Origin of the sequence: Clostridium sp. UBA3061 (genome assembly GCF_002367465.1) — a bacterium.
In the GTDB taxonomy this organism is placed as follows: Bacteria; Bacillota; Clostridia; order Clostridiales; family Clostridiaceae; genus Clostridium_J; species Clostridium_J sulfidigenes.
Genome location: NZ_DFCF01000012.1, coordinates 230,687 through 288,357, shown reverse-complemented (window position 1 = coordinate 288,357; position 57,671 = coordinate 230,687). Strand labels below are relative to the sequence as shown.

The window sequence follows — 57,671 nt, the reverse complement described above, 5'->3', positions numbered from 1 at the left end:
TTTTAACATTCTTAACTTTTTATATTTTATGTCCTTCCTTGTTTAAACCCTTGATAGTACTATGATTTAAGCTCCTAGGAGATACTCTTTTCTTTATAAAAATATATCTTAATTCTACCATTGTTTTAATAAATTTTTTTAAATTTTTTTGAAGATTTTTTATAGTTAAAATTATTTTTTCATAAAGCAAAAGACTAGGATTGGGGGAAATCCTAGTCTTTTTATGGTATATACAAACACTACGAGGCATATATTTAGTGCTTGTAGGAAATGCTTATTGTTTATTAGATTTTAGGGATTTTTTATTTACTATTATTAATAAACCTATAGATACTATTGCTATTCCCACAAATATTATTTTTATGGAAGCTATTATAACCTTATCCTTATCACTACCTTCTTCCATAGCTACATCCTTTGATAAAGCCTCTACATCATAAGGGGTATATTTCTCTGCAATTTGGTTCATCAATTTATCTATATTGTATAGTTTACCATTTTCAAAACCTAACACTTCCGCATTGTTACTAAAAGGAATTGCAAACTCCTTATTATCCATATTTATGTAAATAATATTAGTAACATATAAATCTGTTCTGACAAATTTCATTTCATCTATGTTTTTTATTCCATTATCCTCAAGAAGCTCTATTATCTTTTCTTTATCCAATAAGAAAGAATATCCCTCTGTAGCTAGTCCATCTGAAAAACCAGCCATGGACCAACCTTCACCTTCATTCTTTTTTATAAAGTTAACTAAAAGAGTTTTATTATCCTCTTGAAAAGCTGGTGCAACCCACCTATACTCATCTAAAATATTCTTTTTAAACTCCTTGTTTTCTTTATAGTGTTTTACAATATCACTATCCTGAAGGTTATATATTTTTATAAAGCTTTCCACTCGAAAATATGGTGCCTTCTCTATCTTTAATATATCTTTTATCTCTTCTGAAGCTTCATCTAAAATACCCTCTATGCTATCTCTATCGGAAGATACCTGCAATGATTCTTCACTTAATATTGTAGATACATCTCTATCCTCATCTACGGCAAAAACTGTTATTGATGAAAATAACAGAACAATTATTAATGATAAGTTTAAAAATTTTATACCTATACCCTTCATAAAATATCCCTTTCCTTTGAGTTTTTAGTAAACTCTATCTTCCATAAACAGTTTCTTCATATTTTCTACTATTGTAACTTCCATCTTTAAATGCTTGATATGAACACCAATGGGTAGTTGCATCCCATGGATCTACATAACGAAGAGTGTTACTATATTCATATACTGCATCAATTACTACAAAGTGACCACCATTTCTATTTCCATAGTAATCATAATATCCGCCTAGAGTTATTAGAGGGCTCTGCTTGTCCATTATCTCTGAACGAATAGAATTAATGGTCCATGTACCTCTGTCTACATAAAACCTCTTTTGGTTCTTTGATACATAGGTAGCTACGGATGCTGCAGCATTAGATGTGTTGGGATAATTTTCATATCCTCCTGTAACATAATAAACTCCGTCTGCTTGAGTTCTAGTAGAGCTTGGATTCACAGCTTTTCCTGCCATTTCTCCTGATGCTGCCCAGCACCATTGTGTTTTTTGTTGCCTTATAACTGGCACTCCTACATAATACCAATTTTCCGCAAAAGCTACCGTTGTCATTGAGAAAAGAAAAATAGCTAGTAAGAATATACTTAATAGACTTTTCTTTTTCATTATTATAACCTCCCCTTAAATAATATTATTAAAGATTAAAATCTTTAATTTCAATTAAGTTTTTTTCATTTTGTAAAGCTATGTAACTATTTTGAAACCAAATTTGAAGTTAATTGTTTCATTTTCATGCAATTTACTAAATTTTCTTTATATTAGTATAATATAACATATTTAAGAATTAGGAAACTTCATTTTAGTTCATTTAAGGCTATTTATGTAAAATAACCTTATTTTCCTATATATTCCTATATTTTTGTAACCATTTTAAACATTTCCACTAATTATTTTTATTGTATGATACATTTTATTTTATATTAAGTTTCATTTTGTAAGAATATATTTTTCCTCCATAAGGTTAATACTCAATTCTGATGAAAAATAAAAATCTTATTCTTTCTAATTGAAAGAATAAGATTTTAAAAAGTAAATTATTCACGATTTGTTCAAAAATGCTAAAATAAAAACACTAAGTTCATACCTTAGTGTTTTTAATGGACCGAGTAAGTCTATAAGCCGAGTTCTGTGTTAGACAATCATCTATCTAGGCCCATTATTACTAATGAGCTCAAGCGATACACCCGGGAACGGGACGGGCAGCCCCATAATGTTCCACTTTCGATCTTGCTCCAGATGGGGTTTACATAGCCGCAAAGTCGCCATTGCGCTGGTGAGCTCTTACCTCGCCTTTCCACCCTTACCCTAAATTAAGTGAGAGTCTAAATCTAAGATTTAGTCCCTCGAATGTATTCCTTAAGGCGGTATATCTCTGTTGCACTTTCCTTAAAGTCGCCTTCACTGGGAGTTACCCAGCACCCTGCCCTATGGAGCTCGGACTTTCCTCTCCTGATTTCTCAGCAGCGATTGTCTGGCTTACTCGCAAAATTAATATTAACATAAATCTTTTATCATTGCAACGCCTTTAAATTTTCTATTTTTAGTTATAATACCCATATATGAAACTATTTAACTAGATTAATAGATAAATATAAACCTATTTACCTATGAAACTATAGAAAATTTTAACTATATACCTAGTTAAATATATAAAATTTAAACTAGTTAACTATTTAAATAGTTAACTAGTTGTTGTCATAGTGCGGGTTTCAGCGTTTTCCCCTCTATTCAGGCTGTTTTTATAGGAGTATTAGAGCTAGTATTAATTAAATAAAATTATAGGGATCCCTAGTAGCGTTTGACATAATAATCTCCACACCCCTAGGCTCTAATACTTTTTTAATCTTTTCTGATAAACTAATTACAAGGGGCCATTCTGAATTAAAATGTCCTATATCTATTACAGAGAGTCCCATCTCTTCATAGTCAGATACAAAGTGATAGGTAGTATCCCCTGTGATTAATAGTTCAGCACCTAGGTCATAGGCTTGCTGCAAGTAATCTTCTCCACTTCCATTGACTAAAGCTATAGTTCTTACTTTTTTATTTAACTCTCCAGAGTATCTTAAATTTTGTATTTTTAATTTATCTTTAATGCCCTTTATTATTTCCTCTAAGGTAGTCTCTTCCTTCAGCTGAACTATTCTTCCCACTCCTGCTGTAGGATCTGATGGAGAAATTTCAATGATTTTACTTTCTTGAAAGCCAAGAATCTTTACAAATTCATCATTTAAGCCACCCTTTACAGTATCCCAATTAGTATGACTAGAATATAGGGCTATACCATTTTCTATTAACTTCATTAGCTTTTTACCTTGGAGACTATCTGTGGTTATGGTTTTAGGCTTTATAAACAGCAATGGATGATGAGTTAAAATAAGTTGAGCTCCTAGTTCCTTTGCTTCCTCTATGACCTTTATGGTGCAATCTAGAGCAACTAGGACCTTTGTTACTTCCCTTTCTCTATCTCCAACCATAAACCCAACATTATCGTAGCTTTCTTTTAAGTTTAATGGCGCAAGGCCCTCCATTATATTAATGATTTCATTTATTTTTACCATAAAAATATACCTCCGCCCATTTACTCAAGCAAAAAGCCCTTTATCCTTTGAATTTTATCCCATAACTCCAGCTTTCTTTTTCTTGAATTTTCTGTGTCACCCTTAAGTTCTTCATGGATTCTTAAATACTTTTCTAACTTATAATTTAAATATTCCCTATAGGTATTATCTTTCTTACCTAAAAGCAGCTTACTTATTTCATAAAAAATAGGCTCAATAACTTTAGGCTTATCTCCCCAGGATATTTTCATAATTTCATAGTATTTTTCTTCATCATATATAATCCACTCATCTAGGATGTTACACCCTGAGGTATAAAGATATTCCCTTAAGACTTCTGGATTTTGTACTGGCTGAACTATAACATAGTCTAACGCTTTAAAAACAGCCTTACTCTCCTCTAGGATATCTCTTATCAAGTTTCCTCCCATACCGGCAATTACAGCTGCCTCTACTTCTCTAGGAGTTACAGTTGTAAGTCCTCCTCCAAGTCTACATTGTATCTTATGTTGCAAATTATTATCTCTAACATTTTTTTTAGCCTTTTCCACGGGACCTTTATTAATATCACTAGCTATGGCAAAGTCTATTTTATTTCTTTTTAAAAGTTCTATAGGTACATATCCATGGTCTGTTCCTACATCTACCATAGATTTAACCCCTGTGATTAAATCACTTATTAACTTTAATCTTTTGCTAATTATCATATTTTCACCTAACACCTTATTTATATAACAGACATAATAAGTCTAATTTGAATATATAGGAATACTATTGCCACTAAAAGTGAAATATAGATATACCTATAAGCAGACTTTTTATCATATTTTGCACAAAAGTGAGCTGCATAATACATACAGAACATCATTGCCATATTTAATAGACCATAGAGCATCTGGGCAAAAGCAAATTGCTTGTCTGTACCTACTTCTCCCGCTTCTTTGGACACGTTAATAACTAATGGCATTACATCTGGAAGTTTATTTAGTATATATAAAACCATTGGAAAAAAAGTTGTAAATAAAATTATTGTACTAGTTAAAATCAATGGATACATAAACTTTTTATCCTTATGTAGTCTACTTACCTTATTATATTTCTTTGTCCAAGTGTTTTCTTCAATACCCAGGCCTTCTAAAATTTCTAGGAATTTTTCAGAGTTCTTAGGTGACACAGCATAGCTTATGTCTTGAGTTTTTAAATATATAACACTACTTCCGCTTGTTACAAACATTCTAGCGGTTCCTAAATTTTTTACTGCAATTCTTCCTATTGCAAATTTATTAGAGGATATACCTGAAAGGCTTATACCTCTTATTTTTCCCTTTTCCACAGTGTAGCATTCTACATCACTTAAGGGTAAAATTACTTTTTTAAGTCCTCCCAGTGCACTTATTCTCACTTCACTATTTGTTATTTCATACTTTACAGTTAACCATACTCCAATATGATATAAGTAGAATATATTACAAATCACCAACATTACTCTTATTAAACTCAACATAAGATAGGAATCTAGAACATAGGCAGACCAAACCCCTATTACATTAAACATAACAAAAGTGAATATAGTTGGAATTATTTCTAGTTTCTTATTGCTATTGAAACTATTCATGGATTACCTCCTTATAAATTGTGTATACTTTTATTTTATATTATACTAAGGGATTTTGTCTATTACAAATTTTGTATATATAACAAAAGAGCTGCCAAAAGACAGCCCCTCACTAATCTAAATAATCCTTAAGCTTTTTACTTCTACTTGGATGTCTTAACTTTCTTAACGCCTTCGCTTCAATCTGTCTAATTCTTTCTCTTGTTACATTGAACTCTTTTCCAACTTCCTCAAGGGTTCTAGCTCTTCCGTCATCAAGACCAAATCTAAGTCTTAGCACCTTTTCTTCCCTTGGAGTTAAAGTTCTAAGTTGACTTATTAATTGTTCCTTTAACATGGTGAAAGCTGCTGCTTCTGCTGGAGCAAGGGCATCATCATCAGGAATAAAATCTCCAAGATGAGAATCTTCTTCTTCACCTATAGGTGTTTCTAAAGATACAGGTTCTTGAGCAATTTTCATTATTTCTCTAACTTTATCTACGCTCATATCCATATGTTTTGCAATTTCTTCTGGTAATGGCTCTCTTCCTAATTCTTGAAGAAGCTGCCTTGATACTCTAATTAACTTATTAATAGTTTCTACCATGTGTACTGGTATTCTAATAGTTCTAGCCTGGTCTGCAATAGCTCTTGTAATCGCCTGTCTAATCCACCAAGTAGCATAGGTACTGAATTTAAATCCCTTACTGTAGTCAAACTTTTCTACAGCTTTTATAAGTCCTAAATTACCTTCTTGAATCAAATCTAAAAATAACATACCACGACCAACATATCTTTTAGCAATACTTACAACTAATCTAAGGTTTGCTTCTGCTAATTTCTTTTTAGCATATTCATCACCATTTTCTATAAGCTTAGCAAGTCTCATCTCTTCTTCACCTGATAATAGAGGCACCTTACCAATTTCTTTAAGGTACATTCTAACTGGATCATCTATGGCAATTCCTTCTGGAATTGTTATGTCAACCTCTATTTCTACTTCTTCTTCCTCCTCAACTTCTGGCTCTAAACCTATAACGTCTATGCCCATAGATTCTAGAACTTCATAAATCTTTTCTATTTGCTCTGGAGTTAGTTCTACACCTTCTACTTCTTCCATTATCTCTTTATAAGTTAAATTCCCTTTTTTCTTACCCTTTTCTACTAATTTCTTTACTATAGCAACTTTTCCTGCTTTGTCCTTCATTCCATTACCTCCTCTCTTCTATAGTTTTCCCATTTCCTTTTGTATATCCATAAGCTCTCTAGCTAACATCAAAGTTTCCTCAACCAACCCTTCAGACTCACACTTTCTAATTTTATCCATAATTTTCTTTCTTGACTCCTCTAACTTGTATTTTTTTATGTTATTCACGCAGTCACTTACCATTTTGTCTATGGATCCTTCATCTATATCAACTTTATATTCCTGAATTTTTATCCATTCCTTTGTGAACTCACTATCTTGCATAGTTTGCAGGTTAATAATCTTTATCAATTCTTCCTTAGAGCACATATTATTTTCTTTAATGATTGTATAAATTACTTTATGTGCCTTTAATATAAGGTCATCTTCACTTACATTACTAAATATTTTATCACTTAGCCTTTTATCAAGGGCAAGGCTTAATACCGTTCTTTCAGCCCTAACAAACCCAGGCTCTAAATATAATTTTTGCCCAAACTTCCTATTTATATTATGATTTTTGCTATTTTCTATAGATTTATTGGAATTTTTATCTAAGGACTCCATTATAGCTTCTTCACCTATGCCACTCTTCTCTGAAACCTGCTTAATATATACAGCTTTTTCTAGTGGATCAAGGTCCTTTAGCACGCTAACTACTCTCTTTAGATATTTAATCACCATTTCTTGTTTTGAAAAGTCAATTCCCTTTTCTGCCATCCTTAGTTTAAAATCTATAATTGGTAGAGCCCCGTCTATTAGATTTAGAAATTTTTCCCTGCCGTAGGATCTAATAAATTCATCGGGGTCTTTTCCACTAGGGATTTGAAGAATTTTAAGGTCAAATCCAGATTTTTGTAATATTTCTAAGCCTCTTATAGTAGCATTTTGACCTGCTACATCTGAATCAAAGGATACTATTACAGTATCAATATATCTCTTTAATAATTTACATTGACCTTCTGTTAATGCAGTTCCTAGGGTGGCAACTACATTTGTTACTCCTTGTTGGGAAAGAGAGATTACATCCATGTAACCTTCAACCATGATAACTGTTCTAGCTGGATTATTCTTTATTGCTAAATTTAATCCATAAAGATTTGTTCCTTTATGAAATATTGGGGTTTCGGGAGAGTTTAAATATTTGGGTTTAGAATCATCTAAAACCCTTCCACCAAAGCCTATTACCCTACCACTGACATTAAATACAGGAAATATAATTCTATTTCTAAATCTATCGTATATATTCCCCTTTTCATTTTTTGTAGTAAGTCCTAGTTCTAATATTTCTTCTTCACTAAAGCCTCTTTGTTTTAAATAGGAACGTATTCCCTGCCAATTGTCTAGTGAAAAACCAATACCAAACTTTTTAATAGTTTCATCTGTTATACCTCTTCCCTTTAGGTATTCATAAGGAGCTTTAAATCTTTTTAAATTAGTATAAAAATATCTGGCCGCTTGTACGTTTATATCATACATTCGCTTAAATTTTTCATTAGTTGCTGAACTTTTACCTGGTGAATCTGCATCATCTACTACAATGCCTACCTTTTCTCCAAGAAGTTTTACTGCTTCCGGAAAAGCCATGTTCCTAGTTTTCATAACAAAACTTATTACATTACCAGCCTCTCCGCATCCAAAGCATTTATAAATTTGTTTTTCACTTGATACAGTAAATGAAGGTGTTTTTTCATTGTGAAATGGACATCTTCCTAAATAATTTTTCCCCGTTTTTTTTAAGGTTACTACCTCTGAAACGATATCCACTATATCATTTTCCTCTTTTATTTTTTGTATTATTTCTTCAGAAAACATTATTAACTCACCTCACTCTCAAGTGATTCTAAACTTAAAGAAACCTACTAAATATATTATTCATTAAGTCTAAAAGAATTTAACTTTACGTACAAATTCCTAGCTCTTATAATTCGACATATATCTCTTAAATCCTTTTTTTTAAAAAAGTTTTTTGTAATATAATTGTATTGTTTGTTATATATATATTCTTTATAAGATATAGTTTTCCTTCATAAAGAGTTACTTTATTTAAATATTTATATAGATAAAATCATTACTTTAAATAAATATCCTTAACTAGGTATATATATGTCCTTAAACAGATCTATACAGTATTCATCACTCATTCCTGCTATGTAATCAGCAACACCTTGATTAAGTCCTTCTTCCTTGGCTATGGACTTGTAAAATTCAGGTAGCTTTTCTTCATGAAAATAAAAATATTTATAAAGCTGAATAAGAATAAACCTAGCTTTATCCCTTTCTTCTTTTAGAAACTCTCCATTATAGACTTCTTTAAACATAAAATCTCTAAGCTTTTTAAAGTTATAATCTATATCTTTAGATAATGACACTTGAATATCATTGGAATTTATATTGCTTTTTGTTCTATAGATACAGTCCTTAACTAAGGTATCTACTCTCTCTCCATGAGTATTCCCTAAAATCTCAAGTATATCCTTTGGTATATCCTCCATAGATAAAATTCCTGCTCTTAGGGAGTCATCAATGTCATGATTTACATAAGCTATTTTATCGCTATACTTTACTACTTGACCTTCTAAGGTAAAAGCCTTGCTACTGTTATTAGAAAAACCACTATGATATAGTATTCCGTCCAATACCTCCTTTGATAAATTTAACCCTTGTCCATTATTCTCTATATATGTTAATACCCTAACACTATTTTGGTTATGGCTAAAACCATTGGTAAGTAATTCATTAAGCACTTCTTCTCCACTGTGAGCAAAGGCAACATGTCCAATATCATGACCTAGGGCTATGGCTTCTATTAAGTCTTCATTTAGTCCTATGCCTCTACCTATAGTTCTAGCAATTTGCGCCACTTCCAAGGTATGGGTAAGCCTGGTCCTATAGTGGTCGCTCCAGGTTTTAATATATACTTGAGTCTTTCTCTTTAGCCTCCTGAAGGATTTACAGTGTATTATTCTATCTCGGTCAATCATATAGGCAGTTCTAACTTCATCTAATTCTTCGCTTCTAGCCCTCCCCATAGAGTTTTTAGATTTTGAGCCTTGTGGTATTATACTATACTCTTCACTCTTTTCTATATTTTCCCTAATATTCATCATTGCACCTACCTTTATTTCTTATTGAATACTTAAAGTTATGCTTAGATGTTCAAATTTAGCTTATAAAAACTTTTATATTATAACATAAACTATTGTTTTATTTCTACAACCTTTAAGTATTCTATATATTTAAAATATTAAATTTAATCCCTTCTAATTATATTTAATAACTATATTATGTATGTATATAATTTCTTTATTATGTATATAGTTTCTTTACTATCCATGAATATTCCTTTAATGTACCATAAATTTTTTTCAATTTTTCAAGGAACTGATATATTTATCATAAATTTTTCATAAATATAATTATAGTAGAGATATTTAGTATTATCTTATAGTATTTTTAAGGAGAGAAGTACAATGAGTAACGCAATAGCAGATAGTTCTAGTTCAAATTTACTATCGCCAAGTAATATTAAGAAAAATGTATTACCTTATTATAATTTATCTAGTAACTGCAGTATATATCAGGTGAAGTTTAAGGATACAGATAAGCAAAGAGCTGTATATAAAATAGAAAGTGATTCCCATGAGTATTGTTTGAAAAAAGTATATTATGATGTAGATGAACTGCTTTTTATTTATTCAGCCATAGAATGGTTATATCGCAATAATATAAATGTACCTAGAATACTATCTACTACTAATCATGGAAGATATGTAAGGTATAATGATATGTTATTTATTCTCACAGATTGGGTTAAAGGAGACAAATGCGATTTTGATGATATAAATAATGTAAATATGGCAAGTAGAAATTTAGGACAAATTCATGAGACATCTTTAGGATTCTCCCCAATTTTAGGTAGTAAACATAAGGAAGGTTTCACCAATCTTACAGACTCTTTAAATAAACATACTCTTCAACTTGTTAAAAATGAGAAGCTAGCATTAAAGTATAAAGATTATTTTTCTAAAATATATAGAGTTAGTTTTACTAATAGCATGTGCCTAGCAAATTTATCAACTAACGTAGCCAATACTATAGACTATGACAACTTATCCATATCCATTTGTCACAATGATTATGTAAGTAAAAATCTTATCGTAAATCAGGGTAAAATTTACGTTATAGACTTTGATAAATGTAGATACGACTATTCAGCTTTTGATATTTCTTATTGTTTAAGGAGACTTATGAGAAGAGAAAACACTTGCTGGAATGGAGATTTAGCCATAAACTTTTTACAGGAATATGAGAGCAGTCACCCTTTGACCTTTGATGATTATAAATATATCCTTGCCTACTTAGCCTTTCCACAGAAATATTGGAAATTATCTAGGGATTACTATAAAAATATATCAAAATGCAATAAAAAAGCCTTTATTAATCTTCTTAATAAAGCTGTAATCCACAATGATATCCATATTGATTTCAGTTATAAACTACTGGATTATATTGAAAATAAATTTAGCACTAAAATTTCCTTTAAATAAGACTCTTAAAGATATATAAAGAGGTTATCTGAAAATATTTTAATTCTTTTCAGATAGCCTCTTTGTTAATTATTATTTTTTATTTTATTTGCATCCACAGCAGCATTTTTTTCTTGGATTTTTAACTTCAGCTTGAGCAGCTGCAAGTCTTGCTACTGGAACTCTGAATGGTGAGCATGATACATAGTTTAATCCTACTTCGTGGCAGAATTCAACGGAAGATGGATCTCCACCGTGCTCTCCACATATTCCAAGTTTGATGTCTGGTCTAGTAGATTTTCCTAGGTCAGCAGCCATCTTAACAAGTTTTCCAACTCCAACTTGGTCTAATCTTGCAAATGGATCAGATTCATATATGCTCTTGTCATAGTAGTGTTTTAAGAAGTTTCCAGCGTCATCTCTTGAGAATCCAAAGGTCATTTGTGTTAAGTCATTAGTTCCAAAAGAGAAGAACTCAGCTTCTTTAGCTATTTCATCAGCAGTTAAAGCAGCTCTTGGAATTTCTATCATTGTTCCTACCATGTACTTCATATCTATGCCTGATTCTTTTATGATTTTATCAGCTGTTTCTGTAACTATGTTTTTAACATACTTAAGCTCTTTTACTTCTCCAACTAATGGTATCATAATTTCAGGTACTATATCATAACCTTTTCTAGTTTTAACATCTATAGCAGCTTCTATTACTGCTCTTGTTTGCATTTCAGCTATTTCTGGGTAAGAAACTGCAAGTCTGCAACCTCTGTGACCCATCATTGGGTTGAACTCATGTAATGATTCAACAGTATTTTTTAGATCTTCAAAGGTAATTCCAAGTTCTTTAGCTAATTCTACTATTTCATCATCTTCATGAGGAAGGAACTCGTGTAGTGGTGGATCTAAGAATCTTATAGTAGCTGGTCTATCTTGTAACTCCTCGTAGATTCCTATAAAGTCACCCTTTTGCATTGGTAATAATTTTTCTAGAGCTGCTCTTCTTGTAGCTTCATCCTTAGCAACGATCATTTGTCTTATAGCCATGATTCTCTCGCCTTCAAAGAACATGTGCTCTGTTCTACAAAGTCCTATTCCTTCTGCTCCGAATTTAACTGCTTGAGCTGTATCTCTTGGATTATCAGCATTAGTTCTTACTTTCAAGGTTCTTAGTTCATCAGCCCATGCCATGAATGTTCCAAAATATCCACTTATTTCAGGATCTACAGTTTTAATTTGTCCTGCATATACATTTCCTGTACTTCCATCTATTGAGATGTAGTCTCCTTCTTTATAAGTAACTCCACCTACTGCAAAGGTCTTATTTCCTTCATTTACTGTTAAGTCACCACAACCAGCAACACAACATGTTCCCATTCCTCTAGCAACAACAGCTGCGTGAGAAGTCATTCCCCCTCTTACTGTTAATATACCTTCAGAAGCAATCATACCTTCAATATCTTCTGGTGAAGTTTCAAGTCTAACTAAAACTACCTTTTCACCATTTTCATGGGCAGCTTTTGCATCTTCTGCAGTGAAGTAAACCTTACCACAAGCAGCACCAGGAGATGCTGGAAGTCCTTTAGCTATAACTGCTGCAGCCTTAAGTGATGCTGAATCAAAGGCAGGGTGTAATAATGTATCTAATTGTTTTGGTTCAACTTTAAGAATCGCTTCTTCCTTAGTAAGCATTTTCTCTTCTACAAGGTCAACAGCTATTTTTAATGCAGCTTGAGCTGTTCTCTTACCGTTTCTTGTTTGTAGGAAGTAAAGCTTACCTTCTTCTATAGTGAACTCCATATCTTGCATATCTCTGTAATGGTTTTCTAAAGTGTTTACAATATCCATAAATTGTTTATACACTTCTGGATTTTCTTGTTCTAATTGCTCTATTTTTTGAGGTGTTCTGATACCAGCAACAACATCTTCTCCTTGAGCATTCATTAAGTATTCAGCAAATATTTTCTTTTCTCCTGTAGATGGGTTTCTTGAGAATGCAACCCCTGTACCAGAAGTATTTCCTTTATTACCAAATACCATTTCTTGAACGTTTACTGCAGTTCCCCAACTACCAGGAATATCGTTCATTCTTCTGTATACTATAGCTCTAGGATTGTTCCAAGATCTAAATACAGCAGTGATAGAAGCTATTAATTGTTCTGTAGGGTCGCTTGGGAATTCTTCTCCCTTAGCTTCTTTGTAGTAAGCTTTAAATTTAGCTACTAATTCTTTTAAGTCTTCTGCATTTAATTCTGTATCAAGTTTTACGCCTCTAGCAGCCTTCATCTCATCCATGATATCTTCAAAGTTTCTCTTTTCTACTTCCATAACTACATCAGCAAACATTTGAATGAATCTTCTGTATGAATCGTATGCGAATCTAGGATTGTTTGTTTTATTAGCCATTACTTCAACGGTTTCATCGTTTAATCCTAGATTAAGGATAGTATCCATCATTCCAGGCATAGATGCTCTAGCACCAGATCTTACTGAAACCAATAGTGGATTTTCTAAACTTCCAAACTTTTTACCTGTAAGTTTTTCAAGTTCAGTCATTTTTTCATGAATTTCGTCAACGATTTCTTCTGCGATTTTCTTTCCATCATCATAGTATTTATTACAAGCTTCAGTTGTTACTGTGAAGCCTTGTGGCACTGGAATTCCTATGCTTGTCATTTCTGCAAGGTTTGCACCCTTTCCACCTAGTAAATTTTTCATGCCGCCGTTGCCTTCATTAAAAAGGTACACATATTTTTTCTTTTCCATGTTATACAACCCCTTAACTCTTAAATTATAGTTATATAGTCAAATGAATAAAATTATTCATTTTCACCCAATTTTACAAATATCATAGAAATTGTTGTCTTAGATATTTTTCCTACAATTTTCGGAACTTCTTTTCCCCTTAAAAGTTCTAGCCTTACAACAGGTAAGGAATCTACCTGATGCTCAATTATTTTTTTTGCAGCATCAAAGGCTGAATCTTCCTCTGATACACTAACAATATTCGGCATTCTAGTCATGATAATTCCAACGGGTACTCTATGCATATCAGCTGTTCCCATAGCCATCTTTATAAAGTCTTTTCTAGATACAGCTCCTAATAGTGCTCCCTCATTTTCAATGAATAAAGTTCCTGTGTCATTTAAAAAAAGTGTTAGAATGGCCTCATAAACTGGTGTGTCTTCCTTTACTAAAACAGGTTCAGACATTACATCCTTAACCTTTATATTTCTAATTTCACTGTTTTTAGGTCCTTTATTTGAATTTTTAACACACACATATCCAACTTTAGGTCTTGCTTGAAGTATACCGGTCATAGTCAATATAGATAAATCTGGTCTTATGGCGGATCGCGTAAGCCCTAACTCTTTTGCGATAGCTTCACTGGTTATTGGTTCATTTTCTTTAACTAATTCTATTATTTGTTCCTGTCTAAGCGAGAGTTTAATGACAATTCGCCACCTTTCAAAATTCTATTATTCACTCCAAATTCTATAATTTTAATTATATCACACATTGGGGTGAGTAAGTGTTATTTTTAAGTTATTTTCTATTATATTGTATAAGAGATTTATTTAATTTGCAACTTTCTCTAAAAATTTTTAAAATATTTCGTTAATTCTTGGGTAAATTTTATTCTAAATAAAAAAAGATGAGTATATGCTCATCTTTAATTAATATCCAAATATATAAAATTTATGTTATCTTTTCATATTATTCTTTGCTTCAGAAATTTTTTCTTTAATCTTTCCTGAGGTTTCAGAGAAGATCTCTTTTAGATCATGGGTTACTTCTGTAGCTTTCTTTGCAGTTGTTTCCATGGTGCTCTTTACAATTTTATTAACTACTTCTACAGTTCCATCTTCTTTAATTATATCTATTTCTAGATCAATAAATACTGCAGTTGCAGCTCCTAAAACTATTAAAACTGGTTGCAATAATAATGCTATACCCACCACAATTCCTGCATTTACAGGAATATTCACTAGGATAGAATCATCCTTTCTAATGATAATTCTAGAAACATTACCAGCCTTTATCAGCTCTTTTATATAGGTTACAAATTCACTTTGAGAAATTTTCTCATTGAAATTTCTATTATCCTTTTGTTTTTCTCTTTCACAATGAATTAATGCTTCGATTAAGTCCCCATTGAATCTTTCTAATAATTCCTTAGCTTCTTCTTCAGATAGATTAGCTCTTTCTTTTAATATATTTATCTTTTTTAATGTAGCTTCATCCATAAATATTTCCTCCCTAGCAATATTTAATACTTAAGTATATTATATCACTTATATACTAAAACTTTTTAAGTAAGGACAGGCTATTAGGTTTTTTTCTATAATTTAGACTTATAAAGGTTTCTAGGATTTTTCCTATTTGTTCCTTTGTATTTATATCTAAATTAAGTCTTCCTACCTTCTCCAGCTCCACTTTACTTAGAAACTTTAATCCATTATATGTGGCAGCAGATACTTTCGTACCATATTGTTTTTCACATTGGTTACAAATTCCACCATAGAACTGAAAAGAAATATAGTCTGTGGTATTTATCTTATTTCCACATAGGGCACAGTTTTCTAACGATATACCATAGCCTGTAGCCTTTAAAACCTTAACTTCAAAGGCTCTTGCTAAAAGATCTAAGTCTATAGCCTTGTTTCTCATAAGATAAAAGCATTTCACTAAATCTATAAATATGGGATGACTCTCACCTTCTTCTATGGCAATATCTATGAGTTCATTAAAATAAGAACCATATATTAAGGTATCATAGTCATTTAATATATCTTGAAAGGAATCTATAATTCTCCCTTCATTTAAGGTATATAAAGTTCTTCCTTTATATAGTACATACTCACCAAAGGAGAAAGGTAGGGTATTTGAAAAATTTTTATTTTTACTTTTTCTAGCTCCCTTTGCAATGACAGTTACCTTTCCAAACTCCTCTGTAAATATCCATAGTAATTTATCATTTTCTTTGTATTCTTGGGTTTTTAAAACTATCCCTCTAGTCTTGATAGTATTCAATGAATAACACCTGCAATTCTACTTATAACCAAGTTCCTTGAGTACAAATGCACTATCTCTCCACTCTGATTTAACCTTAACCCAAATCTTTAGGTTTACTTTACAGCCTAGGAACTTTTCAATATCTTGTCTTGCATAGGTAGATATTTTCTTCATCATAGCTCCATTTTTACCAATTATTATACCCTTGTGGGAGTTCTTCTCACATAGCATATTTGCCTCAATAAGATAACTTCCATTTTCATTCTTCTTCATGGTTAAAATTTCTACAGCAATACCATGAGGTACTTCTTGAGATAAAAGTCTTAGGGCTTTTTCTCTTATAGTCTCCATTACTATAAATCTTTCTTGCTGATCTGTTATCATGTCTTCTGGGTAATACATTGGTCCCTCTGGTAACTGATCAACTACTAATTCTAATAATTTTTCGGTGTTCTTTCCGTTAATAGCTGAAATAGGTATTATTTCTTTAAAATCTAAAACTTTAGTGTATTCTTCTAGAGTTTTAGCTACTCTATCAGCAGGGTTTTCATCTATTTTATTTACTACTAAAAACACTTTAGTATTGCACTGCTTTAGTTGTTCTAAAATATGAAGGTCTGCCTTGTTTATCTCCCCTTCTGGTGTTGTTAAAAATAGCACCACATCCACATCCTGCATGGAATCTTTAGCTATCTTCACCATGTACTCACCTAACTTATGTTTAGGTTTATGCATACCTGGTGTGTCTACAAATACTATTTGAAAGTTATCCCTTGTAAGTATTGTTTGTATATTGTTTCTTGTAGTTTGTGGTCTACTTGATACTATAGATAATTTCTCTCCCATTAAATAATTTAAAAGGGTTGATTTACCCACGTTTGGTCTTCCTATTATAGTTATAAATCCTGATTTAAACATATATCTCTCCTTATTTAAGTAAGTCCTCTTTAGTAAAAGCTCCTGGTAGTATTTCTTCTAAAGTTTTTACTATATACTCATCTTGATTTTTAATTAATACTATTTCTATATCTTTAGCTGCAAACTCAGCAATAACCTGTCTACATATTCCACATGGAGCTGTAAATGCTAACATATCTCCTACTATGGCAATTTTTTTCATTATAGTATGTCCTTCAGATACAGCCTTAAATATAGCCGTTCTTTCAGCACAGTTAGTAGCGCCATAAGAAGCATTTTCTATGTTACAGCCTGTAAATACACTGCCATCTTCCATTTCAATTGCTGCTCCAACTTTAAACTTAGAATATGGCACATAAGCTTTTTCTCTAGCCTCTATAGCAAGTCTTACCAATTCCTTTATATCCATTTTATCTTCCTCCAACCTAATTACTCAAATCTATCCATGGTTTATAATAATCACACATTTCTTTAGTTTTTTAGTTTCTTAGTTATATTAGTTTACCATAGAATACGAATTTTATCACATTATTTTTATTGCTTATATTTTATTTAGCTTCATTCATTTAGTAATTACCCAATAAGCTGATATAACAGTAAGGTTAGTAGTGATCCAAAGGCTCCTCCAAGGACTACTTCAAGGATGGAGTGTACGTTAGAATCTACTCTGCTTTGGGCTACTATGAAGGCTAATAAAAATGCCAATATCATTATTAGTGGCTCTGTGGTTAATAGTGTAATGGTGGTTGCCACAGCAAAGGCTATGGAACTATGACCACTTGGCATTCCGCCTCTTAAAGGTGTACCTTCATCATATACAGCCTTTACTACTACAGTGGCAATACTAACTATTACTAACATTAAAAATATCATGTGAGGGTCAGAATTTTTAATTTTCAAAAGAATAATTATAGAAAAAGGTAGAACTTTATCACCAAAAATTATATAGGCTACTAAAACCGCATTTATTGCAGTGACTAATACTGCTCCTGCAGCTACATTTTTCGCAATCTTTGCTAGGGGATGATAAAAGTTGGTGGTGGCATCTATGGCACATTCCACTGCTGTATTTATCATCTCTGCAACCACAACCATTGTTATTGTAATTGCAATTACCAAAAGTTCCATCTTTGTCATGTCAAAGAAAAAACAAGCTGTTAGTATTAACATAGCTATTATCATATGTATTCTCATATTTCTTTGAGTTCGTATTGAATAAATTATTCCCTCTATAGCATAGTTAAAACTATCCACTAGCTTCTTTACCTTCATAATAACCCCACCTTAATTAAAGCTGATATAACCTATATATAATCTATTATCTTTCAATGTTAAACTTACTTAGAATTTCTTCTTCTCTAGCTCTCATTATTACCTTATCATCATCTTCCATGTGATCATATCCAAGCAAGTGAAGAATGGAGTGAGTTACTAAGTAGCACACTTCTCTTATAAATGAGTGTCCAAACTCTTCACTCTGCTCCTTTGCTCTCTCTAAGGATAACACAATATCTCCAAGGACTAAATTTCCTTCATTTAAATCAATAATTGAAAATTCATGTTCTAAATAGCACTCCTTGAATACTTTTTTCTCATCATAGTCTAGCATGGGAAAGGATAGTACATCTGTAGCCCTATCTATTCCTCTTGTATCTGAGTTTATTTCTCTTATGGCCTCATTATCTACAAAAATTAGACTTACTTCATAGGGAATCAGAACCTGTTCCTCTTTTAAAGCATAATCTATAATTTCTTTAATATTTTCTTCTAAGTCTTTTTCAACGGAAATAAGACTTTGCCTATCGTCCATATAAATCATATTTTATCTCCTATTTATCCTATATCTGCTTTTCTTTTTCAACTTCTTTAGTTTGTATAACTGCTTCTGGCTCTTTTAACTTAAACTGTTCTTCCTTAGTTGATACAACTTCTTTATCTTCTTCAAGGTTTTTTTCATTGTTTTCTTTTGTTAAATTAATCTTGTCTTTAGGATACTCAATTCTTTCATGGTAAATTCCAGATAGAACCTTTAGAAAACTCTCTCTTATTTTCTCTAAATCTTTAAAGGTTAGGTCAGAGTTGACAAACTGATTTTCATCAATTCTACTCTTAATTATGTTATTTACCATTTCTTCTATCTTCTTTTTGTTAGGCTTATTAATGGACCTTACAGAGGCTTCAACCCCATCTGCTAACATTATAATGGTAGATTCCTTTGATCTTGGTGGTGGTCCACCATATCTATAATCTGCCTCATTTACCTCATCGGGATTCTCACTTTTATTTCTCATAGTTATATAAAAATACTTAGCGAGAGAATCTCCATGATGCTCTCTCACAACATCAGTGATGCCTTCAGGTAAGTTATATTTTTCTGCTAATTTAACCCCATCTTCCACATGGGATAGTATTATGGCAGAGCTCATAGCTGGTGACATATCATCATGAGGATTTACTATACCTATTTGATTTTCCTTAAAATAATAGGGCCTTTCTAGCTTTCCAACATCATGATAATAGGAGGCTACCCTAGCTAGTATTGGATTGGCTCCCACACTTTCTGCAGCCATCTCTGCTAAGTTTGCAACTAACACACAGTGGTGATAAGTACCTGGTGCTTCTAAAAGTAATCTCCTCATCAAGGGATGATTAGGGTTAGCTAACTCTAGAAGTTTAATATTAGTTAATACATCAAATATATTTTCTAAAACTGGCAGTATTCCTATGGCTAATATTCCTGATACTATAGCAGATATTCCTGTAAGCATAGCCTTATTGATTATACTAGTCACATTAGTGCTTAGGAAATATCCCATGGCACCAGTAAATACTACATTTATAGCTCCAATGAGCAAGGAAGAATACAATATGTCATTTCTTTGCTGAACCCTTTTTAATACCATTGGAACTATTACTGCATTGACCATAGCTATAAGAGTTAAATCTACTGAAAATTTAACAATAAAGGATATAAATATTACATTTAATATTCCTATGGTTACAGATGTTTTACTATCAATTAGTACAGATAATAAAATTGAAATACAAGCAAAGGGTATAACATAAGGAGATATGAGAATAGATATCCTAGCTAATACTACAGTTAGTACTGTCAGTAGGTTTATCAGGATAACCTTACTATTATCTTCATATATGTCTCTGCGCTTTTCTTTTATATATCTCCACTGTAATCCTAATACTCCTGCAACAACTAGAAGTAAAACTAGGTTCATATAAATGCCCGTAGATTTATCATTACCTAAGAGGCCTAAGTCATTTAGAAGCTCAATTTGTGATTCAGTAATAGGTTGACCTTCTGCTATTATAGTTTGATCCTTTTTATAGATTACAGGTGTTACATTTTTAGTTATGTTTTGTCTCGCTTCTTCTGTCTTTTCATGATCTACAAAATAGGTAGCCTTAGTTTGCGAATAACCTATGGCCATGGCTAGATCCTTAACATTTTTAGCATAGCTAGTATTATTAAAGAAGGCAGTTATATATCCTTGTGCTGAAACTATATCCTGAGGTTTATTCTCGTATATAGGGGTAGTATCATATAAATTATTCATACAATCTACTATCTCTTCATTTAGGCTATTTAATCCAGTCTCATTTAAGGATAAAAGTAATCCATAGTTTTCAGTAGAAAGATTTTTTATAACACTTTCCTCTTTTAACTTTTTCAGCTTTATCCCATTGATTTTTTCCTGTTCTGACTTAATTTTTTCATTATCATCTTCACTGGAAGGATTATAAGGAGGATTTTCAGAATTTATCTTTTTAACTAATTCAAAAAGTTTATTTATATTATCTAAAGCACCCTTTCTTATATTAGCATCATAGGTATAGGTTTCTTGTACGTGTTTTAGCTCTTCTTCAATACTCTTTTGAGTTGCTACCTTATCTTCCACATCTCTTGGTGCTTTAATATCAAATTTAGCTATTTCACCTACTTGAAGGTTATATTTTTTACTTACTACTACAGTGCTTAAAATCAAATAAACTATTAAAGTTGTAATTATAAAAGTAATATAGGGTTTTATTCTTGGAAATCTTATCCTTGATAATCTTTTTTTATGTCCCATATTTACACCTCTTTTTAAGTCTCAGGGGATTCATCTTCCTTTTCTCTTTCTGTTTCTGTAACTACAACTTGGCTTTCTGCTATATCTTCTTCTACAGTAACTAATACTCTAATTTCATATTCCTTCTCTTGCTTTTTAACTTCTGGAGTTATATCTAGTATTTTAACTCCTCTATCTAAATTTAATGTAATTTTGTTTTGTAGTTCCTTTATTACAGTGTCAGTGTCAGTAGCTTCTTCCACCTCTTCTGTTTCATAATAAGTCTCTTTTATAAAGATGCCCCAGTTTTCTTCTATTTTATCATAAGTTGTATAGTTATTTAATGATTTCTTAATATAAATTTTATTATTGTTTACATTTACTCCATATCGTACCTGCTTATTTCCCGTTCTTCTTTTTGAGGTAATAGATATAGGTACTTTTGTAAATTCTTCGTAAAAAGTAGTAGCATATATTTTTCCTTCAGCCTTTACAGAGAACTCCATGCCTTCTTTTCCTTCTTGACCTTTTACAATTAACTCACCTTTGTCAACTACTGTGCCAAGTTGTTTCACAGGAGTTCCAGCACTAGTATATATTCTATTTATAACTCCACTTTTTTTAGCTACTAAATCTCCTGTGTACTCCTTTTCTTTTATCTTTGGTGGTTCTTGCCTCTCCACTATATCTACAGTGAGCATAGAGCCTTCAATTCTAACTTTAACCCACATTATTTCATCTATATCAGCAACTAACTTTTCTTCAACTTTTAGAACATCTATTGAACCCTTTTTACTTCCAACCATTATTCCATAGCTTTTCAGTATATTTCTAACTTCAAGGGGAGCTAGATATTTATCTGTATTTATATCCACACTCCAAATAAAGCTACTCAAATAGTATAAAATAAAGAAAAATGCAGCAATACCTGCAATTAAAAGTTTTCTAGCACTTAATCTAAGATAGAAAAAGTTTATCCCTTTACGATGCAAAATCTTTACTTTTCCCTTTACTTTTTTAACAGCTTCTTTTAAATGAAGATAATCTGATACTGATATTTCTAGTGTAATAGAAAAGGCATTATTTCTTTTTATATTTTTTACACTAACATTTTTATTCCAAAGATAATTGAGAATTTTTTCTCCTTCAAGGGAATCTACTTGAACAGTTATATAGCTTTTATTAAAATTATTAATCTTCTTCATAGTTTTCATACACCATAGAGCTAAAATATCCACTTAAAGTTATGGTGGTACCTCCTACAAATATAATTTCAAAATCCTTACCTAGAATTTTCAAAGGTCCAATACTTGTATTTATAACTAATTCACTGTCACTAAATTTTATTATCCCTTTATGATTCTCTACCGTTACCTCTTTTCTTGCTATCACTATTATTTTAGGTAAGCTAAGGGCTACATCTACTGGTAAGTCTAATCCATAAATGACCTTTTCCTTTACCCTCACTAATTTATCACTCAACTTCATCACCTCTAAATCATAATTTTTACTTACAAAGTTTCTCTTTTAAATTTTATGATTTCTTTTCATGATAAATTACTTAAAATAAAAAGAACTCAGTAAACTGAGTTCTTTATTTATTCAAATATTCTTTTACTATTTGACTAACTACTTTGCCATCTGCTCGACCATTTACCTTAGGTCTAACATCTGCCATAAGTTTTCCCATATCTTTAATGCTACTAGTACCAAGTTTTTCGGCTGACTCCAGAACAATTTTTCGGATTTCTTCTTCCGTTAACTGCTGAGGAAGGTATTGTAATAAGATTTCGATTTCAGCTTTTGTTTGATCAACCAAATCTTGTCTATTTCCTTTATCAAACTCAACCAAAGAATCTCTTCTTTGTTTAACTTCCTTTGCTAAAATTTCGATGACTTTACTATCATCTACTTCTCCTGCCCCTGATTTTTCAACCATTAAAACAGCAGCTTTAGCCATGCTTATTACATTTGCTTTAAACTTATTTCTTTGTTTAATAGCATTTTTCCAGTCGTCCTGTAATGTTTCCTTAATGGATGACATTAATAAACCTTCTTTCAAATTCTACTTAAATTTTCTTTTTCTAGCAGCTTCTGATTTTTTCTTTCTCTTTACGCTTGGTTTTTCGTAATGTTCTCTCTTTCTAACTTCTGAAAGCACACCTGATCTTGCACATTTCTTTTTAAATCTTCTTAATGCATTCTCTAATGATTCGTTTTCTCCAACTTTTATCTCTGACATTTATATCCCTCCCTCCGCTAGCTCAATTTAATTTTAATTAAAAGTAGCCAATGCGAGGCCTAAATAGCACATTTTCAATTATACAATTCACATTAACTTATGTCAAGATTTTCATTAGTTTTATTTACATATTTTTAGTCCTTATTTTTAGCCTGGTGGCCATTTTAAATTTCTTCCACCTAACAAATGAAAATGTAAATGTGGAACAGTCTGACCTCCATGGTCTAAAGTGTTAGTTACAACTCTATATCCACTTTTATCTATTCCTAGTTTTTTTACCAGTTCTGGTATGGTGGCGAAAATATGAGCTATAATGCTACTATTCTCATGATTTATATCATTAACGCAGCTTATGTGCTCCTTTGGGATTATAAGAATATGCACAGGTGCTTCAGGACTTATGTCATGAAATGCTAATATCTTATCATCTTCATAGACCTTATTTGAAGGAATCTCACCCTTTGCAATTTTACAAAATAAACAATCTGACATTTTTTCACCTCCATTCTCAGTAGTAAAAACCTACATTTATAGTTTCCTATAATGTATAATATGATTTCTCATATCTTATATTATACTCTAAAAATCCATGTTAGTGTATCTATATTTTGTATTATTCTATGATTCCTATCATATTTTCTTGTTTTACAGCTGCTAGTTTTGTAGGCACTATTTTACCCTCTAGGTTTTCATCACTTTCTGTTATTACTTTTATATAGTTCTCTGTATAGCCTACATAAGTGTTTTCTTTTCCACTTATAGCTTCCTCATAAAGTACTCTCATTTCTCTTCCTATGAATTTCTCCATGAATTCTACTTCTAAAGCATTATTTAGTTCTATTAACTTTTTACTTCTTTCTTCCTTTATAAGACCATCTACTTGGAAAGGCATTTCCGCTGCCTTAGTTCCTGTTCTTTTACTATACTTAAAGATATGCATTTTACTTAGTTTTATACCTTTTAAAAATTCATAGGTAGCTTCAAATTCAACATTAGACTCCCCTGGAAAACCTACAATTATATCCGTAGTTATAGACACGTCCTTCATATACTTTCTAAGATTTTCTACTACATCCTTATATTCCTGTGCTGTATATTTTCTATTCATTCTTCTAATTGTTGCATCACAGCCACTTTGAAGGGATAGGTGAAAATGTGGACACATCTTTTCTAGGTTACAGATTTTCTCTATTACCCCTTCAGTGAAGAAGGTTGGATCTATAGAGCCTATTCTAATTCTCTCTATTCCTTCTATTTTATTTATCTCTTCTAGGATTTTAACTAAATCCCAATTACCTTCTAAATCTACTCCATAGGAAGCAGTGTGAACTCCAGATAAAATTATTTCTTTAAACCCATTTTTACTTAGTTCTTTTACTTCCTTTAATATTTCCTCAGGCTCTTTACTACAAACTCCCCCTCTAGCAAAGGGAATTAGGCAGTATGAACAAAATCTATTACATCCATCCTGTATCTTTAAAAAGGCTCTAGTTTTATCCTGATATTCATTGATAGCTAGCTGTTCAAATTTATTGTTTTTAAGTACATCTTTAACTTCTACTACTTGCTTACTTTCTTCTCTTGCTCTATTAACCCAGTAAACAATGTCTCCTTTATTTCTACTTCCCAAGACTACATCTACACCTTCAATTTGTGCTATTTCATCGGAAGCTATTTGTGAATAGCATCCAACTACTGCTATTATAGCCTCTGGATTATGACGTCTTGCTCTTCCTATCATCTGTCTTGACTTTTTATCTCCCATGTTAGTTACTGTACAGGTATTTATAACATACACATCTGAAAATTCATCAAAACTTACAACTTCATATCCCTCTTTTATGAATTTTTCTGCCATGGCTTCTGATTCATAAGAGTTAACCCTACATCCTAGTGTATATAGTGCTACTTTCATTTTAATTTCCTCCTAAGTCACCAAGCTCATACATAATTAAGCTAAGAGCTACAAAGCCAGCAGTCTCCGTTCTTAGTATTCTAGGCCCTAAGGTTACTATAAATGCTCCAGCATCCTTTAATGCCTGAATTTCATCCTCTTCAAAGCCACCCTCAGGTCCTATGATAATGGCTGCTGTTTCTATATTTTTATCTGATACTTGGTTTTTTACATATTTTATTCCTTGATTTTCTTGATTTTCATAGGGTACTATGACTAAATCAAAGTTCTTTATCTCTTCCTTTAGGTTATTAAAATCTATAGGTTGGTTTATAGTTGGAATTATACTTCTTTTGCTTTGTTTGCAAGCTTCTAATGCAATTCTGTTCCATCTATCTACCTTTTTAAATTCTGAGGACTCATTGCCCTTAACTACAACTCTCTCTGTAATTATAGGGGTGATTTCACTGACTCCTAGCTCAGTACACTTTTGAGCTATTAAATCCATTTTAGCTGCCTTTGGTAATCCTTGAAAAAGCTGAACTCTTAAAGGACTTTCATTATTTAAAGCAACCTTTTCAATTAGGTTTACTCTTACTTCTTTTTTATTTACCTCTAAAATTTCTCCTATATATTCAACACCCTTGCAGTTATTGATATTTACTTTATCCCCTTCTTTAAGTCTAAGCACCTTATATATATGCTTAACATCATCGCCTTCAATGATGCACAGAGATTCATTTATGCTATTATCTTCCACAAAAAATTTATGCATTTTAAATATACTCCCATCACACAATTTTACTTTTTAGCAATAATACAAATCCATTCTCCATCTTCCATGACTTCTTCAATTATAAAGTTTAGGGTCTTTAACTTGTCAGCAACTTTATCTCTTTGAGTGTTTAAGATACCAGAAGCTATGAAGTATCCCTCATCTTCTATAAAGGCTCTGACACCTTCACTTAAAAACATGATTATATCAGCTAAGATATTAGCTACTACTATATTAGCTTTACCTTCTACTACTTCCATTAAATCTCCATAAAGAATTTCGATGTTATTTACTTTGTTGAACTCTAGATTTTTCTTTGCAGATTCTACAGCTACTGGGTCTAAATCTACTCCTACTACATGTTTTGCTCCTAATTTAGCTGCAGCTATAGATAATATTCCTGAACCAGTACCTATGTCAAATACAGTGGTATCTCCCTTAACTTTTTTCTCTAGAGCTTTTATGCACATTCTTGTAGTTTCGTGGGTTCCTGTTCCAAATGCCATTCCTGGGTCTAGCTCTACTACAACCTCTCCAGGTTTTTCTTCATAATCTTCCCAGGTAGGCTTTACTACAATGTGCTCCCCAACCTTAGCTGGTTTATAGTACTGCTTCCAATTATTTGCCCAATCATCTTCATTTACCTTATGATAAGTTACTATGCCTTCACCTTTATCAAAGCCAAATTCACCTAACTTATCTACACTTTCCTTTATGTAGTTTAGTGTATTCATAAAGTTTTCACTATCCTTAAAGTACCCTTTAACCATAGCTCCTTCTTCAATAGTTAAAACTGACTCATTTATAAAATCTGCAAAGCCCAGGTTTTCCTTCTTAAATTCCACATCTGCCACATCTTCTATGGAAACTCCTTCTACATCACAGTTATAAAGAAAACCAGCCACAGCTTCTGTAGCCTCACTGCTGGTAAGTACCGTTACTTCAATCCAATCCTGATCCATTTCTACTTCCTCCATATCTATACATTAAATTATACTTAAGTTATATGAACAATATTTAATAGGTTTTAATTAATATTATTGCCATCATTTTAAAAGATGTCTATGGTATTATACACTAAATAATCTTTATTGTGTAATTATATATCACATATTACAAAATAACAAAATAACTCTTCCTTGGCAATAGTGAATCTTTTCTATTGCAAGAAAGAGTTTTATTTGGCTCTATAATTTTTATCGACCCCTAATATTCTACTGTTCTATAGATGCTTAGTCAATTAGGTTATCTTTAAATCCAAGACCAAAGGCTTCATCAAAGGAAGAAATCATAGTCATAGCTGTTGGGTCTATGGTACTTACAATTCTACGCAAATTATATACCTGAGATTTACTGCAAGCACACATTAACATTTGACGACTCTCTCCTGAAAAAGCACCAGTAACATTCATTATAGTTACTCCTCGTCCAACTTCCTTTCCAATGACATCTGCAATTTCCTTTCCATGATTAGTTATTACCATTGCCATTTTTCCTGCTTCAAAACCAGACATAATCTTATCTATTATTGTTGATGTAGCTATAGTCATAATAATTCCTAATAATACAGCATCAATAGTTCCAAATACTAATCCACCTAGAAGGATAACACAACCATCAATAGCAATTGTAATCTGCCCAATAGATAGGTGAGGTGCTTTTTTTCTTACAGAAAGAATTAAAAAGTCTGTTCCTCCAGTAGATGAATTTCTCATATATATGAGTGCTAGTCCAGCTCCAGATAATACTCCTGCAAACACAGCTGCCAGTATAGGATTTCCTGAATATATTGGGATAAGTGGAAACACTACATCCATAAAGAAGGCTGAAATTACCATGGTTTTTAGAGATTTAACTAAAAACCATTTTCCAAGTACTTTATAACTAATTATTATTATTGGTATGTTAAGTAATAAACTACATATACCTATTGGTATTTTAGTAAAAAAGTTTATAATTATTGATAAACCTGAAATTCCACCAGGAGCAAAGTTAGCTGATAATGCAAAGGTATAAATACCAGCAGCATAAAGTATACTACCAATGATGTCATAGAAGGTATCAATGGTAATGTCATAGATCTTTTGTTTTTCAATTTTCATGTTATTGCCTCCAACCTTTTTATTAAAGTTATATCTTATGATTTTGTAGAAATTAACATAATTCAGACATGAATAAAAGGTTTACATGTGCTAAAAAACTTAACTTCTACACCACTAGTAATAAAAGCGCAATAAACCCTAAAATATCATTAAATTCTACAGTAATATTATAAATATTTTGTCTAAAAAAGTCAATTATTAAATTTTAAAAATATTCATATTGTTATCTCTATTTTGCTAATGATTAATTTTACTATTAATATACTGAAATTTAAGATTTTAATATAAATTGGCTCTGTTGAAAATTACAGTGATAGAATATATAAGCACTAAAAATAGCTAAAGTCCTATATTAACTATTACAAGACTTTAGCTATATTTAAAATATTTGTAGATTATATTAATTCTCTTTATTACTTTCCAAATATTCCTTTTTTGTGTTTTTTCTTTTCCACAGTAGTTTCTGGAGCTTCTCCACTAGCCTCCATAAACATTCTTAGAGCTTCTGTTTGTTTCTCATTAAGAGATTTTGGTACATCTACTATTACCTTAACATAGTGATCTCCTCTACCTACAGAGTTAACTCTAGGAACCCCTTTAGCTTTTAATCTAAATACAGTTCCAGGTTGAGTTCCTGCTGGAACCTTATAAGTAACATCTCCATCCACTGTTGGAACCTTTATGTCTGTACCAAGAGCAGCCTTTGCAAAGGATATATGAGTTTCCATATGGATATCAAAGCCTTTACGTTTAAATATATTATGAGATGTAACTCTTATATTTATATAAAGATCTCCTGCTGGCCCTCCATTTTCTCCTGCTTCACCTTGTCCTCTTAGTGGCATTACATTTCCTGTATCAACACCTGCTGGAACATTCACTGTTAAATTTCTAGTTTTTCTTTCTTTACCAGTTCCTCTACAAGTTGAGCATGCTTCCTCTATTATAGTACCTTTACCTCCACAAGCATCACAAGTTGTAGTTGTAGAAATAACTCCTAATGGAGTTCTTCTTTGAACATTTATCTTCCCTCTACCACTACACTTAGAGCAAGTTTTAGGAGTAGTACCTTTTTTTGCTCCTGTGCCTCCACAAGTTTCACATTTTTCTCTTCTAGTAACTTTAATTTCCTTCTCACAGCCAAATACAGCCTCTTCAAAGGTTAAATTTAAATTAAATTCTAAATCTGCACCCTTTCTTGGAGCATTTTTATTAGATGAAGAGGAAAATCCTCCACCAAAGATATCGCTAAAAATATCTCCAAAGCCGCCAAAGCCTCCACCGAAATCAAATCCATCAAAACCTTGGGCTCCGTTAAAGTCTGCAGTACCAAATTGATCATATCTCTGTTTCTTCTCTGGATCTGATAAAACTTGATATGCTTCATTTATTTCTTTAAACTTTTCTTCTGCTTCAGCATTTCCTTGATTTCTATCTGGATGATACTTTAAAGCAGCCTTTTTAAAAGCTTTTTTTATCTCATCATCACTGGCACTTTTATCTAAGCCGAGTACTTCATAATAATCTTTATTAGCCATATTTAAAACTCACCACCTATTTTACTTCGAATAATATATTAAGATATATTATGTATAATTGCAACCATGTATTAATGGGAACATTAAATTTTCACATTAAAATTTAACATTAAAATCAGTTTTAAGGGATGAGTGTTTCATCATCCCTTAACTGATTTAATGAATATTATTCTCCATCTACTTTAAAATCTGCATCTACAACATTGTCATCATGTGGTGCATCTTGAGCTCCTGCTCCTTCTCCTGCTGCTCCACCCATGTTGTTTGGATCGAAACCTTCTGCTCCTGGCTGTCCGCCTTCAGCTTGGTATACCTTTGAAGATACAGCGTAGAATTCTTGTGTTAACTCTTCTGTAGCTTTTTTAATAGCTTCTATATCTTCTCCGTCTTTAACTGATTTTAATACTTGGATTCTTTGTTCTACCTTAGCTTTATCATCAGCAGAAACTTTATCTCCTAGGTCAGTTAAAGTTTTTTCTGTTTGGTAAACCATTTGATCTGCAGTGTTTTTAACTTCTATAGCTTCTTTTCTCTTCTTATCTTCTTCTGCAAATCTTTCTGCTTCATTTACTGCATTTTGGATTTCATCATCACTTAAGTTAGTTGAAGCTGTGATAGTTATATTAGCTTCTTTTCCAGTTCCTTTGTCTTTAGCAGAAACTTTAACTATACCGTTAGCATCTATATCAAAAGTTACTTCGATTTGAGGAATTCCTCTTGGAGCTGCTGCAATTCCAGAAAGAGTGAATCTTCCTAAAGTTTTGTTGTCAGCTGCCATTTGTCTTTCACCTTGAACTACGTGAATCTCAACAGATGTTTGACCGTCTGCTGCAGTTGAGAATACTTGGCTCTTCTTAGTTGGAATTGTTGTATTTCTTTCGATTAATGGAGTAGCAACTCCTCCTAAAGTTTCAATTCCTAATGTTAATGGTGAAACGTCAAGAAGTAATACATCTTTAACATCTCCTGTTAAAACTCCACCTTGAATAGCTGCACCTGCTGCAACACATTCATCTGGGTTAACTCCTTTTGATGGTTCTTTTCCTGTAAAGTTTTTAACTGCTTCTACAACAGCTGGGATTCTTGTAGATCCACCAACTAATACAACCTTGTCAATTTCTCCTATTGAAAGATCAGCATCTTGAAGAGCTTTTCTCATTGGCTCAATAGTTCTTTGTACTAAATCATGAGTTAATTCATTGAATTTAGCTCTTGTTAGGTTCATATCTATATGTTTTGGACCTGTAGCATCAGCTGTGATAAATGGAAGATTGATGTTTGTTTGAGTAGAAGATGATAATTCTATTTTTGCTTTTTCAGCAGCTTCTTTTAATCTTTGAAGTGCCATTTTATCATTTCTTAAATCAATTCCATTAGAAGCTTTAAAATCTTCAGCTATATAATCCATAACCTTTTGGTCAAAGTCATCTCCACCAAGACGAGTATCTCCATTTGTAGATTTAACTTCGAAAACTCCATCTCCAAGTTCTAAGATAGATACGTCGAAAGTACCACCACCAAGGTCATATACAAATATCTTTTGGTTTGTATCCATTTTGTCAAGACCATAAGCAAGAGATGCAGCTGTTGGCTCGTTTATAATTCTCTTAACATCAAGACCTGCAATTCTTCCTGCGTCTTTAGTTGCTTGTCTTTGGCTATCATTGAAGTATGCTGGAACTGTGATAACCGCTTCTGTAACTGTTTCTCCAAGGTATGCTTCAGCATCTGCTTTTAATTTTTGAAGTACCATTGCAGATATTTCTTGTGGAGTATATTCTTTTCCATCTATATTTACTTTATGATTTGTTCCCATTTCTCTTTTAATTGAGATTATAGTTTTATCTGGGTTTGTTATTGATTGTCTTTTTGCTACTTGACCAACAAGTCTTTCGCCATCTTGTAAGAAAGATACTACTGATGGAGTAGTTCTAGCACCTTCTGCGTTTGGTATTATAACTGGATCTCCACCTTCCATAACTGATACACAAGAGTTTGTTGTTCCTAAATCAATTCCTATAATTTTTGCCATTGTAATTTCCTCCTATAAATTAATACACTTATTTTCTTCTAATTTACTATATACATTTATTTTTAATTAAAGATTAAAATCTTTATAAATCATAGATTAATTTGCTACTTTAACCATACTATGTCTTAATACTTTATCGCCTTTTTTATATCCCTTTAGGAATACTTCAGCTACTTGATTTTTTCCTAAGTTTTCATCTTCTATATGCATTACTGCATCATGGAAGTTAGGGTCAAATTCTCCATCAGATGAGATTTCTTCAACGCCTAGCTTTTCAAAAGAAGCTGTAAACTGATTTATAGTTAATTCAATACCTTTTTTAAGATCTTCTGCACTACCATCTACTGCAACAGCTCTTTCTAAATTGTCTAATACAGGTAGTATTTCCTTTAATACATCAGCACAAGCCTCTGTATATATATTTTCCTTTTCCTTAGAAGTTCTTTTTCTAAAGTTATCATATTCAGCTACAGTTCTTAATAATTTATCTTTCAAAGAATCATTTTCTTCTTTAAGCTCTTTAATTTCTTCTTTGCGATTTCTGAATTTTTTCATCTCATCTTCCTTATCATCTTCCTCTTTAACCTCTGAGGTTTCTTCACCGGAAGTGCCTTCCTCTTCATTTTGTTCTTTTTCAGAAGGGTCATTTTCTAAAATTTCATCCGCATTATCTTCCATATCTTTTTTATCTAGCTCTTGCTTTTCTTCCATATTATTTTCCAATGCTCTTTCCTCCAATCTAAATGCTTATCTCATTTACTTTGAATTTTGAATATATATAAACCCATAGTTAATCTGGATCATATATGCTAGAGATCTTGTCGTTTATCTCATTAACCACAGTATCAAGAACAGCTATAACTTTATCATAATGGATTCTTGTAGGTCCTATAACTCCTATGGTACCCATAATACGGCCATTACAACTATAGCTAGCAGTGATTATACTGCACTCTTTAGCGCATTCCACAAAGTTTTCTTCTCCTATACTAATAAATAAAGATTCCTTGTTTCCTTTGCTAAGAATTTCATTTAGGTTTTCTTCATTATTTACTAACCCTAAAAATGCCTTTGCCTTATCGATGTTATTATATTCAGGATAGTTAAATATATTTGTAGCACCCTTAGTATAAATTTCACCATAATCTCCCAACACTAGCGTTTCATGAAGAACAGGAATTATACAGTCAAATATCTCTTCGTAACCAACTAATTCATTTTTTAAATTAACAAGGAAATCTAGAGTAATTTGTTCTATGCTAATCCCTACAAGTAGTCTATTAAGAGCATTATTCACTTTTACTAGCTTATTGTCATCTACTGGATTTGTTACTCTAATAGTATTATTTTTTATATTACCATTGTCTGTTATTATTGTAGATAAAATTATGTGCTTTTCTATTGCTAATAACTTTATATACTTAATACTTGACTTTTTAACAGAAGCAACTTTTACTACAGAAGTTAGTCTAGTAATATTAGAAAGTACATCTATAGCACCCTTAATTATACTATCTATTTCACTTATAGATGTGTCCTTTATCAGGTCATGTCTTATAGTTTCATGCTCTTCTTCTGTAAGTCTGCTAGGGGTCATAAGTCTATCTACATAAAGTCTATAACCCTTATCAGAAGGTCGTCTTCCAGAGGATGAATGGAGTTGTTCTAAAAATCCCATTTCTTCAAGATCAGCCATTTCATTTCTAATAGTAGCTGAGCTTATTCCTAAATCGTATTTTTTAGATATGGTTCTTGAACCTACAGGTTCTCCGTAAGTTATATAATCATTTATTATAGCCTGTAAGATTTTAATCTTTCTTTCATCCATATCCATGTTATCACCTCTTTGTTAGCACTCACTACTCACGAGTGCTAATGACTATATTTAATATATATCATTTATAAAATTCAATGTCAATATGATTCATAAATTATTTACAAAATTAAATCTGACATCACTTGATTACTCAGTTCTATACCTCTTTTAGTAAGGTATAATCTATCCCCCTTTAAATTTAATAAATCCAACTTTACATACTTATATATAACTTCTTTATATTTTTCAAAAATGGAGATGTTAAACCTTCTCTTAAATTCTTCTATACTTATACCTTCTATTTTTCTTAATCCTAAGAACATGAACTCTTCTATATCATCCTTTAAGGAATTTTCATTACTCTCTACCACTGCAGATCTTTTATTTTCCATAGACATTATATAGGTTTCTATTTTTTCTTCATTGCTATACCTAATGCCATTAACATAGGAATGGGAAGATGAGCCACAACCAATATAATTTTCTAAATTCCAATATATTTTATTATGCCTGCACTCTAATCCATCCTTTGCAAAATTGGAAATCTCATACTGGTGATATCCTTTTATCTCTAAAAAATTAATTGCTTCAGAATACATGTCTCTTTCTACATCTTCATCAGGTAAAATCAATTTATTCTTTTCATAAAGATTATAAAACTTAGTTCCTTCTTCTATGATTAAGCTGTAGCAAGAAATATGCTCTGGCTTTAACTCTACAACCTGACTTAAAGTTTCCTTCCACTGAGCTAAACTTTGATCTGGAAGTCCAAACATTAAATCTACATTTATATTATTGAAACCAAAATTCCTTAACATTTCATAGCTATGTTTAAAATCCTCAATGGAATGGATTCTTCCTAGTGAAGTAAGGTGACACTGTTGCACAGCTTGAAGTCCCATAGAAATTCTATTTACTCCCATAGCTTTAAAAATTTTTAGTTGTTCCTCATTAAAAGTCTTAGGATTTCCCTCTATAGTAAACTCAAAACCTTCCTCTATCCTGTTTAATCCCCTAAGGGCTTTTTCTATAATTTTCCACCCTTCAATGCACAAATAGGTGGGAGTTCCCCCACCTATAAATATGGTGCTTATAATTTTATCCTGGCAAGAAACTTTAATTTCCTCACTCAATGCCTTAGCATAATCCATCATTAAACTTTCTTTACCACTATAGGAAGGAAAATCACAGTAATGACATTTCATCTTACAAAATGGTATATGAATATATAATCCCACTGTATTTAATCCTACTGTATCCATTTTTCTTCTCCTTTAATATCCACTTTATTAACTTCTGAAAATTCTTTTCCATGACAAGGTTAATCGCTAGGAAACTAAATTTGATTAAGAAATTTATGATTGTTTCTACGCCGATTACCTATTGTCATTGCGAAGAATTTTCATGACATTAATAAATTAATTATAAGTACTACTAACTAGTCAACTTTAAGTACTGCCATGAATGCTTCTTGTGGAACTTCAACGCTTCCTACTTGTCTCATTCGCTTCTTACCTTCTTTTTGTTTCTCAAGAAGTTTTTTCTTTCTTGAGATATCTCCACCGTAACACTTAGCAAGTACGTCTTTTCTCATAGCTTTTACAGTTTCTCTAGCTATTATTTTAGCTCCTATGGCTGCTTGAATTGGAATCTCAAACATTTGTCTTGGAATAATCTCCTTAAGCTTTTCTACCATGGATCTTCCTCTGTGGTAAGCTCTATCTGCTGGAACTATCATAGATAGTGCATCCACTACATCTCCATTAAGAAGTATGTCAAGCTTAACAAGTTGAGTTCTCTTATATCCTTTAAGTTCATAGTCAAAGGATGCATATCCTCTAGTTCTAGATTTTAAAGCATCAAAGAAATCATAGACTATTTCATTAAGTGGAATATCATAGTTAATTACAACTCTAGTTTCTTCGATATATTGCATATCTATGAAGGTTCCTCTCTTCTCCTGGCATAACTCCATGATTGCTCCTACATAATCTGAAGGTGATATTATTGAAGCCTTAACTTCTGGTTCTTCCATATAAGATATTTCACTTGGCTCTGGTAGGTTAGTAGGGTTTGTAATCTCTATAATTTCCCCATCAGTTTTAGCTACCTTGTAAACAACGGAAGGTGCAGTGGTAATTATATCTAGATTAAACTCTCTCTCTATTCTCTCTTGAATTATCTCCATGTGAAGTAATCCTAAAAATCCACATCTAAATCCAAAACCTAGAGCTATAGATGTCTCTGGTTCAAAGGATAGGGCTGCATCGTTAAGCTGTAGCTTTTCAAGAGCTTCCTTTAAGGTTTCATACTTAGCTCCATCTACAGGGTATATTCCACTAAATACCATAGGTATAGCTGGTCTATATCCTTCTAACGGATTAGCTGCTGGTCTTCCTGCTTCTGTGATGGTATCTCCAGCTCTAGCATCTTTTACATTTCTAATAGCTGCACTTAAGTATCCAACATCTCCAGCTCTAAGTTCATCTACCTTTAATGGACCTGGAGTAAATACTCCTACCTCAGTTACATCGTACACTTTATTAGTATTCATTAATTTGATTTTAGTTCCTGGCTTTACTACCCCATCAAATACTCTGATGTAGGTTACTACACCTTTATATGAGTCATAGTAAGAGTCAAAGATTAAGGCCTTAAGAGGAGCTTCTTCATCCCCTTCTGGTGCTGGTACTTTAGCTATAACCGTTTTAATTACATCCTCTATATTTAATCCTGTTTTAGCAGATATTAATGGTGCATCATCTGCTGGAATTCCAATAACATCTTCAATTTCTTGCTTAACCTCATCAGGTCTTGCACTTTGAAGATCTATTTTGTTTATAACTGGAGCAATTTCAAGGTCATGATCTAAGGCTAAGTAACAGTTTGCAAGGGTCTGTGCTTGTATACCTTGAGTTGCATCCACAACTAATACAGCTCCTTCACAAGCTGCTAAACTTCTAGAAACCTCATAGTTAAAGTCTACGTGGCCTGGAGTATCTATTAGATTTAAAATATACTCTTCGCCCTCTTCTGTTCTATGTATAAGTCTTGCTGCTTGAGCCTTGATTGTAATTCCTCTTTCTCTTTCTAATTCCATGTTATCTAGTACTTGGGCTTCCATTTCCCTAGCTGTTAAAGTACCTGTTTTTTCAAGTAATCTATCTGCTAAAGTAGACTTGCCGTGATCTATATGTGCTACTATAGAAAAATTTCTTATGTGTTTTTGTCTGTTAGTTTGCATCTACTCAAATACCCCCGTAAATTTATATTAACTCTTTATTAAAGTCACTGTTTCTAATCTAATTATCAACTATACTTAGTTAGATAATAAACCAAAGTAAATTATACCATAAAATAAAGGTTCCTTGTCAATATACTTTATAATGTTAACTTTTAAGTTTCATTAGATGGCAATGCTAGTTCCTTAATAGTATCTCCTATAACCTTAGTGCCTTTAATAAAATTCCTAAAAGGCTGACCATTAAGGATTATATTAAATTCCCCTATTTTTATATTAACCTTCGAATCCCTGTCATTAGAGCTTACATAAAAACTAGAGCTTTGTCTCACCACCTGAGGTAAATTCATATTTACCACTAAAATTCCGTATATCATAAATCCTACTGAAATTATTATTAAAAACTTGCATAATCCTATCCTTAGTGTCTTACTATTCATCTTATCTATTCTCCTTTACCTATAGGTGCTCAAAATAAAAAAAGTACCTCACATTTAATGATGTACTTTTTCTTATATTTTTATTCTTTCTTAGGCATCTTCAAAAAATAAATAAGTCAGAATGCTCGTCTATTTATTTATTTTCAGATGCCTTACTTAGAATTTAAATATTGTGCAAAAACTATACTCATATATTTCATTGAGTTTTTAGCTTCTTGTAATTTGTTGGTATCTGCTCCAACCTCCATGAGTATAGCATTATCACTTAAATCTTGGTTATAAAATAAAATACCTCCATGGTCATAGGCTATAATGCCCCTCTCTCTATACAACCCAGGATAAAGCTTATTTGCTATAGCAAATATGGATTTAACATTTTCTATATGCTTAGGATATTTAGGGTCCTGCATGGTTGTTACTAAAGTAAGCTTTGCAACATCATCTCCCTTTATGTTTCCAGTAACATCTTCTTTTCTAGGACCACCATCTCTATGAAGATCTATTATTAAATCAAACTCTCCATAACTACTTATGTTTTTACTTATGGTTTCTCTAGACGCATGATAAGCTCTATTATAATCAGCCTTATCATGTATTGTTTTATCATGGACAACTGTAAAGCCTAATTTCTCTAGTTCAGAAGTAAGAACATCCCCAACTCCTGCTACGGTGGTAGATAATCCACCGTTTCCTTCTGCATAAGCTTCATTAGTATGAGTATGATATATCAATATCTTCTTTTTAGAATTATCTTTAGGATCACCAACTACGTCTACCCCTTCTTGAAATTTATTTATGTCTGTATCTTTTAGTTCGAAAGGATTTATTGTAATTTTCTGTACTACCTTAGCATGTTCCTTCACATTCTCAAGAGCAGTTTTATCCCTTAAATTTTCTTCGTCTAAAAAGCTTATTTCCTTTCTAACTATATCCAAAGGATTCAAGGTAAAATTACCTACAAATTTTGTATCATCCTTATTTACTGCTGGCTTTAAAGTACTGACACTTTGCCCTATGAGCTTCATAAAAAAGTTAGTTCTATTGATACTTTCTAAGTTATCATCATCTAAGGCTTGGGTAGACCTAGATAAACCTATAGATATTACCATGACTACTGCTATTATAGCAAGGATAGCTCTAGAACAATACTTTCCAGCATCTGTCTTACTTTTGTTATTCACCGTATCCCCCCCTGTTTGAGTTATACATAGGTATAATTAATTACTCTAATAATTTATATGAGGAGGGAATAAATTTTATTACTTTAGTTTAAATAGGTATTTATATCATCTAAGGTTAAAGCTGGTTGAAGGGCTATGTTTATGCCATTGGCAATTATTTTAGATACACTATCTATTACTTTATCAATATCTTTAGGAGTTACTACCATGCCCCCTAATTCTGGGTCTAAAACCTCTCTAATCAATGTTTGTCTTTCATCTCTGTCAACTTCCTTAAGCATGCTATAAAAGGCACCACCCTTAGTTGAAGACTTGATTAAGCTTTCTAAAACTAAGTCTATGGTATCATTAGCTATAGTTCCTGCATCTACCACTGTAGGCACTCCTATGGCTATTACAGGGACTCCTAGGGTCTTTTCACTGAGCTCTAATCTTCTATTTCCAACTCCTGCTCCTGGAGATATACCTGTATTACCTAGCTGTATAGTTCTATTTACCCTCTGTGTCTTCCTAGAAGCAAGAGCATCTATACAAATTATTACACTAGGTTTTACCTTATCTACTATACCCTTTATAATTTCGCTGGTTTCCATACCTGTAAGTCCTAAGACACCAGGGGATATAGCACACACTGGTCTTACCCCCTCATCAATGCTATCTGGAACATATTCTTTTAAGTGTCTACTTATCATTATCTTTGACACTACCTTTGGTCCTACGGCATCAGCGGTGATATTCCAGTTACCTAACCCTACCACTAAAGCTACCATATCTTCATTTAGATTAATCAGCTTTGATAACTCTTTAGCCATAACTTCACTTACATCTATTATTCTCTCACCATCATAGTATACGAATTCTGGAAATTCTAAGGTTATATATTCACCAATAGGTTTTCCTATGTTTTTAGCTCCTTCTTCATCTAATATTTTTACTGCAGTAACTCTAACGTTATTATCTATGTATTCCTCCGATTTTACTCCTGACAATTTTCCAGGATTATTTTCACTATAAATCTCTTTAGCTTCTAAAGCTAAATCTGTTCTTACACTGTAAACTACTTCTTCTTTATCCTTAGACTTGTTTTTCTTCATCATAATTATCACACCTCATTTATGGTATTTTTCATATTATTCCTATATACATTAGTATGTATATTTATCTTTTCCCAAAGTTTCTTTCATATACTAATATGTTAAAGGTAAATTCTACTTGAAGTACGCAAAATTTAATGTTATAATAGCTTTTGTTATATGAAACTCGTAAGCAGACTTCCCCAAAGCTGCCGCTGAGAGATTGATAAAAATACAAGGGGGTGAATTAATAATGGCAAACATTAAGTCAGCTAAAAAAAGAATCAAAGTTACTCAAGCTAAGACTATGAGAAACACTATGATAAAGTCTTCTTTAAAGACAACTATAAAGAAATTTGAAGCTGTTCTAGCTAGCAATGACGTTGCTGCTGCTCAAGAAAGCTTTAAAACTGTAGTTAAAGCCCTTGATATGGCTGCTTCTAAAGGCATAATACATAAGAATAAAGCAGCTAAGAAAAAATCTAGATTAGCAGCTAAGTTAAATGGATTATCTGCTTAATAAATAAACCGGTGTATTCACCGGTTATTTATTTTTTTGCATATATTTAATTTAAAACTTTTTATTTATTCATCATGGTCTTTACCATAAGCATTTCAATGGCATTCTTTTGATCTACAGATTTACTTTTTATTTCACTTTCCGTTTCAATGCAATTTTCTATATTCTTCTTTAGAGCTTCCTGAGAAAACTTTTTGCTTTGAACTATCATCTTATCTGCAATATAGGGATTTAGGTTATATTCCTTTACTATGTCTTCTTTTCTAATCCCTTTTCCAACCTTTATTCTTATGGCAAATAAAAGCTTAAATTGACGCTCTATCATAGATAATATTTTAGGTGGTTTTTCACCCCTATATATCAATTGATTTAAAGTATCTATGGCTGCCTTTATATTTCTTTCTGAAAGATAGGATACTAAATTAAATATATCATTCTCCTTTTCATAGGGACACATCTTTATTATATCTTCTCTAGTTATCGCCCTTCCTTCAGTGTATAAAATAAGCTTCTCTATCTCGTTATCTACTATGTTCATGTTATTTTCTATGATGGAGCAAAAGTATCCAACTTCACTTTTCCCTATGGACTTTCCCTTCTCTTCAAAGATGGCTTTTACTTTACTTTGAAGACCCATGCCCTTTAGTTTGTCAACTTTTACAACCTCACATACATTTTGAAGCTTCTTAACCTTATTACTAAGTTTTTCTCTATCATCTTCAAATACATAGTACATAATTAAAAAGGTATAGGGAGGAATATCCTTAAGATAGTTTCTAAGGCTATCTATATCTTCTCCCTTATCTCTTAAAAAGTTAGCTCTAAAGATTTCTACCATTCTATATTCGCTCATAAAGGGTATAGTTTCGCAATTATTTATTAAAGCATCTACATCTAATTTATCTCCAGAAATTCTTGTATAGTTAAAATCAGCAAAACTTTCATCTATCTTTAAATTTCTTATTTTTTTTATAGCTGTCTTTATAAGTCCTTCATCAGAACCACAAAGTATATAACAATTTTTTAGTTTATTTTCTTTTATGTGTTTTTCAAGTTGTTCTAAGGTTATCAAGAAAAATTCCTCCACTCTTTAATTCTGTATAATACTTATTTCAGCATAATACTTATTCTAGTGAACATAATTATGATATAATTCTCCACCTATGAGTTTATAGTTTTCATAATAATGTCCTAGAATAATTCCTTCTCTTTTTCTGTTAATCCTTATTATATCACAGTTTGGACTTGTTGATGAAAAATTGCTTTTATAACAGCATTGAGTGGCTTCTTTTTCATATTCCTTGTCTATAATTATATTGCTAATTTTACCCCTATGATTTATTTGTAAAGAGAGAACTCCATCCTTATCTTCTACATCTATAATGCAATGCTTTGATAGTTTTAAGGTTAGCTCTTCTTCAGATTCATCATAGATTCTATCTAACCCCTTATAATTTTCATAGACATATTTCAACTTCACCTTTTCATTACATACCATTACTTTTCTGGTACCATAGTTTATTTCTACAATATCAGCCTTTTTCCCCCCTATAAAATTTATTTCTGGGTAAATTATATATTGCTGCTTTATAGTTAAAAGAAATAGTAATATAGGCAAGTATCTTAAAGATTTCACCCCTCTTCTTATAAGGATATAACTTATGTATAATATGAGAATCATAACCCCTTCTATGTAAGTAAATTCTAAGGGTAATGGCAAAAGATTAACTAAGAAAGCCTCCATGGTATCAATTATAAGCAACACTGAGTTAGTAATGAGAGACAAAAGATTAAACACCGTTGGAACCTTAATAAATAGAAGCAGAAGATTACCTAAAACTAATAGAAAGGTGTAAAATGGAATCAGAAATAGATTAGAAATTAGTCCACCTAAACTCACAGCATTAAATCTCATTATTATATAGGGTGTAGTAAAAATCATAGAGCTAAAGGTTAAACTAAGGGAGGCGGCTATAAAATTGGGGAGCTTATAAAATTTCCTTTTAATTTTATTATTTAAAGTGAAGATTCCTAATACGGCTAAAAAGCTAAGTACATAACCTATATCTAATATGTAGTAAGGTTTTATTAGCATAAGTAAAAATGCTGCAAAGGCTAAGGCTGATATACCTTCATAGGTCTTTTTCACCTTAGGGCCTAATACTAGTAAAAATATCATTATAAAGGCTCTAAAGGTAGAGCTTTTTCCTCCAGTAAATATAACATAAAAGAAAAGAACTATTAAAGCTAGTTTATATCCAATTATACTTTGAAGTACTCCATAAATTAGTGATACATGAAGTCCTGATACACTTATTATATGGGATATACCTAAAGCATTAAACTCTTCTCTTTTATCGTAATCAATATAGCTATCATCGCCACCACTTACTGCCAGTATAATAGCAGCTCCTTCTTCATCTGTAACAGCTAAAAGCTTATTATAAAGATGACTTTTTATCAAGTATCCCTTATATATTAAATCTTCCTTTAAAGGCTTTGAAGCTATCAGGTTATACTCTCCTACAATGCCTTTACTATAATCTACCTTTCTATGAAATTCTCCTTTTAATATGTACTGCCTTCCCAATTGAATATCCTTGTTCTTAGGAAAAATTTTAATTCTTCTATTTTGAAGACTACCAATATAGTAATCCTTCCCTTCCTCTACAATTCTGCACTTAATATTTTCCCCTAGGTCCATGGAATAAAAATATATAATGCAGTTTATAAAAAACAACATAGAAAACCCCATAACTATAAAAGCTAGGGGTTTCTTAAAATCTTTTTTAAGTAAAAGTATATAAATTACTATAAAAACTACAGCTGGTAAAATTCCCATGTAGCTATATAAAAAATATATAGTACATCCAAAAATCCCTGCTAAGCATATCTGAACCATTGATTTATCCATAATATCACCCTGTAGTATCATTGCCTAAGTAATAAATTGTAATTCAGTTTTATGGATAAAACTACATTTTTACAAATTTTTAATAACTCTATTAGAAAACTTAGAATACATTGTTCTCATTTCAATTTGCTTTTTAAACATTTCTTTAAAAATTATATCTTTGGTATTTGAATTTATGCCAACATATTTAAATCTAAAGAATATTTTATCCTCCATAGAATATGAATTAATAATACATCCAGGAATTTTTATCTTTTCTCCATCTTCATAATCAATAAAAATAATTCCTACCTTTATTTCTTCATCTATATCTTTTTTGTATAAATAAAAGTCTATAAATTCGCCACCAATTAAATTTATATATATTTCGTATTCTTTTTTATTGGTAGTTATAAATTTACCATCAATGAGCCATCTTAATGAAAATGTATCATTTTCTTTTATTAGTTCTAAATTAGAAAATGTAATTTCATCATCTGAAATATTTTTTAGTGTAGGTCTAAATTTCATCATAATATTATTTAACTGAATGTAAATTGTAAGTTTAGTTATAAGACTTTTATCTAACACTCTATTTAAATATTTTTCAGTATTTGTAAAAATGTATGTTTCTCCATCTTTTCTAATATTACCAAAGCTAGTAATGCTACTTTTTTTATGACTTTCATTATCCTCTATTGCTATAGTTAGATTGCAATATATTCCTGAACCCATTAAAAGCTTATCATAATCCGCACTTTCTTCTAACAATACATTTACTGCAACTTGTACTATACTATTATCAAATCTAGTACCACCACTATCATATAGTTCTTCGATAATTTCTTCAACACTTTTACGTTTTCTAATATAAGTGTTAGTCATCATGGAATCAATGTAATCTGCTATAGAAAGAATTTTACTACCAATAGGTATTTCCTTATCCATTTTACCATAGGGATAGCCCTTTCCATCTATTCTCTCATTATGATATAAGATTATTTCCGGAAATCCTCCAACCCTTAAAAACTTGTCAACTTGCAATGCTATATTATAACTATAATTAACTTTATTTTTTAAAATTTCTTCTTCCTCTTTAGTAGCATCCCACTTTTTATCTCTTATATTAGGATCAAGATATATTCTACCTATGTTATGAAGCAATGCTGCAATCTGAAGTCTCTTTAGCTCATCTTTAGATAACCCTAATTTTTCGCCTATGGTTAAACATAAATGCGCAACGTTATAGGGATGTGAAAGCATATAGGGTTCATTTATTTCACTCATATATAATAAAATATTTAAAAATCCATATATATCATTTGTATACTTATCTTTATTCTTATAAGAATAATTAATAATTTGCATAATTAATTTCTGAAAATCCTCATTATTAAATTGTATTCTAAAGTCGCTTTCTTTAAATGCCACCATACATATAAATCCATAAACTTCCTTAGAAAACTTTTCACCTTCAAATAAAGGAATATAAATTTCATAATAGGAACCAGAAAATGCTTTTCCAAATCCTGAACTATTATTCACTTTGGTTTTATTATCTAGTATTAGAGTCTTCTTTGAGTTAAATATAATCTTAAAATTAGTTTCCAAGCTTCTAATATTAGGCTTCATATCACTTTCTAATAAATTGCTTATAAAATCTGTAGATTTTATATAGGATGATTGAATTTCTAATAGCTCATTTGAATTTCTATTGTGGATAAAAATTTTCATCAAATCAAAATTAATATACCTAAGAGATTCATTTATTGTATGCTTAATCTTTTCTATAGGATAAAAATCTAGTAATTCCATAAGTATCCCCCCTACCATAATTTTTAAAAACTATTTATAATAAATTGTAATTCAGTTTTATAACCAATTTTTATATATTTCTTTAGCTGGCGTTGGCTTTGCAAAGTAATATCCCTGAATCTCATCACATTGTAATTTTCTTAGACATTCCAATTGTTCCTTTCTTTCAACCCCTTCAGCTATTACAGGAACCCCTATTGCTTTAGCAACGGTAATTACAGCCTTAACGATTGCATAATCATAGTTATCTTTATCTATTAGGTCTATTAAAGGTTTGGCTATTTTTATCCTATCTACTGGTAACTGCTTTAAATAATATAAAGAAGAATATCCAGTGCCAAAGTCATCAACAGCTATTGAAATACCCATTGCATTAATCTTTAGCAATGTATCTTTAATTTTTATATCTTCTTCCAATTCTAAAGTCTCCGTAATTTCAACTTCTACTTCTTCAGGTGTAATATGATATCTTTCCATGATTTCTTTTAATTTTATAATGAAACTATTATCCTTTAACTGTCTTACAGAAACATTAATTGCCATTCTAAGGTGTTTATTAGTTTTTTTCTTCCACTGGGATAGCTGTGCCATGGCAGTTTCCATAACCCAATATCCTATGGGAATTATAAATCCTGTTTCCTCTGCAATGGGAATAAATTCACCAGGAGAAATGAATTTTCCATCATTTCTTTGCCATCGCATAAGTGCCTCAAAGCCTATAATTGTTTCATCTTCAATGGAGACTTGTGGTTGATAATACAATTGAAATTCTTCATTAAAGTCAGCTTTTTTAAGCATAATTTCAATTTCATTTTTAGCAAATGCTAATTCTCCTAGTTTTTGGGTAAAGACCATTGCCCTATTAAATCCTAATAGCCTAGCTTGTAGCATAGCTATATCTGCATGTTTAATCATTTCATCTCTATTTTTTGCATCAAGGGGATATATAGATATTCCTACATTTAAAGTAACTCGTATATCATACTCTTCAATGGTAAATATGTCACTACAGGCATGTATAAGATTTTTAGCCATTTCTAATCCATCTTCATAGGTATATGAACCTTCCTTAGCAAAAACAAAAACATCTTCACCAAAGGAAGCTAAAATATCTTCTTCTCTGTAAACATACTCTTTAAGTCTCTTTCCTATTTCCACTAATACTTCTTCCCCAATATAATTACCAAACATGGTTTTTAGCATTTTATATTTATTTAAATCAATGTAAAAAAGAATAATATTTTCATCTTTCTTCAGATTATTAATATTATTATCTATCTGCTGAAGAAAATATCTCCTACTATGTAATCCTGTAACTACATCTTTATTTATCAAATCATTTAACTCTTTTGTTCTTTCCTGAACCTTGCTTTCCAACCTTAAGTTTAATTGCTTTTCATTTTTTAATAATTCTTCTTTAAGTATATTGGTTTGAACATGATTTGAATGTATATAGTAAAAGGTAATAACTATAAGCATTAATAATAAATATTCTAACTGCACTCCTTTAAATAGGATTAAAATTATTGGAGCAGTTAATAATAAAAGCCCCTTTTTATTTCTACCACTATTCATGAATTCAGTACGTTCTATCTTATGTTGAGTTTTAATTTTAATAATTGACCCTATAGCTGCCACTCCAAAAGCAATTACATATGCAGCATCTAATAATGAATTCGGCTCATATAGGCTGTAAAAATATTCATAATAATAAATAATATCAAAAACTATATAAAGTATATATGAACCAGCTGTAACCCTTAAATATAAAGGTATTTTCCCTTTTCTTATAGACAAGAACCAACTAGCAACCCATATAAATATTAAAAAGTCTACAAATACACAAATCATAAAAATCCAATCACTTTTCATAAGTATTGCATTTTGCATATCAGTATTAAAAAATATAACCCAAACTAAAGTCATAGTACAGATTGTTATTGCAACAGTATCTATTAAAACCTGGGTTGCATTCCATTTTTTAAATTGATGATATCCACCTATAATTAAGGAACATAGTAACAGTACATTAGTTAATAAATACCCACTTACTATAGCACTAACTTGTTCTGGATTAATTTTCAGAATTATAGCTTCCACTGCCCACATAACATCACAAACAGCCCAGTTTAAAATACTTAGAGCCAAAAATAGTCCTGAAGTTTTTAATGTCTTATTTTTCTCCTCCATATAAAAACCTTTAAAAACATAATAAGCTGCTATAAAAGTTACAATGGGAGATAAAATGTTCCCAAAAAAATTCGATTTTACAACGGTTGCTCCGAAATAGGATAAATATAAAATTGCTATTAATACCACTGTCAAAACTTTCTTCATAATCCATTTCTCCCTTACAATCGTAGAAATATAATATATAACTTATTTCCCATATAGAATACAGGTTTTCTATTCTTAAATGTAATATCTATTATTCTTTTTTTAGGATGAAAATCCTTTATTTATATAATAAAAATTTTCATTTATAATTTCATTGAAGTTAATATAGTGAATGTAAATATAAAATTGTATGAATATATCAATGAAATCATATGTAAATATAGAAATATTTGTATAGGTAACTATATGACTATTTCTATAGTTACCTATTTACCTATAAAACTATATAAATAGTTAACTAGTTAACTATTTGTTGTGTTCATGCGGGTTTCAAGGATTATTCCAAAAAAAGTAACGGGGTCAGACCCCCCTCTCATAGAATGAGAGGGGGTCTGACCCCGTTACAAAAAAAGGAATGGAGTTTTACTCCCTTTTAAGTATTTATTTTAATTAATCTATTCCCATTTAATATTAAAATCACCTTCATGATTTTTTCCTTCTATGACAATAGTATATTTTTCATCTTTGTTAATCTCCACATCTTTTTTAAAATCATCTGGTTTTTCTACTGAAAAAACTTCATTTTTTTCTTTGTCTATCAATTTAATATTTATGTCACCATTTAAAGTTTCTGAATCAATATGAAATTTCACTTCTTCCGTTTCAAATTTTACACTATATTCATAATATCCGTTGTATTCTTTATAAGAACCTTTTATCCCATTATTATCTTTACTTATGTCTCCACTATTAATCTTATAACTTGAATTCTCTGTACTATAGTTATTACAAGCTACCAATGACATAAATGTTAATGCAATAATAAAAAAACATAATACTAACTTTTTCAAAATATACCTCCTAAAAATAAAACAAATATTCTTAAAATTTTAACTATACCTCCTGTCTGATAATTATATTGTAATACGTCACTCGTATTATAATATAATTATTATATCATTGTTTTTGTACACCTTCAATACCAACCTTACTTTTTCTGTATATTTTACTTGTTATTTCATTTAATTATTTATATATTTATCTATTTACTGATTAGGTTTCTACTTTTGGACTTTTTTCTTATAATATAAACTTTTATATCCCCAAAAAACTGTGAATATAAATAAAACAATTGCAATAATTATCTTTAATTCTAAAGTATTATAGTTTCCTTTCCATAGAAGATCATATAAAACTAAAAGTAAAAATAATGATGGAATTAATGTAAAATATCTAAATAAGGAAACCATATTAGAGTAATATTGATTAATATCCTCTACATCTGTATATATTTCAAATTTATCTTCATCCTTTTCCTTTGGTTTTTCCAAAATTAATAATTCCCTATTTATATTTTTAGAAGTTGCAACTCTAGATTTACTTTCTTTAATAAATGGTCTAAGTTTAAACTTTCCAAAAGAATACTGTCCAAGGTTACTTCCCTTTATAAAACATTTAATTCCAAAATCATTTAGTTCTTTTATATAATTGTCAATATACTCATTACTGTGATTGGAAACTAATTCCACTGTGTAAATATAGTGGTTATCTTTTTCCTTTGAAAATGTATATAAACATCCCCTTTGAGATACACTTTTTAGTTTGTATCCTTGTTTTGCAATATTGTTTAACCACCTTTCCTGACCTTCAATTGGGTCTAAAAAAAGCCTAAATTTTTTAATCACTTTTTTACCTCCCTTTAAATTTATAACTTCTTATCAATAAATCTTTCTCCAAAGGTATAGATTTCTTTTATTCTTTCATATTCATTCTTAAGTACTTCTTTTCCCTCATCTGTTAACTCGTAAGAGTTTCTTTTGTCATTCTCATCATCTTCTATAGGCGTTAAATAATTCTTTTCATTCAGTTTATTTATAATTCCATATAGAGTACCAGGTCCTAAACTAATTCTACCATGAGTTTTATCTTCTAAAAACATTTTTATAGCATATCCATGTTTTTCATAAAGAAATGCTATCATCACATAATAGGTTGATTCTGTTAATGGTTTATACTTATCTTCCATCTTTAATTTTTATTATTAACCTCCAATTCCAAATATTAATTACTCCGTTATTGCCTTTAAACTTATTGTTATGTATTATTGTAGTAAAACTACAACCAGTATTACTGATCTATTGTTGTCTTTAGATCCTTTTATAGTAAACTTTTCTATAATAAAAAGATGTACTACACATTACTTAATATGTTCTACGTAGTACATCATTTTAATACTCTATTGAATTAAATGCAAGTGAAAAATTTATATTACCATAAACAGATTTCTTAGTATCCTATTGTGATACATGCTAATATACATCTTAGTATCAGTATTATTGATACCTACTAACAGAGTTCTTAATATCAGTATTTTTGATACTCACTAACAGAATTTTCAGTATCAATATTTCCATACTAATAGGTTGTTGTCCCTTAGTGAAATACTTAACCACGGACGTAGCAACTCTTTATTCTCATTTTAAAAAATATGGGAGTATTAGACTTGTAGTCATGGTTTAATATCTAAAAATCTCAAAAATATTACTTATTAACAGAAAAAACATAATCTGCGATTTCTCTTATCTTATCATCGTGTGTAACTATAATTACTATCTTATTATCTTTAACTTCATATAAAATCTTTTTTAACGCATTCATTCCATCTTCATCTAAATATGTTGATGGTTCATCTAATATGAGACAATGCGAATCTTTTAAAAGTGCTCTAATTAATGAAACTTTTTGTTTTTCTCCACCAGATATGGTGTCATTCTTTTTATTTACTTTTTTTTCGCTCAAATTTGATCTAGACTCTCCATTATATAATTTGAACGCTTCTACATAATAATTTAAAAGCTCAAGGTCACAATTATCTATTGAATATTTCAAGTTTGCCTCCAAATTACTTTCAAATAAAGCAGGATTTTGTTCTGCAACTGAAAATAAATCTCTTCTAGCACAAAGCATATCTATATTTTTTATACTTTTATTATTTATAAATACTTCGCCCTGATAATTATTATATATATTTAATATGACATTAATTAAAGTACTTTTTCCACTTCCATTTTCTCCAACAATACAGTATATACTTCCTTTTTCAAATAAATAACTGATGGGCTTAAAAACATTTCCATTACCATTATAGCTAAAAGAAACATTTTTTAGCTCTATTTCATCAATGTGTCCTATTAGTTCACTGCCATTGATTTCCTTTTCTAAAGTGCTAACTTCTCCTATTCTATTAAGACATATTAAAGCACTTTGATAGGTTTTTCCTAATTCTAAAAAGTAATTTACTGCTCCAATAAAAATAGCAAAATAACTGCTCATTATTGTAAATTCTCCAATAGTTAAATTACTACTTATAATTCTTACTCCACCTATAAATATAAGTGCTATTTTGGCTAAATTATTTATTGTAGAACCTAACGATGAAAAAATATAAGCTAGTTTAGTAAATTTCATAATGATATTATATAACTTTTCATATTTTTCACGTACTTCAGTTAATATATTTTGATATAAAGAATTTAACTTAATAAAATAAATATTACTTATTTTATAACTTACATCTGAAAAAAATATATTTTCTTCTTCTTTTACTGAATATCCTTTCTCATATAAAGGCTTTTTAAATGCTAAATAAGAAATAATATATATAGGAACAAATATCATTAATACTAAACTCATTAACCAATCTATTTTAAAAAGCATAAATCCTACAATTATAATACTTAATACCTGTATTACTATACCTATTGAATTAGTTATAAAAAAACTTGATATCTCTTCTGTATCTGAAAAGATTCTTTGACTTAAATAAGCTGCATCTTTTTTCTTTAATTCAATTTGACTTGTTTTCGTCAACTGTAATAATAACTTTTCTTTTAAATCATAAGATATATTAGTAACAATTTTTACTTTTTTCATGTTTGATAGATATGAGCTTATTATTGCAAAAATCGTAAGTACAATAGATATTAATGTAAAACGATATATATTTTCCATTGCTTTTACATTTATTAAATTATCAATATAATCTCCAATAATATAAGGCATTATTATATTAATACTCCATGATAAAATACTTAAAATCAAAAATGTAAAAAACTCAGATTTTCTTTTTGATAGACTAAATTGAATTAAACGAAATATTTTCATTAAACTCACTAACCCTTATTTATAATTTCTGAAAAGTAACTCTTAACTTGTTCTTCTACTATCCCCTTTATTTTAAAGCAACCTGAATCTTCATACTTCTCACTTTTTCCATAGCTAACTGATCCACATCCACCTCCACATGCTGGAAGATATACACAATCTCTACACTCCTCTACATTTAGTGGATTTCTAGTCATCCATTCAAAGTATTTATATGTTATATCTTTTATATTTCCATCTGCATCTAACTTACCAATTCTATGTTCTTCTTCACCAGTATGTTCCCAGCACTTATACATTTCTCCACTTGGCTCAATGGTAAAATTATTATCACAATTAAGTCCACAGTATGTCCATTTTCTCATTGGTCTTCTCTTAACATCAAAGCCTACTTTACCTGCCTTTGTCCACAAATTGCTTAATAAATCACCTAATTCTTCCTCTACATAACAGTTATCTTCATAGGATGAACATGCATCTGTTCCACCTCTTACTATTCCAAAATCTATACTTAATTCATCAAGCCCTTTGCTATGAAAGAAATCCATAAGTTCATTCATATCTTTTATATTAGTTTTGTCTACATTTACTCTAATTACTGTATGCAGCTTGTCCTTGTATTTTTTTAGCAACTCTAAGCTTTCTATTATTTTATCAAAGGTTCCTTCTCCATTTTTTCCTATTCTTCTTGTATTATGAATTTCTCTCGTTCCATCTATTGTTATTTGTACATACTTACAATTATATTTAACTAATGATTCTACTATTCTTTCGTCTAACAATGTACCATTGGTTATAATTGATGTTACAAGTGTCATATTGTTTTCTTTACAAAATTGGCTAAGTTCTTCTAGTATGTGTTCTCCTGCTTTATAATTTACTAGAGGTTCTCCTCCAAAAAGTATAATGTTTACACTTTTTGTTCCTCTTTGAAGAGATTCATTTTTTATATGTTTTATTATAGAATTAGCTGTTTCTATTGTCATTGAATTACTCTTTGCCTCTCCTGCACCTTCATAACAATATACGCATCTCAAATTACATGCCCATGTCAATAAAATTGTATAAGATAAATTATTATTCCCATACTTAGCTTTATTATGATAAAAATCAAAATATCTATTTTCATCTATCTCATCTGGTACTATTAATTTTTTCTCAATCATTTCTTTTTTTAGCTCTTCGTCTATTTCACTCATATCATTTTCTTTCATTTTTCCCATAGTCTTATCATCAACTAAAAAACTATTTCCTGATAATGTATTAAATAAAATATTTTCTTCTTTGTTGTATGGTATTAAAAGATTAAATTTTGAATACTTCATTAATTAATATCCCTCCAATATGTAGAGCATTAGATTACAGTAAAATCTTGCTCTCTAATGCTCTTAATTTTTTTTACCAGAACTTAAGTCCGCAAACCTTAGCTCCACAACCGTCAATCCAACAAGCTGTTTCTATAGTTCCCTTGTAATGATCTCCCTCTGAATATAAATTTCCAATAAACATATAAACACCTCCTAATTTTCACCAGTAGTTGAAAAAATATCGATCCAACATCCGTCTACAGGACAAACATCTACTGCACATGCTTCAATTCCACATGCATTTCCACCACATGCGTTTCCGCCACATAATTTACCTGCACATCCATCAGCTCCACAAGCCTTAGCTGGACATCCATCTACTGCGCACATTGGGCTAATTCCACCTGAGCCATAGGCATTTCCAATATACTTCATAAAATCTCCTCCCCTCCAAATAAAATATAGGTATATGTAGTACGTGTTACGTATTACATATACCTATATTACCATTTGAATTATTTATTTTCAATATTTTCACTGTATTTTTTTAAAACATTTTACTTTTTATTACAACAAATTTCATCGATATTTTTCAATTTATCCGATGACTACCCGCTCTAATACTCCCATCTTTTTCAAAGTGGGAGTAAAGAGCGGCTACGACCCTGGATAACGATTTCCCCTAAAGGACAACGAATTCTAAGTATCGAAAATACTGATACTAAGAATTCTGTTAGTAACCTTCAGAGGGAGTAAAAACTCCCTCTGAAGCGAAGAACTCTGTTTATTCTCGCAGCCTACAAACATATTTCTAGTTTTTCAGGCATAAAATAAGGACCCAAAAGTTATTTACCGTTGGTATTACTAACTTTCAAGTCCTTATATTACTTTGGCGGGAATATGTGAGAATCGAACTCACCCGTCGTGGTCTTAGCACGGCAACTCGGTTTTGAAGACCGGCAGGCACACCAGCACCTATCTACTCCCATATTACTTCCTACACTTGGTATTATAAGATGTAATAGATAAAAAATCAAGTATTAAAATCATCAATACTTGATTTTTTTCACTATTAATACATTACTCTATCATTTTCTACACGTTTAGTGAATTTTATACTATCTAGATGTTCCATGATAGCAATGGTATATTTTCTGTTACTTTCAAAAATTTCTTTAGCTGTAGCTGCTGATATAGAGCCATTTTCAAGGATATAATTTCTTACCTTATTCTTAGCTTCTTCATAATCTTCCTTAAGAAGAGTGCAGTCTTCATTTAATTTAATTAAAATTTCCTTATCTATTAGGAGTTCATATACCATCTTAAATCCAGCTCTATCTTTTTCCCCTTGGCCTAAGTCTACATATTTAGGAGGGGTAAACTTTAACCTTTTATATTCATTTATTATAAAGTTTTTCATTCTTTCTTGTTCTTTATTCAAGGTTACATTAAAATCATATAAAGCTATAAACTTTTCACTTACTTTTAATGTTTTCTTTTCTACTAACATGTTTAATATCTCATCATAATTCTTTTGTTTTAATTTTTTAGTAAATATTTTATTTTTAGCTTCTTCCTTAGACATTCCAAATTTTAATGGATTCTTTTTATGGAAATCTTCTATGAGTGCCTTTAATTCTTTTGTTTTATCCTTTAAGAAATCTTTATGGATGAATATGCTATTATCCTGTCCTCCTAGTCTTATTATGGTTTCTTGATCTTCTAAAGCTTTTAATTCCTCTTCTATGTTATCCATGTTTTTACCAAGACTCTTTAATATAGCTAAAGAATCTGGATAGGTATCGCTTAAATTTTTCACTGTATTTTCTAAAATATTAGTAGATTTACCACTTTCTTTTAATTTTAATTCTTCTAAATACTCAGCAGTAACCTTCTTAGATTTTTTAGCATTAGGCTCTATTATTATACCTCCTGCTATGGTATTCATAGGAGAATAGCTTCTTATGATGTAGCGGTCATTTCTTTGAACTGTAATAGGCTTTTCTAATCTCAGTTGAACGTAAGCCCACTGTCCAGGTTTAATTTCTTCTTTATCTAAAGGTATAATTCTACAGATTATTTCTTCTGTACCATGATATAGCCTTACCCTTTGTCTATTTACTATAGACTTTTCAGCGGTTTTTATATGGTACAACTTACAATCTATGATTAAAGAGGGCTCCATAATATCTTCCTTAGCTACCACATTACCTCTTTGTACCTCTGACACCTTAATATTGGCAAGATTTATGGCACAACGCTGTCCTGCTTCTCCAAGTTCTGAAGGCACATCATGGACTCTTATTCCTCTAACCTTGGCCTTAACCTTACCTGGATATATCTCCACGGTATCACCTAGGGATACCTTTCCACTTATTATAGTTCCAGTTACCACTGTACCAAAACCACTTATACTAAAGGATCTATCTACTGGTAATCTAAAATGACCTTCTGTATCCTTTGCTTCTACTTCTTCTGTTAATTTATCTATATCTACAATTAATTCTTCAAAACCCATTTTAGTCTTAGAGGATACTGCGTGAATAGGTGCATCCTCTAAAAAAGTATCCTTAAATTCTTCCTTTATGTCTTCCTTTATCATATCTAACCAATCAGCTTCCACTAAATCTGACTTGGTTAATACTACTATGCCTTTTTTTATATTTAAAAGTTTTAATATTTCAAAGTGTTCCCTGGTTTGCGGCATTATTCCTTCATCGGCAGCTATTACAAGTAACACCACATCTATACTACTTATTCCTGCCAACATATTTTTAATGAATTTTTCATGACCTGGTACGTCAATTATTCCTGCTCTTCTTCCTGAAGGTAAGTCAAAATAGGTAAATCCTAAATTTATAGATATTCCTCTATTTTTTTCTTCTTGTAGAGTATCTGTTTCCCTTCCTGTAAGAGCTTTAATTAAGGTAGTTTTACCATGGTCAATATGTCCAGCAGTACCTATAATTATATGCTTCATCTATTTTACTTCATCCTTTCAAAGCATCTGTTTTATAATAGAGCAGGTAGGTAGTAACCCACCTGATTGATCTAATCTACTCTATAGCCTTAAAACACTGTACTATTTCATCAAAATCTTCTTTAAATAAGGTTCTTCCATCTAAAACTAGCTCATCATTGTAAACCCTAGCTATTAGTGGAGTTTCCCCTAATCTAAGTTTTCTCTCCATATCCTCTGGAGAAAATTTTTCACTGGTTACTTTAACTACATAGGTTTCAATTTTTTCTGTAGGCATAGACCCTCCACCTACCATGGATTCACCTTTGTCTATATAAAATTTAAAGTCCTTAGTCTTACTTTGTAGCTTTCTCTTTAGAAGTATACATTTTTTCTTAACTTCTTCCTTAGGCATCAAAATCATATTTAAAGATGGAATGTTATCTATAGCTTCTTTTTCATCTATATAATATTTTAAGGTACCTTCTAAGGCTGCTAAAGTCATTTTGTCAACTCTTAGGGCCCTAGTTAATTGATTCTTTTTCATTCTATCGATATATTTCTTTTTCCCAACAATGATTCCCGCCTGTGGACCACCTAGCATTTTATCTCCACTAAAAGTTACTACATCAATACCTTTTTTTATGCTATCTTGCACGGTAGGTTCATAGGTAAAACCATATTTACCAAAGTCTATAAGAACTCCACTACCTATATCTTCTACCACCGGAATTTCATGCTTTTCTCCCAGTTCTACAAGCTGCTCTAAGGACACTCCTTCTGTAAAGCCTAAAACTTTAAAGTTAGAGGTATGAACCTTTAAAAGTACTCCTGTATTTTCTCTTATATTATTTTCATAATCATATAGATGAGTTCTATTTGTAGTTCCTATTTCCACTAGCTTAGCTCCACTAAACTTCATAACTTCTGGTATTCTAAAGGAGCCACCTATTTCTACTAGTTCTCCTCTAGAAACTATGACTTCCTTTTCCTTTGCTAAGGTATCTAGGACTAACATTATAGCTGCTGCATTATTATTTACTACCATGGCAGCTTCTGCTCCAGTAACCTTTTTAATAATTTCTTCTATGTGAGAATATCTAGAACCTCTTTTCCCGCTTTCTATGTCATATTCTAAATTATTATAGCTACCTGCCACTGTTATCACATTTTCTATAGCTTTTTTTCCTAAAAGTGAACGACCTAAATTAGTATGTATAACAGTTCCTGTGGCATTTATCACCCTTTCTAGGTGCATTTTGTTTTTGCTTTCTAGAGTATGAACTGCAAAATCTAGTACTTGCTCTGTATTTAAACTATCTATATTGCCTTTTAATATACCATTTCTATAAAATTCTATGGCTTCCCTTAAGGATTCTAAAACTATGGTTCTAGAATTTTCTTCTATTAACTTATTTACTGATTGAAGTTTTAAAAGTTCATCTATCTTAGGTAATTTTCTTAATAATTCCTTATTCATTTTACTTCTCCCATGCATTTTAATAAGATACAACTTATGTATGGCTATCTATTCCACCACTAGGGGTACTTCACCCTTTTCAATTACTTCACCAATAATAGCAGGTTTTATATCTAACTTCATTAATCTTTCCATCATAGACTGAACTTGATCTTGAGGAGTAGATATTAATAAACCTCCTGAGGTTTGTGGATCAAATAAAGCATCCTCTAACCATTCTGGAATATCCTCTAATTTATACTTGCCATCTAAATATCCTTTATTGTTATAGGTTCCTGCAGGCACTAAACCCATCTCTGCATATTCTCTAGCACCTTTAATCACTGGAATTTTATCTTTAAATAACTTTATAGTGATATCAGAAGCTGATGCCATCTCATATCCGTGACCCATTATTCCAAAGCCAGTAACATCTGTGCATGCATTTATGTTGTAATCTACTATAATTTCACCTGCATATTTATTTAAGGTACTCATAACCTTTACAGCTTCATCATATACTTCCTTGGATGCTATTTCTGCCTTTATAGCTGTATTAACAATTCCTGTACCTATAGGCTTTGTTAATATAAGTACGTCTCCCACCTTACAACCATGGTTTTTAAGGACCTTTTCAGGATGTACTATTCCCATAACAGATAACCCATACTTAGGTTCGTCATCTTCAACAGTATGTCCACCAATCACTACGGCACCTGCTTCTATGACTTTATCAGCGCCACCTTTTAAAATTTCTCCTAATATATCTATATTAAGGCAATTAGGAAAGCAAACTATATTCATGGCTACTGTAGGCTTTCCTCCCATGGCATAAACATCACTTAGGGAATTTGCAGCTGCTATGGCTCCAAAGGTATAAGGATCATCTACCACTGG

Annotated in this window: 50 protein-coding genes, 1 tRNA gene and 1 other RNA gene (1 of these 52 cut by a window edge); 2 read left to right on the top strand and 50 right to left on the bottom strand. The window is 31.0% G+C overall.

The annotated features are described in order from the left end of the window. Window positions 1-274: 274 nt before the first annotated feature. From B2P65_RS11860 to B2P65_RS11820, 9 genes are all read right to left on the bottom strand, one after another. Window positions 275-1,126, bottom strand: coding sequence for a hypothetical protein (locus B2P65_RS11860; protein WP_346880182.1), 852 nt, complete (start codon window positions 1,124-1,126; stop codon window positions 275-277). Between the two features lie 34 nt (window positions 1,127-1,160). Beyond that, window positions 1,161-1,727 carry a papain-like cysteine protease family protein gene (locus B2P65_RS11855; RefSeq protein ID WP_346848488.1) on the bottom strand — a complete coding sequence of 189 codons (567 nt, stop codon included), beginning with the start codon at window positions 1,725-1,727 and terminating at the stop codon, window positions 1,161-1,163. Window positions 1,728-2,220: 493 nt separating this feature from the next. Next, an RNA gene (gene rnpB / locus B2P65_RS11850) (RNase P RNA component class A) lies at window positions 2,221-2,604 on the bottom strand. A 283-nt stretch (window positions 2,605-2,887) separates the two neighbouring features. Next, complete coding sequence (locus B2P65_RS11845) at window positions 2,888-3,682, bottom strand: Nif3-like dinuclear metal center hexameric protein (RefSeq protein WP_346848437.1); 795 nt, start codon at window positions 3,680-3,682, stop codon at window positions 2,888-2,890. 20 nt (window positions 3,683-3,702) lie between these two features. Continuing rightward, on the bottom strand, window positions 3,703-4,389 hold the full coding sequence (locus B2P65_RS11840) for a class I SAM-dependent methyltransferase (protein WP_346848436.1): 687 nt from the start codon (window positions 4,387-4,389) through the stop codon (window positions 3,703-3,705). Between the two features lie 20 nt (window positions 4,390-4,409). Next, complete coding sequence (locus B2P65_RS11835; protein ID WP_346848435.1) at window positions 4,410-5,297, bottom strand: PH domain-containing protein; 888 nt, start codon at window positions 5,295-5,297, stop codon at window positions 4,410-4,412. A 112-nt stretch (window positions 5,298-5,409) separates the two neighbouring features. Then, window positions 5,410-6,483 carry an RNA polymerase sigma factor RpoD gene (rpoD, locus tag B2P65_RS11830; RefSeq protein ID WP_346848434.1) on the bottom strand — a complete coding sequence of 358 codons (1,074 nt, stop codon included), beginning with the start codon at window positions 6,481-6,483 and terminating at the stop codon, window positions 5,410-5,412. Window positions 6,484-6,501: 18 nt separating this feature from the next. Beyond that, complete coding sequence (gene dnaG, locus B2P65_RS11825) at window positions 6,502-8,277, bottom strand: DNA primase (RefSeq protein WP_346848433.1); 1,776 nt, start codon at window positions 8,275-8,277, stop codon at window positions 6,502-6,504. 275 nt (window positions 8,278-8,552) lie between these two features. Beyond that, entirely contained in the window at window positions 8,553-9,569 is a 1,017-nt protein-coding gene (locus B2P65_RS11820) for a deoxyguanosinetriphosphate triphosphohydrolase (RefSeq protein WP_346848512.1), read from the bottom strand. A 366-nt stretch (window positions 9,570-9,935) separates the two neighbouring features. On the opposite strand from B2P65_RS11820, the gene B2P65_RS11815 reads away from it, so the two are divergent. Continuing rightward, window positions 9,936-11,012: a CotS family spore coat protein gene (locus B2P65_RS11815; protein ID WP_346848432.1), complete on the top strand. Its 1,077-nt coding sequence runs from the start codon at window positions 9,936-9,938 to the stop codon at window positions 11,010-11,012. A gap of 84 nt (window positions 11,013-11,096) precedes the next feature. Here B2P65_RS11815 and ppdK read toward each other — a convergent pair whose 3' ends face one another. The 27 genes from ppdK to gpr all read right to left on the bottom strand — a co-directional run bounded on the left by ppdK (window position 11,097) and on the right by gpr (window position 39,344). Continuing rightward, complete coding sequence (gene ppdK / locus B2P65_RS11810) at window positions 11,097-13,751, bottom strand: pyruvate, phosphate dikinase (RefSeq protein ID WP_346848431.1); 2,655 nt, start codon at window positions 13,749-13,751, stop codon at window positions 11,097-11,099. Between the two features lie 53 nt (window positions 13,752-13,804). Continuing rightward, window positions 13,805-14,437, bottom strand: coding sequence for a helix-turn-helix transcriptional regulator (locus B2P65_RS11805; protein ID WP_346848511.1), 633 nt, complete (start codon window positions 14,435-14,437; stop codon window positions 13,805-13,807). A gap of 252 nt (window positions 14,438-14,689) precedes the next feature. After that, window positions 14,690-15,232 (bottom strand): DUF4342 domain-containing protein, encoded by a 543-nt coding sequence (locus B2P65_RS11800; RefSeq protein WP_346848430.1) that lies wholly within the window; start codon window positions 15,230-15,232, stop codon window positions 14,690-14,692. Between the two features lie 55 nt (window positions 15,233-15,287). Next, on the bottom strand, window positions 15,288-16,019 hold the full coding sequence (recO, locus tag B2P65_RS11795; RefSeq protein ID WP_346848429.1) for a DNA repair protein RecO: 732 nt from the start codon (window positions 16,017-16,019) through the stop codon (window positions 15,288-15,290). 18 nt (window positions 16,020-16,037) lie between these two features. Further along, window positions 16,038-16,919, bottom strand: a complete 882-nt coding sequence (gene era / locus B2P65_RS11790; RefSeq protein WP_035128906.1) for a GTPase Era — start codon at window positions 16,917-16,919, stop codon at window positions 16,038-16,040. Window positions 16,920-16,929: 10 nt separating this feature from the next. Continuing rightward, a complete protein-coding gene (locus B2P65_RS11785) occupies window positions 16,930-17,328 on the bottom strand; it encodes a cytidine deaminase (protein ID WP_346848428.1) in 399 nt (132 codons plus the stop codon). Between the two features lie 164 nt (window positions 17,329-17,492). Then, window positions 17,493-18,191 carry a diacylglycerol kinase gene (locus B2P65_RS11780; RefSeq protein WP_035128900.1) on the bottom strand — a complete coding sequence of 233 codons (699 nt, stop codon included), beginning with the start codon at window positions 18,189-18,191 and terminating at the stop codon, window positions 17,493-17,495. Between the two features lie 46 nt (window positions 18,192-18,237). Then, entirely contained in the window at window positions 18,238-18,738 is a 501-nt protein-coding gene (ybeY, locus tag B2P65_RS11775) for an rRNA maturation RNase YbeY (RefSeq protein ID WP_346848427.1), read from the bottom strand. 19 nt (window positions 18,739-18,757) lie between these two features. Continuing rightward, complete coding sequence (locus B2P65_RS11770; protein ID WP_346848426.1) at window positions 18,758-21,007, bottom strand: HDIG domain-containing metalloprotein; 2,250 nt, start codon at window positions 21,005-21,007, stop codon at window positions 18,758-18,760. 14 nt (window positions 21,008-21,021) lie between these two features. Further along, window positions 21,022-22,191 (bottom strand): sporulation protein YqfD, encoded by a 1,170-nt coding sequence (gene yqfD / locus B2P65_RS11765; RefSeq protein WP_346848425.1) that lies wholly within the window; start codon window positions 22,189-22,191, stop codon window positions 21,022-21,024. Next, window positions 22,178-22,468 carry a sporulation protein YqfC gene (gene yqfC, locus B2P65_RS11760; protein WP_346848424.1) on the bottom strand — a complete coding sequence of 97 codons (291 nt, stop codon included), beginning with the start codon at window positions 22,466-22,468 and terminating at the stop codon, window positions 22,178-22,180. Before yqfC ends, yqfD begins: the two co-directional genes overlap by 14 nt. A 112-nt stretch (window positions 22,469-22,580) precedes the next feature. Further along, the gene (locus tag B2P65_RS11755; protein WP_346880181.1) at window positions 22,581-23,030 is read right to left on the bottom strand and encodes a GatB/YqeY domain-containing protein; all 450 of its coding nucleotides are present in this window, start codon (window positions 23,028-23,030) and stop codon (window positions 22,581-22,583) included. A 21-nt stretch (window positions 23,031-23,051) separates the two neighbouring features. Beyond that, a complete protein-coding gene (rpsU, locus tag B2P65_RS11750) occupies window positions 23,052-23,228 on the bottom strand; it encodes a 30S ribosomal protein S21 (protein WP_035128888.1) in 177 nt (58 codons plus the stop codon). A gap of 147 nt (window positions 23,229-23,375) precedes the next feature. Then, window positions 23,376-23,720 (bottom strand): histidine triad nucleotide-binding protein, encoded by a 345-nt coding sequence (locus B2P65_RS11745; RefSeq protein WP_035128885.1) that lies wholly within the window; start codon window positions 23,718-23,720, stop codon window positions 23,376-23,378. Window positions 23,721-23,841: 121 nt separating this feature from the next. Continuing rightward, window positions 23,842-25,143, bottom strand: a complete 1,302-nt coding sequence (gene mtaB / locus B2P65_RS11740) for a tRNA (N(6)-L-threonylcarbamoyladenosine(37)-C(2))-methylthiotransferase MtaB (protein ID WP_346848423.1) — start codon at window positions 25,141-25,143, stop codon at window positions 23,842-23,844. 1 nt (window position 25,144) lies between these two features. Then, window positions 25,145-25,897, bottom strand: coding sequence for a 16S rRNA (uracil(1498)-N(3))-methyltransferase (locus B2P65_RS11735; RefSeq protein ID WP_035128879.1), 753 nt, complete (start codon window positions 25,895-25,897; stop codon window positions 25,145-25,147). 26 nt (window positions 25,898-25,923) lie between these two features. After that, window positions 25,924-26,859 carry a 50S ribosomal protein L11 methyltransferase gene (gene prmA, locus B2P65_RS11730; RefSeq protein ID WP_346848422.1) on the bottom strand — a complete coding sequence of 312 codons (936 nt, stop codon included), beginning with the start codon at window positions 26,857-26,859 and terminating at the stop codon, window positions 25,924-25,926. 270 nt (window positions 26,860-27,129) lie between these two features. Further along, window positions 27,130-27,999, bottom strand: a complete 870-nt coding sequence (locus B2P65_RS11725; RefSeq protein ID WP_346848421.1) for a YitT family protein — start codon at window positions 27,997-27,999, stop codon at window positions 27,130-27,132. 413 nt (window positions 28,000-28,412) lie between these two features. Then, window positions 28,413-29,537 carry a molecular chaperone DnaJ gene (gene dnaJ / locus B2P65_RS11720; RefSeq protein WP_346848420.1) on the bottom strand — a complete coding sequence of 375 codons (1,125 nt, stop codon included), beginning with the start codon at window positions 29,535-29,537 and terminating at the stop codon, window positions 28,413-28,415. Window positions 29,538-29,703: 166 nt separating this feature from the next. Beyond that, entirely contained in the window at window positions 29,704-31,569 is a 1,866-nt protein-coding gene (gene dnaK / locus B2P65_RS11715) for a molecular chaperone DnaK (RefSeq protein WP_346848419.1), read from the bottom strand. A gap of 96 nt (window positions 31,570-31,665) precedes the next feature. Next, a complete protein-coding gene (gene grpE / locus B2P65_RS11710) occupies window positions 31,666-32,292 on the bottom strand; it encodes a nucleotide exchange factor GrpE (protein ID WP_346880180.1) in 627 nt (208 codons plus the stop codon). Between the two features lie 67 nt (window positions 32,293-32,359). Further along, complete coding sequence (gene hrcA / locus B2P65_RS11705) at window positions 32,360-33,397, bottom strand: heat-inducible transcriptional repressor HrcA (RefSeq protein ID WP_346848510.1); 1,038 nt, start codon at window positions 33,395-33,397, stop codon at window positions 32,360-32,362. Window positions 33,398-33,504: 107 nt separating this feature from the next. After that, a complete protein-coding gene (gene hemW / locus B2P65_RS11700) occupies window positions 33,505-34,647 on the bottom strand; it encodes a radical SAM family heme chaperone HemW (RefSeq protein WP_346880179.1) in 1,143 nt (380 codons plus the stop codon). Window positions 34,648-34,823: 176 nt separating this feature from the next. Then, the gene (gene lepA / locus B2P65_RS11695; RefSeq protein ID WP_346848417.1) at window positions 34,824-36,629 is read right to left on the bottom strand and encodes a translation elongation factor 4; all 1,806 of its coding nucleotides are present in this window, start codon (window positions 36,627-36,629) and stop codon (window positions 34,824-34,826) included. Window positions 36,630-36,781: 152 nt separating this feature from the next. Beyond that, complete coding sequence (locus tag B2P65_RS11690) at window positions 36,782-37,066, bottom strand: hypothetical protein (protein ID WP_346880178.1); 285 nt, start codon at window positions 37,064-37,066, stop codon at window positions 36,782-36,784. Window positions 37,067-37,218: 152 nt separating this feature from the next. Further along, complete coding sequence (locus B2P65_RS11685) at window positions 37,219-38,247, bottom strand: stage II sporulation protein P (protein ID WP_346848415.1); 1,029 nt, start codon at window positions 38,245-38,247, stop codon at window positions 37,219-37,221. A gap of 83 nt (window positions 38,248-38,330) precedes the next feature. Then, the gene (gene gpr / locus B2P65_RS11680) at window positions 38,331-39,344 is read right to left on the bottom strand and encodes a GPR endopeptidase (protein ID WP_346848414.1); all 1,014 of its coding nucleotides are present in this window, start codon (window positions 39,342-39,344) and stop codon (window positions 38,331-38,333) included. A gap of 229 nt (window positions 39,345-39,573) precedes the next feature. Here gpr and rpsT point away from each other — a divergent pair, with 229 nt between their 5' ends. Continuing rightward, complete coding sequence (rpsT, locus tag B2P65_RS11675; protein ID WP_035128853.1) at window positions 39,574-39,840, top strand: 30S ribosomal protein S20; 267 nt, start codon at window positions 39,574-39,576, stop codon at window positions 39,838-39,840. Between the two features lie 61 nt (window positions 39,841-39,901). Here rpsT and holA read toward each other — a convergent pair whose 3' ends face one another. The 14 genes from holA to selD form a co-directional block, all read right to left on the bottom strand. Next, complete coding sequence (gene holA, locus B2P65_RS11670; RefSeq protein ID WP_346848413.1) at window positions 39,902-40,912, bottom strand: DNA polymerase III subunit delta; 1,011 nt, start codon at window positions 40,910-40,912, stop codon at window positions 39,902-39,904. A gap of 57 nt (window positions 40,913-40,969) precedes the next feature. After that, window positions 40,970-42,754, bottom strand: coding sequence for a ComEC/Rec2 family competence protein (locus tag B2P65_RS11665; protein WP_346880177.1), 1,785 nt, complete (start codon window positions 42,752-42,754; stop codon window positions 40,970-40,972). Window positions 42,755-42,823: 69 nt separating this feature from the next. After that, entirely contained in the window at window positions 42,824-44,548 is a 1,725-nt protein-coding gene (locus tag B2P65_RS11660; RefSeq protein ID WP_346848411.1) for an HD-GYP domain-containing protein, read from the bottom strand. Between the two features lie 57 nt (window positions 44,549-44,605). Continuing rightward, window positions 44,606-46,885: a bifunctional diguanylate cyclase/phosphodiesterase gene (locus B2P65_RS11655; RefSeq protein WP_346848410.1), complete on the bottom strand. Its 2,280-nt coding sequence runs from the start codon at window positions 46,883-46,885 to the stop codon at window positions 44,606-44,608. Between the two features lie 455 nt (window positions 46,886-47,340). Continuing rightward, on the bottom strand, window positions 47,341-47,736 hold the full coding sequence (locus B2P65_RS11650; RefSeq protein WP_346848409.1) for a hypothetical protein: 396 nt from the start codon (window positions 47,734-47,736) through the stop codon (window positions 47,341-47,343). 210 nt (window positions 47,737-47,946) lie between these two features. Continuing rightward, window positions 47,947-48,570: a DUF2812 domain-containing protein gene (locus B2P65_RS11645; RefSeq protein ID WP_346848408.1), complete on the bottom strand. Its 624-nt coding sequence runs from the start codon at window positions 48,568-48,570 to the stop codon at window positions 47,947-47,949. A gap of 20 nt (window positions 48,571-48,590) precedes the next feature. After that, entirely contained in the window at window positions 48,591-48,911 is a 321-nt protein-coding gene (locus B2P65_RS11640; RefSeq protein ID WP_346848407.1) for a PadR family transcriptional regulator, read from the bottom strand. Window positions 48,912-49,426: 515 nt separating this feature from the next. Next, window positions 49,427-51,049 carry an ABC transporter ATP-binding protein gene (locus tag B2P65_RS11635; protein ID WP_346880176.1) on the bottom strand — a complete coding sequence of 541 codons (1,623 nt, stop codon included), beginning with the start codon at window positions 51,047-51,049 and terminating at the stop codon, window positions 49,427-49,429. Between the two features lie 8 nt (window positions 51,050-51,057). Then, window positions 51,058-52,374: a Cys-every-fifth radical SAM/SPASM peptide maturase CefB gene (locus B2P65_RS11630; RefSeq protein ID WP_346848405.1), complete on the bottom strand. Its 1,317-nt coding sequence runs from the start codon at window positions 52,372-52,374 to the stop codon at window positions 51,058-51,060. A 195-nt stretch (window positions 52,375-52,569) separates the two neighbouring features. Next, a complete protein-coding gene (locus tag B2P65_RS11625; protein WP_346848404.1) occupies window positions 52,570-52,791 on the bottom strand; it encodes a Cys-every-fifth RiPP peptide CefA in 222 nt (73 codons plus the stop codon). A 455-nt stretch (window positions 52,792-53,246) separates the two neighbouring features. Next, window positions 53,247-53,343 (bottom strand) — tRNA-Sec (locus B2P65_RS11620). Between the two features lie 85 nt (window positions 53,344-53,428). Continuing rightward, entirely contained in the window at window positions 53,429-55,336 is a 1,908-nt protein-coding gene (selB, locus tag B2P65_RS11615) for a selenocysteine-specific translation elongation factor (protein ID WP_346880175.1), read from the bottom strand. Between the two features lie 76 nt (window positions 55,337-55,412). Continuing rightward, the gene (gene selA / locus B2P65_RS11610; protein ID WP_346848402.1) at window positions 55,413-56,795 is read right to left on the bottom strand and encodes an L-seryl-tRNA(Sec) selenium transferase; all 1,383 of its coding nucleotides are present in this window, start codon (window positions 56,793-56,795) and stop codon (window positions 55,413-55,415) included. Between the two features lie 48 nt (window positions 56,796-56,843). Next, window positions 56,844-57,671, bottom strand: partial view of a selenide, water dikinase SelD gene (gene selD, locus B2P65_RS11605; protein WP_084178008.1) — the 3' portion only. The gene runs 201 nt beyond the window's last position; the window shows 828 of its 1,029 coding nt (coding positions 202-1,029); the start codon falls outside the window, past its right edge — the gene reads right to left on this strand; the stop codon is at window positions 56,844-56,846.

What these genes read in the sequence shown, in the direction of transcription:
- B2P65_RS11860 (WP_346880182.1), bottom strand. Translation starts at nt 1,126, where the DNA reads ATGAAGGGTATAGGTATAAAATTTTTAAACTTATCATTAATAATTGTT.
- B2P65_RS11855 (WP_346848488.1), bottom strand. Translation starts at nt 1,727, where the DNA reads ATGAAAAAGAAAAGTCTATTAAGTATATTCTTACTAGCTATTTTTCTT.
- B2P65_RS11845 (WP_346848437.1), bottom strand. Translation starts at nt 3,682, where the DNA reads ATGGTAAAAATAAATGAAATCATTAATATAATGGAGGGCCTTGCGCCA.
- B2P65_RS11840 (WP_346848436.1), bottom strand. Translation starts at nt 4,389, where the DNA reads ATGATAATTAGCAAAAGATTAAAGTTAATAAGTGATTTAATCACAGGG.
- B2P65_RS11835 (WP_346848435.1), bottom strand. Translation starts at nt 5,297, where the DNA reads ATGAATAGTTTCAATAGCAATAAGAAACTAGAAATAATTCCAACTATA.
- rpoD (WP_346848434.1), bottom strand. Translation starts at nt 6,483, where the DNA reads ATGAAGGACAAAGCAGGAAAAGTTGCTATAGTAAAGAAATTAGTAGAA.
- dnaG (WP_346848433.1), bottom strand. Translation starts at nt 8,277, where the DNA reads ATGTTTTCTGAAGAAATAATACAAAAAATAAAAGAGGAAAATGATATA.
- B2P65_RS11820 (WP_346848512.1), bottom strand. Translation starts at nt 9,569, where the DNA reads ATGAATATTAGGGAAAATATAGAAAAGAGTGAAGAGTATAGTATAATA.
- B2P65_RS11815 (WP_346848432.1), top strand. Translation starts at nt 9,936, where the DNA reads ATGAGTAACGCAATAGCAGATAGTTCTAGTTCAAATTTACTATCGCCA.
- ppdK (WP_346848431.1), bottom strand. Translation starts at nt 13,751, where the DNA reads ATGGAAAAGAAAAAATATGTGTACCTTTTTAATGAAGGCAACGGCGGC.
- B2P65_RS11800 (WP_346848430.1), bottom strand. Translation starts at nt 15,232, where the DNA reads ATGGATGAAGCTACATTAAAAAAGATAAATATATTAAAAGAAAGAGCT.
- era (WP_035128906.1), bottom strand. Translation starts at nt 16,919, where the DNA reads ATGTTTAAATCAGGATTTATAACTATAATAGGAAGACCAAACGTGGGT.
- B2P65_RS11785 (WP_346848428.1), bottom strand. Translation starts at nt 17,328, where the DNA reads ATGGATATAAAGGAATTGGTAAGACTTGCTATAGAGGCTAGAGAAAAA.
- B2P65_RS11780 (WP_035128900.1), bottom strand. Translation starts at nt 18,191, where the DNA reads ATGAAGGTAAAGAAGCTAGTGGATAGTTTTAACTATGCTATAGAGGGA.
- ybeY (WP_346848427.1), bottom strand. Translation starts at nt 18,738, where the DNA reads ATGATTTATATGGACGATAGGCAAAGTCTTATTTCCGTTGAAAAAGAC.
- B2P65_RS11770 (WP_346848426.1), bottom strand. Translation starts at nt 21,007, where the DNA reads ATGGGACATAAAAAAAGATTATCAAGGATAAGATTTCCAAGAATAAAA.
- yqfD (WP_346848425.1), bottom strand. Translation starts at nt 22,191, where the DNA reads ATGAAGAAGATTAATAATTTTAATAAAAGCTATATAACTGTTCAAGTA.
- B2P65_RS11755 (WP_346880181.1), bottom strand. Translation starts at nt 23,030, where the DNA reads ATGTCATCCATTAAGGAAACATTACAGGACGACTGGAAAAATGCTATT.
- rpsU (WP_035128888.1), bottom strand. Translation starts at nt 23,228, where the DNA reads ATGTCAGAGATAAAAGTTGGAGAAAACGAATCATTAGAGAATGCATTA.
- B2P65_RS11745 (WP_035128885.1), bottom strand. Translation starts at nt 23,720, where the DNA reads ATGTCAGATTGTTTATTTTGTAAAATTGCAAAGGGTGAGATTCCTTCA.
- mtaB (WP_346848423.1), bottom strand. Translation starts at nt 25,143, where the DNA reads ATGAAAGTAGCACTATATACACTAGGATGTAGGGTTAACTCTTATGAA.
- B2P65_RS11735 (WP_035128879.1), bottom strand. Translation starts at nt 25,897, where the DNA reads ATGCATAAATTTTTTGTGGAAGATAATAGCATAAATGAATCTCTGTGC.
- prmA (WP_346848422.1), bottom strand. Translation starts at nt 26,859, where the DNA reads ATGGATCAGGATTGGATTGAAGTAACGGTACTTACCAGCAGTGAGGCT.
- B2P65_RS11725 (WP_346848421.1), bottom strand. Translation starts at nt 27,999, where the DNA reads ATGAAAATTGAAAAACAAAAGATCTATGACATTACCATTGATACCTTC.
- dnaJ (WP_346848420.1), bottom strand. Translation starts at nt 29,537, where the DNA reads ATGGCTAATAAAGATTATTATGAAGTACTCGGCTTAGATAAAAGTGCC.
- dnaK (WP_346848419.1), bottom strand. Translation starts at nt 31,569, where the DNA reads ATGGCAAAAATTATAGGAATTGATTTAGGAACAACAAACTCTTGTGTA.
- hrcA (WP_346848510.1), bottom strand. Translation starts at nt 33,397, where the DNA reads ATGGATGAAAGAAAGATTAAAATCTTACAGGCTATAATAAATGATTAT.
- hemW (WP_346880179.1), bottom strand. Translation starts at nt 34,647, where the DNA reads ATGGATACAGTAGGATTAAATACAGTGGGATTATATATTCATATACCA.
- lepA (WP_346848417.1), bottom strand. Translation starts at nt 36,629, where the DNA reads ATGCAAACTAACAGACAAAAACACATAAGAAATTTTTCTATAGTAGCA.
- B2P65_RS11690 (WP_346880178.1), bottom strand. Translation starts at nt 37,066, where the DNA reads ATGAATAGTAAGACACTAAGGATAGGATTATGCAAGTTTTTAATAATA.
- gpr (WP_346848414.1), bottom strand. Translation starts at nt 39,344, where the DNA reads ATGATGAAGAAAAACAAGTCTAAGGATAAAGAAGAAGTAGTTTACAGT.
- rpsT (WP_035128853.1), top strand. Translation starts at nt 39,574, where the DNA reads ATGGCAAACATTAAGTCAGCTAAAAAAAGAATCAAAGTTACTCAAGCT.
- B2P65_RS11665 (WP_346880177.1), bottom strand. Translation starts at nt 42,754, where the DNA reads ATGGATAAATCAATGGTTCAGATATGCTTAGCAGGGATTTTTGGATGT.
- B2P65_RS11660 (WP_346848411.1), bottom strand. Translation starts at nt 44,548, where the DNA reads ATGGAATTACTAGATTTTTATCCTATAGAAAAGATTAAGCATACAATA.
- B2P65_RS11655 (WP_346848410.1), bottom strand. Translation starts at nt 46,885, where the DNA reads ATGAAGAAAGTTTTGACAGTGGTATTAATAGCAATTTTATATTTATCC.
- B2P65_RS11640 (WP_346848407.1), bottom strand. Translation starts at nt 48,911, where the DNA reads ATGGAAGATAAGTATAAACCATTAACAGAATCAACCTATTATGTGATG.
- B2P65_RS11635 (WP_346880176.1), bottom strand. Translation starts at nt 51,049, where the DNA reads ATGAAAATATTTCGTTTAATTCAATTTAGTCTATCAAAAAGAAAATCT.
- B2P65_RS11630 (WP_346848405.1), bottom strand. Translation starts at nt 52,374, where the DNA reads ATGAAGTATTCAAAATTTAATCTTTTAATACCATACAACAAAGAAGAA.
- B2P65_RS11625 (WP_346848404.1), bottom strand. Translation starts at nt 52,791, where the DNA reads ATGAAGTATATTGGAAATGCCTATGGCTCAGGTGGAATTAGCCCAATG.
- selB (WP_346880175.1), bottom strand. Translation starts at nt 55,336, where the DNA reads ATGAAGCATATAATTATAGGTACTGCTGGACATATTGACCATGGTAAA.
- selA (WP_346848402.1), bottom strand. Translation starts at nt 56,795, where the DNA reads ATGAATAAGGAATTATTAAGAAAATTACCTAAGATAGATGAACTTTTA.